50 protein-coding genes and 1 riboswitch (2 of these 51 only partly in view) are annotated in these 56,032 nt (G+C 68.4%); of the genes, 31 read left to right on the top strand and 19 right to left on the bottom strand.

Annotation, left to right across the window (positions count from 1 at the left end):
* The 4 genes from QYL93_RS23650 to QYL93_RS23635 all read left to right on the top strand — a co-directional run.
* A protein-coding gene (locus QYL93_RS23650; RefSeq protein WP_305745949.1) for an aminoglycoside phosphotransferase family protein crosses the window boundary here: on the top strand, positions 1 to 973 show its 3' portion. Its footprint begins 170 nt before the window's first position; only the last 973 of its 1,143 coding nucleotides appear in the window; the start codon falls outside the window, past its left edge; the stop codon is at positions 971 to 973.
* A 24-nt stretch (positions 974 to 997) separates the two neighbouring features.
* Positions 998 to 1,738 carry a 16S rRNA (uracil(1498)-N(3))-methyltransferase gene (locus QYL93_RS23645; RefSeq protein ID WP_305745948.1) on the top strand — a complete coding sequence of 247 codons (741 nt, stop codon included), beginning with the start codon at positions 998 to 1,000 and terminating at the stop codon, positions 1,736 to 1,738.
* 203 nt (positions 1,739 to 1,941) lie between these two features.
* A complete protein-coding gene (locus QYL93_RS23640) occupies positions 1,942 to 3,021 on the top strand; it encodes a diguanylate cyclase (RefSeq protein WP_305745947.1) in 1,080 nt (359 codons plus the stop codon).
* A gap of 70 nt (positions 3,022 to 3,091) precedes the next feature.
* Positions 3,092 to 3,832, top strand: coding sequence for an SOS response-associated peptidase (locus QYL93_RS23635; RefSeq protein WP_305745946.1), 741 nt, complete (start codon positions 3,092 to 3,094; stop codon positions 3,830 to 3,832).
* 16 nt (positions 3,833 to 3,848) lie between these two features.
* Here the strand turns inward: QYL93_RS23635 and QYL93_RS23630 are convergent, their stop codons facing one another.
* Positions 3,849 to 4,466, bottom strand: coding sequence for a hemolysin III family protein (locus QYL93_RS23630; protein WP_305745945.1), 618 nt, complete (start codon positions 4,464 to 4,466; stop codon positions 3,849 to 3,851).
* A 188-nt stretch (positions 4,467 to 4,654) separates the two neighbouring features.
* Here QYL93_RS23630 and QYL93_RS23625 point away from each other — a divergent pair, with 188 nt between their 5' ends.
* Entirely contained in the window at positions 4,655 to 5,827 is a 1,173-nt protein-coding gene (locus QYL93_RS23625; RefSeq protein ID WP_305745944.1) for an MFS transporter, read from the top strand.
* Between the two features lie 3 nt (positions 5,828 to 5,830).
* On the opposite strand, the gene QYL93_RS23620 is transcribed toward QYL93_RS23625, so the two are convergent.
* Positions 5,831 to 6,742 carry a LysR family transcriptional regulator gene (locus QYL93_RS23620; RefSeq protein WP_305745943.1) on the bottom strand — a complete coding sequence of 304 codons (912 nt, stop codon included), beginning with the start codon at positions 6,740 to 6,742 and terminating at the stop codon, positions 5,831 to 5,833.
* A gap of 140 nt (positions 6,743 to 6,882) precedes the next feature.
* On the opposite strand from QYL93_RS23620, the gene QYL93_RS23615 reads away from it, so the two are divergent.
* Together QYL93_RS23615 and QYL93_RS23610 are read left to right on the top strand one after the other, a co-directional pair.
* Positions 6,883 to 8,244, top strand: a complete 1,362-nt coding sequence (locus QYL93_RS23615) for a M20/M25/M40 family metallo-hydrolase (RefSeq protein WP_305745942.1) — start codon at positions 6,883 to 6,885, stop codon at positions 8,242 to 8,244.
* 146 nt (positions 8,245 to 8,390) lie between these two features.
* Entirely contained in the window at positions 8,391 to 8,876 is a 486-nt protein-coding gene (locus QYL93_RS23610) for a YidB family protein (RefSeq protein ID WP_305745941.1), read from the top strand.
* 51 nt (positions 8,877 to 8,927) lie between these two features.
* Here the strand turns inward: QYL93_RS23610 and QYL93_RS23605 are convergent, their stop codons facing one another.
* The 6 genes from QYL93_RS23605 to otnI form a co-directional block, all read right to left on the bottom strand.
* Positions 8,928 to 9,833, bottom strand: a complete 906-nt coding sequence (locus QYL93_RS23605) for an alpha/beta hydrolase (RefSeq protein WP_305745940.1) — start codon at positions 9,831 to 9,833, stop codon at positions 8,928 to 8,930.
* A gap of 190 nt (positions 9,834 to 10,023) precedes the next feature.
* Positions 10,024 to 10,554, bottom strand: a complete 531-nt coding sequence (locus QYL93_RS23600) for a TlpA disulfide reductase family protein (protein ID WP_305745939.1) — start codon at positions 10,552 to 10,554, stop codon at positions 10,024 to 10,026.
* Between the two features lie 226 nt (positions 10,555 to 10,780).
* Positions 10,781 to 12,271, bottom strand: a complete 1,491-nt coding sequence (locus tag QYL93_RS23595; RefSeq protein ID WP_305745938.1) for a M20 family metallopeptidase — start codon at positions 12,269 to 12,271, stop codon at positions 10,781 to 10,783.
* Positions 12,272 to 12,370: 99 nt separating this feature from the next.
* Positions 12,371 to 13,597, bottom strand: a complete 1,227-nt coding sequence (locus QYL93_RS23590) for a GGDEF domain-containing protein (protein ID WP_305745937.1) — start codon at positions 13,595 to 13,597, stop codon at positions 12,371 to 12,373.
* Between the two features lie 92 nt (positions 13,598 to 13,689).
* Entirely contained in the window at positions 13,690 to 15,663 is a 1,974-nt protein-coding gene (locus QYL93_RS23585) for a methyl-accepting chemotaxis protein (protein ID WP_305745936.1), read from the bottom strand.
* A 134-nt stretch (positions 15,664 to 15,797) separates the two neighbouring features.
* Positions 15,798 to 16,616, bottom strand: a complete 819-nt coding sequence (gene otnI / locus QYL93_RS23580) for a 2-oxo-tetronate isomerase (RefSeq protein ID WP_305745935.1) — start codon at positions 16,614 to 16,616, stop codon at positions 15,798 to 15,800.
* A gap of 97 nt (positions 16,617 to 16,713) precedes the next feature.
* On the opposite strand from otnI, the gene QYL93_RS23575 reads away from it, so the two are divergent.
* The gene (locus QYL93_RS23575) at positions 16,714 to 17,151 is read left to right on the top strand and encodes a MerR family transcriptional regulator (RefSeq protein ID WP_305745934.1); all 438 of its coding nucleotides are present in this window, start codon (positions 16,714 to 16,716) and stop codon (positions 17,149 to 17,151) included.
* Between the two features lie 97 nt (positions 17,152 to 17,248).
* Positions 17,249 to 17,860 carry an NAD(P)H-dependent oxidoreductase gene (locus QYL93_RS23570; RefSeq protein ID WP_305745933.1) on the top strand — a complete coding sequence of 204 codons (612 nt, stop codon included), beginning with the start codon at positions 17,249 to 17,251 and terminating at the stop codon, positions 17,858 to 17,860.
* On the opposite strand, the gene QYL93_RS23565 is transcribed toward QYL93_RS23570, so the two are convergent.
* The 4 genes from QYL93_RS23565 to QYL93_RS23550 all read right to left on the bottom strand — a co-directional run bounded on the left by QYL93_RS23565 (position 17,861) and on the right by QYL93_RS23550 (position 21,486).
* Positions 17,861 to 18,988, bottom strand: a complete 1,128-nt coding sequence (locus QYL93_RS23565) for a glycerophosphodiester phosphodiesterase (protein ID WP_305745932.1) — start codon at positions 18,986 to 18,988, stop codon at positions 17,861 to 17,863. It abuts the gene before it with no gap.
* A 73-nt stretch (positions 18,989 to 19,061) separates the two neighbouring features.
* On the bottom strand, positions 19,062 to 19,646 hold the full coding sequence (metW, locus tag QYL93_RS23560; RefSeq protein WP_305745931.1) for a methionine biosynthesis protein MetW: 585 nt from the start codon (positions 19,644 to 19,646) through the stop codon (positions 19,062 to 19,064).
* On the bottom strand, positions 19,643 to 20,773 hold the full coding sequence (locus tag QYL93_RS23555) for a homoserine O-acetyltransferase (protein ID WP_057266947.1): 1,131 nt from the start codon (positions 20,771 to 20,773) through the stop codon (positions 19,643 to 19,645). Before QYL93_RS23555 ends, metW begins: the two co-directional genes overlap by 4 nt.
* 140 nt (positions 20,774 to 20,913) lie before the next feature.
* The gene (locus QYL93_RS23550; RefSeq protein WP_057200536.1) at positions 20,914 to 21,486 is read right to left on the bottom strand and encodes a TMEM165/GDT1 family protein; all 573 of its coding nucleotides are present in this window, start codon (positions 21,484 to 21,486) and stop codon (positions 20,914 to 20,916) included.
* A 22-nt stretch (positions 21,487 to 21,508) separates the two neighbouring features.
* Positions 21,509 to 21,686: riboswitch (yybP-ykoY riboswitch) on the bottom strand.
* 244 nt (positions 21,687 to 21,930) lie between these two features.
* On the opposite strand from QYL93_RS23550, the gene QYL93_RS23545 reads away from it, so the two are divergent.
* Positions 21,931 to 22,332: an RNA-binding protein gene (locus QYL93_RS23545; protein ID WP_057200811.1), complete on the top strand. Its 402-nt coding sequence runs from the start codon at positions 21,931 to 21,933 to the stop codon at positions 22,330 to 22,332.
* 279 nt (positions 22,333 to 22,611) lie between these two features.
* Positions 22,612 to 23,205 (top strand): RNA-binding protein, encoded by a 594-nt coding sequence (locus QYL93_RS23540; protein ID WP_305745930.1) that lies wholly within the window; start codon positions 22,612 to 22,614, stop codon positions 23,203 to 23,205.
* Positions 23,206 to 23,340: 135 nt separating this feature from the next.
* Here QYL93_RS23540 and QYL93_RS23535 read toward each other — a convergent pair whose 3' ends face one another.
* From QYL93_RS23535 to QYL93_RS23520, 4 genes are read right to left on the bottom strand one after another with little or no spacing between them, the layout of a single operon-like run.
* Complete coding sequence (locus QYL93_RS23535) at positions 23,341 to 24,126, bottom strand: SDR family oxidoreductase (RefSeq protein ID WP_305745929.1); 786 nt, start codon at positions 24,124 to 24,126, stop codon at positions 23,341 to 23,343.
* A gap of 36 nt (positions 24,127 to 24,162) precedes the next feature.
* Positions 24,163 to 24,789: an LPS export ABC transporter periplasmic protein LptC gene (gene lptC, locus QYL93_RS23530; protein WP_305745928.1), complete on the bottom strand. Its 627-nt coding sequence runs from the start codon at positions 24,787 to 24,789 to the stop codon at positions 24,163 to 24,165.
* A gap of 58 nt (positions 24,790 to 24,847) precedes the next feature.
* A complete protein-coding gene (locus QYL93_RS23525) occupies positions 24,848 to 25,411 on the bottom strand; it encodes an HAD family hydrolase (RefSeq protein ID WP_305745927.1) in 564 nt (187 codons plus the stop codon).
* 3 nt (positions 25,412 to 25,414) lie between these two features.
* Positions 25,415 to 26,416 carry a KpsF/GutQ family sugar-phosphate isomerase gene (locus QYL93_RS23520; RefSeq protein ID WP_305745926.1) on the bottom strand — a complete coding sequence of 334 codons (1,002 nt, stop codon included), beginning with the start codon at positions 26,414 to 26,416 and terminating at the stop codon, positions 25,415 to 25,417.
* 49 nt (positions 26,417 to 26,465) lie between these two features.
* On the opposite strand from QYL93_RS23520, the gene QYL93_RS23515 reads away from it, so the two are divergent.
* On the top strand, positions 26,466 to 28,451 hold the full coding sequence (locus QYL93_RS23515; RefSeq protein WP_305745925.1) for a cation:proton antiporter: 1,986 nt from the start codon (positions 26,466 to 26,468) through the stop codon (positions 28,449 to 28,451).
* Between the two features lie 9 nt (positions 28,452 to 28,460).
* Here QYL93_RS23515 and QYL93_RS23510 read toward each other — a convergent pair whose 3' ends face one another.
* Positions 28,461 to 31,523, bottom strand: a complete 3,063-nt coding sequence (locus QYL93_RS23510) for an EAL domain-containing protein (RefSeq protein WP_305745924.1) — start codon at positions 31,521 to 31,523, stop codon at positions 28,461 to 28,463.
* 149 nt (positions 31,524 to 31,672) lie between these two features.
* Here QYL93_RS23510 and QYL93_RS23505 point away from each other — a divergent pair, with 149 nt between their 5' ends.
* The gene (locus QYL93_RS23505) at positions 31,673 to 32,227 is read left to right on the top strand and encodes an adenine phosphoribosyltransferase (protein WP_305745923.1); all 555 of its coding nucleotides are present in this window, start codon (positions 31,673 to 31,675) and stop codon (positions 32,225 to 32,227) included.
* Between the two features lie 84 nt (positions 32,228 to 32,311).
* Here the strand turns inward: QYL93_RS23505 and QYL93_RS23500 are convergent, their stop codons facing one another.
* Positions 32,312 to 32,566, bottom strand: a complete 255-nt coding sequence (locus QYL93_RS23500; RefSeq protein WP_179682850.1) for a DUF2061 domain-containing protein — start codon at positions 32,564 to 32,566, stop codon at positions 32,312 to 32,314.
* 253 nt (positions 32,567 to 32,819) lie between these two features.
* Here QYL93_RS23500 and QYL93_RS23495 point away from each other — a divergent pair, with 253 nt between their 5' ends.
* The 16 genes from QYL93_RS23495 to QYL93_RS23420 all read left to right on the top strand — a co-directional run bounded on the left by QYL93_RS23495 (position 32,820) and on the right by QYL93_RS23420 (position 53,442).
* A complete protein-coding gene (locus QYL93_RS23495) occupies positions 32,820 to 33,869 on the top strand; it encodes an SPFH domain-containing protein (RefSeq protein ID WP_305745922.1) in 1,050 nt (349 codons plus the stop codon).
* A gap of 102 nt (positions 33,870 to 33,971) precedes the next feature.
* Positions 33,972 to 35,462, top strand: a complete 1,491-nt coding sequence (locus QYL93_RS23490; RefSeq protein WP_305745921.1) for a DUF4178 domain-containing protein — start codon at positions 33,972 to 33,974, stop codon at positions 35,460 to 35,462.
* A 20-nt stretch (positions 35,463 to 35,482) separates the two neighbouring features.
* The gene (locus QYL93_RS23485) at positions 35,483 to 35,704 is read left to right on the top strand and encodes a DUF350 domain-containing protein (protein ID WP_370877028.1); all 222 of its coding nucleotides are present in this window, start codon (positions 35,483 to 35,485) and stop codon (positions 35,702 to 35,704) included.
* Positions 35,705 to 35,868: 164 nt separating this feature from the next.
* Entirely contained in the window at positions 35,869 to 38,016 is a 2,148-nt protein-coding gene (locus tag QYL93_RS23480; RefSeq protein WP_305745920.1) for a TonB-dependent siderophore receptor, read from the top strand.
* Between the two features lie 61 nt (positions 38,017 to 38,077).
* Positions 38,078 to 39,163, top strand: coding sequence for a hypothetical protein (locus QYL93_RS23475; RefSeq protein WP_305745919.1), 1,086 nt, complete (start codon positions 38,078 to 38,080; stop codon positions 39,161 to 39,163).
* A gap of 4 nt (positions 39,164 to 39,167) precedes the next feature.
* Positions 39,168 to 40,760: a polyamine aminopropyltransferase gene (locus tag QYL93_RS23470; RefSeq protein ID WP_305745918.1), complete on the top strand. Its 1,593-nt coding sequence runs from the start codon at positions 39,168 to 39,170 to the stop codon at positions 40,758 to 40,760.
* Positions 40,761 to 40,882: 122 nt separating this feature from the next.
* A complete protein-coding gene (locus QYL93_RS23465; protein ID WP_305745917.1) occupies positions 40,883 to 44,668 on the top strand; it encodes a PAS domain S-box protein in 3,786 nt (1,261 codons plus the stop codon).
* Positions 44,665 to 45,660, top strand: coding sequence for a two-component system response regulator (locus QYL93_RS23460; protein WP_305745916.1), 996 nt, complete (start codon positions 44,665 to 44,667; stop codon positions 45,658 to 45,660). The genes QYL93_RS23465 and QYL93_RS23460 overlap by 4 nt, the downstream gene beginning before the upstream one ends.
* Positions 45,661 to 45,707: 47 nt before the next feature.
* On the top strand, positions 45,708 to 47,399 hold the full coding sequence (locus tag QYL93_RS23455) for an FAD-dependent oxidoreductase (protein ID WP_305745915.1): 1,692 nt from the start codon (positions 45,708 to 45,710) through the stop codon (positions 47,397 to 47,399).
* 11 nt (positions 47,400 to 47,410) lie between these two features.
* Positions 47,411 to 47,908 (top strand): L,D-transpeptidase, encoded by a 498-nt coding sequence (locus QYL93_RS23450; protein ID WP_305745914.1) that lies wholly within the window; start codon positions 47,411 to 47,413, stop codon positions 47,906 to 47,908.
* Between the two features lie 87 nt (positions 47,909 to 47,995).
* The gene (locus QYL93_RS23445; protein ID WP_305745913.1) at positions 47,996 to 49,357 is read left to right on the top strand and encodes an esterase-like activity of phytase family protein; all 1,362 of its coding nucleotides are present in this window, start codon (positions 47,996 to 47,998) and stop codon (positions 49,355 to 49,357) included.
* A gap of 116 nt (positions 49,358 to 49,473) precedes the next feature.
* Positions 49,474 to 50,181 (top strand): riboflavin synthase subunit alpha, encoded by a 708-nt coding sequence (locus tag QYL93_RS23440; protein WP_305745912.1) that lies wholly within the window; start codon positions 49,474 to 49,476, stop codon positions 50,179 to 50,181.
* The gene (locus tag QYL93_RS23435; protein WP_305745911.1) at positions 50,178 to 50,690 is read left to right on the top strand and encodes a GNAT family N-acetyltransferase; all 513 of its coding nucleotides are present in this window, start codon (positions 50,178 to 50,180) and stop codon (positions 50,688 to 50,690) included. Before QYL93_RS23440 ends, QYL93_RS23435 begins: the two co-directional genes overlap by 4 nt.
* An 85-nt stretch (positions 50,691 to 50,775) precedes the next feature.
* Positions 50,776 to 51,261 (top strand): NUDIX hydrolase, encoded by a 486-nt coding sequence (locus tag QYL93_RS23430; RefSeq protein WP_305745910.1) that lies wholly within the window; start codon positions 50,776 to 50,778, stop codon positions 51,259 to 51,261.
* A 148-nt stretch (positions 51,262 to 51,409) separates the two neighbouring features.
* Complete coding sequence (locus QYL93_RS23425; RefSeq protein WP_305745909.1) at positions 51,410 to 51,703, top strand: hypothetical protein; 294 nt, start codon at positions 51,410 to 51,412, stop codon at positions 51,701 to 51,703.
* A 41-nt stretch (positions 51,704 to 51,744) separates the two neighbouring features.
* Positions 51,745 to 53,442, top strand: coding sequence for a DUF692 family multinuclear iron-containing protein (locus tag QYL93_RS23420; protein ID WP_305745908.1), 1,698 nt, complete (start codon positions 51,745 to 51,747; stop codon positions 53,440 to 53,442).
* Between the two features lie 21 nt (positions 53,443 to 53,463).
* On the opposite strand, the gene QYL93_RS23415 is transcribed toward QYL93_RS23420, so the two are convergent.
* Positions 53,464 to 54,291 (bottom strand): IclR family transcriptional regulator, encoded by an 828-nt coding sequence (locus QYL93_RS23415; RefSeq protein WP_305745907.1) that lies wholly within the window; start codon positions 54,289 to 54,291, stop codon positions 53,464 to 53,466.
* Between the two features lie 103 nt (positions 54,292 to 54,394).
* On the opposite strand from QYL93_RS23415, the gene QYL93_RS23410 reads away from it, so the two are divergent.
* Positions 54,395 to 55,408, top strand: coding sequence for a tripartite tricarboxylate transporter substrate binding protein (locus QYL93_RS23410; protein ID WP_305745906.1), 1,014 nt, complete (start codon positions 54,395 to 54,397; stop codon positions 55,406 to 55,408).
* 154 nt (positions 55,409 to 55,562) lie between these two features.
* Positions 55,563 to 56,032, top strand: the 5' portion of a protein-coding gene (locus QYL93_RS23405) for a class I adenylate-forming enzyme family protein (RefSeq protein ID WP_305745905.1). The gene runs 1,018 nt beyond the window's last position; the window shows 470 of its 1,488 coding nt (coding positions 1-470); the start codon lies at positions 55,563 to 55,565; the stop codon falls past the right edge of the window.

Genomic DNA, 56,032 nt, shown 5'->3' with positions numbered 1-56,032 from the left:
GGCATCCGCCGATGCGAGCTTTCGGCGCTACCTGCGCATCGACACCGCGCTGGGCACGAGTTGCATCGTGATGGACGCCCCGCCCGACAAGGAGAACTGCCGCCCCTTCGTGCAGGTGCAGCGCCTCCTGGCCGACGCCGGCCTGAAAGTGCCGCAGATCCTGGCCTGGGACGAGGCGGGCGGCTTCATGCTGCTGTCCGACCTGGGGCACCAGACGCTGATCGAACTGCTCGACCCCGAGAAGCCCCGCGACGCCTATGCCTGGTACCAGCAGGCCACCGACGTGCTGCTGCAGTGGCAACTGGCCTCCCAGCCCGGCGTGCTGCCTGCATACGACGAGGCCCTGCTGCGCCGCGAGCTGGCGCTGTTCCCCGACTGGTACCTGGCAAAGCATCGCGGCATCACGCTCGACGATACGCAGAAGGCCACCCTGTCCAGCGCGTTCGACGCCATCGTGGCGCACAACCTGGCGGCGCCGCAGGTCTACGTGCACCGCGACTTCATGACCCGCAACCTGATGGTGCCGGTGCAGGAGGGCGCGCCGCTCGGGGTGCTCGACTTCCAGGACGCGGTCTACGGCCCCATCACCTATGACATCGCCAGCCTGATGCGCGATGCCTTCATCAGCTGGGAAGAGGAATTTGTCATCGACATTACCGTGCGTTACTGGGAGAAGGCGCGCAAGGCCGGCCTGCTGGGCGCAAACAGCGCCAGCGGTTTCGGCGAGGACTTCGGCGAGTTCTACCGCAGCGTGGAATGGATGGGCCTGCAGCGGCACTTCAAGGTCGCCGGCATCTTCGCCCGCCTCACCCTGCGCGACGGCAAGCCCAAATACCTGGCCGACGCGCCGCGCTTCATGGCCTATATCCGTGCCACCACCCACCGCTACCGCCAGCTGGGCCCGCTGCTCAAGATGCTCGACGAGATCGAGGGCACCGAGGCGCCCATGGGCTATGCCTTTGGCCGTGTCTGATTTGCTATTGAAAGTATAGCAATCATGCCCCGCTTCCACTGCCCCACCGACCTTGCGCCCGGCGCCGAGATCGACCTGCCCCCGGGCGCCGCCCGCCACGTGCAGGTGCTGCGCCTGCAGCCCGGCGACGCCATCACCCTCTTTCACGGCGGCCAGGAGGGCCCCGGTGGCGAATTCGAAGCCACCGTGCTGCGCATGGGCCGCAGCGACGTGCGCGTGCAGGTCGGCGCCCACCATGCCGTCGAGCGCGAGGCCCCGCGCGCCGTGCACCTGCTGGCCGGCATCACCGCCAACGAGCGCATGGACTGGCTCGTGGAGAAGGCCGCCGAGCTCGGCGTGGCCAGCATCACCCCCCTGGTGGCCGAGCGCAGCGTGCTCAAGCTCAAGGGCGAGCGCGCCGACAAGAAGCTGGCGCACTGGCAGGCCGTGGCCGTGTCCGCCTGCGAGCAGTGCGGCCGCAACCGCGTGCCCGTGGTGCATTGCGCGGTGGACCTGGCGGATTGGGTGCGCGCACAGGCCCAGCCAGGCACTGCGGGCACGGCGCAGCGCCTGCTGCTGTCGCTGCGGGCGGGCACTGTGCCTTTGCACACCGGGGCGGCGGGCACAGGTCCCGTGGTGTTTCTGTCGGGCCCCGAGGGCGGGTTGAGCCCAGTCGAAGAGGATCTGGCGCTGCAGCATGGCTTTGCGCCCGTTACCCTGGGTGCGCGCGTGCTGCGGGCCGAGACGGCGCCCCTGGCGGCCCTCGCCGCGCTCACGGTCGCCTGACCCAGGCGCGGATGCGACACAAAAACTCCCCGCCCGGGGAGCCCCGCCGGTAAAATCCCGGCCAGCGCCGCTGGCTCAGTGCGCCCAACCCCGGGCGACGTGCCCTTGGCGGGAGGCAGGCCACCTTGCACAAACCCACCCACTGGCGGCGGCTGGTGGGCTCCTTCCTTCCCACTGACCGTCGGCAGCGCACGATAGGCAGCATGGCCTTGCTCGCGCTGCTGCTCATGATCGGCAGCTCGGGCGTGATGCTCATGCTCGCGCATGCCGGCATGACCGCCCACGAAGAGGCCGTCCAGTGGTGGGCCGCCATTTCGGTGGGCGGCCTCATGGTGATGACGGCCATGGTCTTCAGTGGCTGGTCGGCGCGCCTGCCCGATCCCTCGCTCACCATGGCCCAGATGGCCTGGACCATCACCAGTGGTGCCGTGGCCTACGTGCTCGCAGGTGACGCGCGCGGGGTGGTGCCTGCCGTGCTGGCCATGATCCTGTTCTTCGGCACCTTCGGCCTGACGCTGGCGCAGGTCGTGGGCATCGGCGCCTATGCCCTGCTGGCCTTTGTCGTGGCGGTTGCGGCGGCAGCCCGGTTCAATGCCGGCACCTACGGCGTCGTGGACACCGCCTATGCGCTCATGGTGCTGCTGGTGCTGGGGGGCTCGATCGCGCTGAACCTGCGCATCCAGAGCATCCGCCAGCGCCTGCGCCAGCAGCGCGAGGCCCTGGCCCAGGCGCTGGCCGAAAACCGTGAACTGGCCATGCGCGATGAGCTCACGGGCCTGCTCAACCGCCGCGCCATGGTGGACCTGATGCTGCTGGAGCAGCGGCGCAGCCTGCGCAGCGGCCGCCCCCTGCTGCTGGCGCTGCTGGACATCGACCACTTCAAGCCGATCAACGACCTGCACGGCCACTCCACGGGGGACCGGGCCCTGCAGGCCTTCACTGCCACCGTGCGCGCCAGCGTGCGCGACACCGACGTGCTCGCCCGCTGGGGTGGCGAAGAGTTCGTGCTCATGCTCTGCGACACCCGGCTGGACGACGGGCATGAACTGCTGGAGCGGGTGCGCGCTGCGGTGGCGGGGCTGCAGGTGCTGCATGTGCCAGACGCGGTGTGCTTCACCGTGTCGGCCGGGCTGGCCCAGCACGTGCCCGAGGAGACCATCGAGCACACCCTGGAGCGGGCCGACCAGGCGCTCTACACCGCCAAGGCCCTGGGGCGCAACCGGGTGGCGGTGGCGCCGGGTCACCGGGTGGCGGCAGCTTCGGCGGGCAAGTCGAGATCCTGAACACCGCGCCAGCCGCCACCGCCTGGTCAGCCCAGGGTGGCTGTGGTGCACGCACGGGTACCATCGCCGCATGAGCACCTACTACGAAACCTTGCAGAACGCCAGCGCCTACCCCGAATCCTTCGGAGTGGAGTCACCCGCCGTGCTGGGCGAGCGGCATCTGTGGCCGCGCAAGAACGGCTTTTTCATCCGCGCTGCAGAGGCGGTCGACGAGGTTGCGCCAGTGGTCGCGGACGATGGACTGGCCGAAGCCCCGCCCAGCCGCGCCGCGCGGCGCCGCGAACTGGTGCCCGCGCAGTGGGGCCTGGTGCCGCACTGGGTCAAGTCGGCGTCCGATGGCAAGCTGCGTGCGCCCAAACTGGCGCATGCCAAGTCCGATACCGCCTCCACCGGCACAGCGTTCCGCGACGCCTGGCTCAACGGCCAGCGCTGCATCGTGCCGATGCTGGCCTTCTACGAGGACGACTTTCGCCCCGGCAAGGCCGTTCCCACCCGCATCACGCGGGTGGACGGCAAGCCCATGGGCGTGGCGGGCCTGTGGGCGCGGTGGCAGGGGCCAGATGGCGAAGTGCTGCTCAGCTACGCGCTGCTCACGGTGAATGCCAACAACCACGCCCTCATGCACCGCTACCAGCAGCCTGGCAGCGAAAAGAGCATGCCTGCCATCCTCAACGAAGGCGCCTACGACGCCTGGCTCAGCGCACGGCAGGAGAAGGCCAAGGAGTTCATGCGCCAGTACCCGGCCCAGTGGCTTACCGCCAATCCGCTGGAAAAAAAGGCCGACAAGGTTCCGAAGGGCTGGCTGGAATAGCCAGCGGCCGTGTGCGCTAGGCCACGTAGAGCAGCACGGTGACGAAGTGGCAGATGCTTCCGCCCAGCACGAACAGGTGCCATAGCCCGTGGCCGTGGCGCACCTTGTGGTCGGTGGCGTAAAAGACGATGCCCAGGGTGTAGCAGGCGCCGCCCGCCAGCAGCCAGCCGAAGCCGGCGGGGGTGAGCGCCTGCCACAAAGGCACCACGGCCACCAGGGCCAGCCAGCCCATCAGCACGTAGATGACCAGCGAGAGCACGCGCGCGCCCTTGGCCAGCCAGATCTCCTGCGCGATGCCCAGCAGGGCCAGACCCCAGACGACTCCCAGCAGCGACCAGCCCCAGGCGCCGCGCAGCGAGACCAGTGCAAACGGCGTGTAGCTGCCCGCGATCAGCAGGTAGATGCTGCAATGGTCCACCTTCTGAAGGATCTCCTTGGCGCGCCCTCGCACGCTGTGGTACGCGGTGGATGCCGTGTACAGCGCCACCAGCATGGCGCCGTAGATGCTGAAACCCACGATCTTCCATGGGTCGCCCAGCCGCGCGGCCAGCACCACCAGCAACGCCGTGCCCGCCACGGCCAGGGCTGCGCCCACCAAGTGGCTGATGCTGTTGAAACGTTCTCCGTGGTACATCCGGTCATCCTTTGCAATGCGTGCAGCGCCACAGGCCTAGCGTGCTTGGCCCACCATACACAATCCGTGCCGCGCGCGGGCTCCAATCCCTGTGCAACGTCCGGGCCATCCCGTCGGTGCACAGGTGCGGCCGCCGGAGGCCGGCTGTGCACAATGGGTGCCTTCTCCCGTGCCTCCGTGCCCCCCTCATGAACAAGAACCTCTGGCTGCTGGCCCTGTGCCAGGGCCTTTTCCTGACCAACAATGTCGTCTTCATCGCCATCAACGGGCTCGTGGGCCTGCAGCTGGCGCCCTATGGCTGGATGGCGACGCTGCCGGTGATGGGCTATGTGGTGGGCGGCGCGCTTTCCACGGCGCTGGTGGCAGCCACGCAGGCGCGCTGGGGGCGCAAGGTGTCGTTCCAGATCGGGCTGGCCGTGGCCGTGCTGTCGGCGGCGCTGTGCGCCTGGGCCGCGTTCAGCGCACAGTTCTGGCTGCTGTGCGCGGCCACCGTAGTGGCCGGCTACTACAGCGCCAATGGCCAGCTCTACCGTTTTGCAGCCGCAGAGCTGGCCGTGCCGGCCTACCGCGAGAAGGCCGTCTCCCTGGTGCTGGCGGGTGGCCTGCTGGGCGCCGTGGCAGGCCCCAACCTGGCCAGTGCCACGCGCACACTGTTCGCCGTGCCGTTTGCCGGGGCCTACATCGCGCTCATCGGGGTGGCGCTGCTGGCCATGGTCGCCATGTCGGCTATCCGCTTCGAGGCGCTGCCCGTGGTGCTGAATGCGGCGGGCCAGCCCCAGACAGGCCGGCCGCTGGCCGAGCTGATGCGCCAGCCCGCCTTCGTGGTGGCCATCCTGGGCGCTGCGCTGGGCTATGGCGTGATGAACCTGCTGATGGCGGCCACGCCGCTGGCGATGCAGGTGTGCGGCTTCGCCTTCGACCAGGCGGCAGTGGTGCTGGAGTGGCATGTGATCGGCATGTTCGCGCCGGGCTTCTTCACGGGCCACCTGATCAAGCGCCTGGGTGTGCTGCCGGTCATGGGCACGGGCGTGCTGCTTAACTTCGCCTGCGTGGCCGTGGCGCTGTCGGGGGTGGAGCTGCACCACTTCGGCATCGCCCTGTTCATGCTGGGCGTGGGCTGGAATTTCCTCTTCACCGGCGCCACCACGCTGGCCATGACGGCCTACCGGCCCGAGGAAAAGGACCGCGCCCAGGCCGCCATCAACTTCTGCGTGTTCGCGACGCTGGCGGTGAGTGCCTTCTCGTCGGGCGTGCTGGTCACCACCCAGGGCTGGACGCTGCTCAATGCGGGCTCGCTGGTACCCATCGTGGTCACGGGTGCAGGCCTGGCGTGGCTGGCCGTGCAGCGCCGCAGGGCATGAGCATCATGGTGCCGTGACGGTCACTTGCGCAGCCACGGCCTGTGTGAGCCAGTGGACAAAGGCCTGGACGGCGCGCTCCTGAGCCCGTTCGCGCGCGACGAACAGGCTGTAGCCGCGCAGGCCACTGTCCACGAAAGGGTGGGCCAGGGCCAGGTCGCCCGATTGCAGTTCACGCTCCACGAAGTAACGCGGTACCAGGCCCACCCCCAGGTCCGCGCGCACCGCCTCCACGAGCATGTAGAACAGATCGAATCGGTGCCCGCCCAGGCTGTGCGCCGGCGTGTGGGCGACGCCCGCGTGGGCGAACCAGTCGTCCCAGGCGCCCAGGCGCGAGCTGAGCTGAAGCAGCGGCACGGCGCTGAAATCGCCGCGCTCCGTGGCACGCCTGTGGCGCGATCCCGGCGAGCACACGGCCACGCAGGCCTCGCGCAGCAGGGGCTGCTGCAGGGCGCCGGGCCAGGCCGCGTCGTCGTATTGCACGGCCACGTCGAACGGGATCTCGGCCATGTAGGTTTGCGTGGGGTAGACCTGCAGGTGCACGCTGCAGGCCGGCTCCTCGGCCAGGAAGGTGGGCAGGCGCGGCAGCAGCCAGCGCTCGGCGAACACCGGCACGCAGCCCACCTGCAGGCTGGTGCCGTCGGAGCGCTGGGCCATGGCCTCGCGCGTGTGGTTCTGCAGGCGCAGCAGGTCACCCACGATCTGCGCGTGGTAGCGGCGGCCCACCTCGGTCAGCTCGGTGCCGCGCGCGCTGCGCCGCACCAGTTGCAGGCCCAGTTGGCCTTCGAGCTGGCGCAGTTGCTGGCTCACCGCGCTGTGGGTCAGGCACAGCTCCTGGGCGGCCTTGCCCACGCCATGGTGGCGCGCCACGGCGTCGAAGATGAGCAGGGCGCGGGTGCTGGGGATATGGCGGTGCATGTAAGAAAAACTGACGGGTGGTCAGATTAAAGCAGAGCGGAAATCCCCCTTACGGTCCAACAATTGCTCCGTCACCAGTCTGGCACGGCTTTGGTGCCATGCACCCGCTCTGCATTCCGATTGTCAATTTTCCTTTCACCATGACCCCATTCTCTGCCCACCGTTTCGCCTTCGCCACCAGCGCCGTGTCGCTGTCCGTCGCCGCCCTGTTCGCGGGCACGGCCCATGCCCAGGCCGTCGCCCCCACGCCCACCCAGTTGCGCCCCGCTGTGGACCAGGCCTACACCCAGCTCATGGCTGCGCCGCAGATCCAGAAGCTGCTCGAGGCCGTCAAGGCCGACCACGAGCGTTCGATCACCGACCTGAAGCTGCTCACCGAGATCGAGGCCCCGCCCTTCAAGGAGCAACAGCGCGCCGAGGCCTTCCTGGCCCGCGTGAAGGCGCTGGGGCTCACCAGTGCCGCCATCGACGCCGAAGGCAATGTGGTTGGCGTGCGCAAGGGCACGGGCCAGGGCCCCAAGCTGGTGATCTCGGCCCACATGGACACGGTGTTCCCGGCGGGCACCGACGTGAAGGTCAAGGAGCGCGACGGCCGCCTGTACGCGCCCGGCATCTCCGACAACACGCGCGGCCTGGCCGTGTTGCTGTCCTGGCTCAAGGTGCTCAACGACAACCGCATCGCCACCGTGGGCGACCTGGTGTTCGTGGGCAACGTGGGCGAGGAGGAGCTTGGCAACCTGCGCGGCATGAAGCACCTGTTCGCCGAGCACCTGGACATCGACGGCATGGTGGCCCTGGAACCCGCCCCGGACGGCACCGTTCTGGTGCTCGGCACGGGCAGCCACCGCCACGAGGTCACCTTCAAGGGCCCGGGCGGCCACAGCTACGCCGCCTTCGGCCAGGTGCCCAGCGCCATCCATGGCATGGGCCGGGCGATTGCCAAGATATCCGAGATCCGCACGCCTGCCACGCCCAAGACCACCTTCACCGTGGGCACGGTGGGCGGCGGCACCTCGGTGAACACCATCGCACCCGACGCGCGCATGGCCGTGGACATCCGCTCCGAAGCGATGGAGCCCCTGCTGGCCACCGAAAAGCAGGTGCTGGCCGCCGTGGACGAGGCCGTGGCGGAAGAGAACAAACGCTGGGGCGTGACCACGCTGAGCGCATCGACCAGGCTGATCGGTGATCGCCCGGGCGGCCGCACGCCGGTGGATGCGATCATGGTCGAGGCCGCCGTGCGCTCCAACACGGCGTTCGGCCACAAGACGGTGCTCAGCGGCGCCAGCACCGATGCCAACGTGCCCATGGCCCTTGGCATTCCGGCCATCGTGATCGGCGGCGGCGGAAAGACCGGGGGCTTCCATGCCCTGTCGGAGTGGATCGACGTGACCGATGCCTGGAAGGGGGCTCAGAATTCGCTGGTGACGGTGTTGGGCCTGGTGGGGGTGCAGGGCATCAGCCAGCCCCTGCTCGAAAAGCGCCCTGCGCGCACCAAATGAGGCCGCAGGGGCGCCGGTCTCCTATCGACCGGCTACCTGCGGTAGGACAGTTCACCATTGTTGACACCAGGGCCTGCCCTGGCCTGCGTACCATCACCGGGTGGCGGGCTGCTTCGGCCCTGCCCTGACTTTTTCAGGAGATCACCATGGGTTTGCTCGATTCAGTGCTGGGCGCTGTCATTCAGAACGCGTCGCAGGGCCATGGCGGTGCTTCGGCCGCGCAAGGCGGTGTCGGTGGTGGCCTGGGCGGGCTGGTGGCGCTGGCCGCACAGAACCCGCAGCTCATCCAGGCGGTGCTGTCGCTGGTGAGCAATGACGGCCCGGTGGGCGGCCTGCCCGGCCTGATGGCCAAATTTCAGCAGGCGGGGCTGGGCGACATGATCGCCTCGTGGCTCGGCTCCGGCACCAACCAGGCCATCTCGGGCGACCAGCTTTCGCGCGTGCTCGGCTCCGGCCCGCTGTCGCAGGTGGCGTCGCAGCTGGGCGTGGGCCAGTCGGATGCAGCCAACCAGCTGGCGCAGGTGCTGCCGGGGTTGCTCGATCAGCTCACGCCGCAGGGCCATGCGCCCCAGGGCGGCCTGGGTCAGAGCAGCGACCTGTTCGGCATGCTCGGCGGCCTGCTGAGCAAGTAAGCCACACGCAGGAATCGCCAGGGCTGGTCTACAGGCCCTGGCCGATCACGATCAGGCGACGGAAGCGAGCCGGCCCCGGGTGGCCGCGCTGTTGGCGCGTGCCGGGCAGCGCATGTCCAGCCACTGGCGCAGGGTCTCGAACACGGGGGCGGCCAGATCGGAGCGCTCGTTGAACAGCTCGTGGTACAGCGGCTCGAAGCAGCGCGACTGCACCCGGGCGCTGGGTGCAGCGGCCGCAAAGGCGCGGCTGCCAGCGGGGTTCACCAGCCTGTCGCTGCCGGCCCACATCAGCAAGGTCGGCACTTTCCACTGGGCCGCTGCGGCCACGGTGGCCGGGCCGCCGTCGGCAATGAAGCGCGCCAGGCGCGCACTGATGCGGTCATGGCACAGCGGGTCTGCCAGGTAGGCGACCGGCACGGCATTGTCGTGCGACAGGTACTGCGCATCCAGGCCATTGCCCACGCGCAGGTTGGGTGCCAGGCGGGGCAAGGTGGCCAGCAGCAGCTTCTGCACCGCGCCCAGGCCGGGGTCCAGCGCAGGTGACGACAGCACCAGCGCATCCACGGGCCGCACGCCGAGCGCGACAAAGCGCGAGGCCACCAGCCCGCCCATGCTGTGGCCCAGCAGCACCAGGGGCAGCCCCTCGGGGGTGCGTGCGCGCACGGCGTCCACCATGTCGGCCAGGTCGTCGAGCAGCCGGCTGTCGGTGGTGAGCCCGCCGCGCGGCCCGCTCGATTCGCCGTGGCCATACTGGTCGTAACCGCGCACGGCAAAGCCCCAGCCCCCCAGTTGCCGCGCCAGCGCGTCGTAGCGGCCCACATGCTCCCCCAGGCCATGCACCAGCAGCACGGTGCCGCGCTGGGCCTGGCCCGGTGGCAGCGGCCAGTCCTGGACGGCCAGGTTCTCACCGTCGCTGGCGGTGAAGGTGGTCAGGGTGGAGGGAACGGGTTCGGTCATCGGACAGGGCGGCAGAAGTGAGCGTCGTGGCCCGGGGGCGGACAGGAAAGGTTCGCGCAGGCAACAATCTGCCGCATGCAGGCATCGTGACGGGGCCGTGCAGCGCCGTCAATGGATTTCATGCAAGGCCAGGCCCTGGCAGGTCCGGGCCATGGCGAGTACCCAACGGTTTAGGGCCTTTTAACAGGCCCTAGTTCAGCGAGATCCAGAGGTCGTCCCAGTCGGTGGGCTGGAAGCTGCCCTCGCGCCGCAGCACCTGCTGGTGCTGGCGGTTGAGCACATAGTGCGTGGGCCTGCGCGTGATGGCGCCGAAGCTGTCCTGGTGGCCTGCGGCATTGCGCCAGGCGATGGGAAAGCGCTGCTCCGCCGGCACGGACACCTTGAGCAGGTCGATGTACTGCATGAAATCCGCGCTCTTGTCGTCCAGGTTCACCCCCAGCAGCACGAAGTCGCGCTGGCGGTTGTTGGTGTAGAACTCGCGCATCAGGCGCAGCTCGTTGACGCACAGGGCGCAGCCGGCGGTGAAAAAACTCACCAGGCAGACCTTGCCCTTGAAGTCGGACAGCATGACCGGTTTGCCATCGCTGCCGGTGCCGGACAGCTGGTGCTGCGCACCCTTTGCCGGCACGGGAGCAGGTGCGGGCTGCGCCCATGCACCCAGCTGGGTGGATGCCAGGGCCGATGCGGTGAAGGTCTGTAGAAACGCGCGTTTGTCCATCATCAGGGCCTGCAACAGGGAAGCGGTAAACCGGCGCCCGGCCAAGGCAGGGCACAGGAGGAAGGGGTCAGAGGCTGGGAGTTTTTTTGCCGTGTCCGAATGGCGCGTCAAAACGCACTGGATCTAGGAGCAAAGCACAGCCATAGCTCGGGCTATGGCGAGCATTTGCAACGACGATCCGGGGTGTTTTGGCGTGCAAGGCGGGCATGGACGAAAGACTCTCAGCCTCTCAGGCCGGGGTGGCTGGCGCGGCCTGCTCGGCGGCCATGGCCGCGATCACGTGTGCCACCGAGGCCGTGAGGCGCTTGGCATAGGGCACATGCAGGAACTCGTTGGGGCCGTGGGCATTGCTCTTGGGGCCGAGCACGCCGCAGACCATCATCTGCGCCTGCGGGAAGCCTTCGCTGAGCATGTTCATGAGCGGGATGGTGCCGCCCTGGCCGATGTAGCCGCAGGGCGCGCCGAAGTGCGCCTCGGAGGCCTCGTTGAGCGCCTGCTCGAACCAGGGCGTGGTGGCCGGGGCGTTCCAACCCGTGGCACCGCCGCCGTGGTCGAAAGTGACCCGGGCCTGGTAGGGGGCGTTGTCCTCCAGCAGCGTCTTGAGCTCCTGCACGGCCTGGGCCGCGTCCACCAGGGGCGGCAGGCGCAGGCTGAGCTTGAAGGCGGTGTACGGGCGCAGCACGTTGCCCGCATCCTGCAGGGCCGGAAAGCCTTCGGCGCCGGTCACGCTGAGCGTGGGCGTCCAGGTGCGGTTGAGCAGGGCCTGCAGCGGGTCGGTGGTGGTGGGCAGCGCAAAGGCGGTGGAGCCGCCGCAGTCGTAGTGCGCCCAGGGGAAGCGCTTGTACACCTCCTCGCCCAGGATGGCGGCCGTGGCGCGGGCCTGGGCCAGGCGGTCCGCAGGCACCTCGCAGTGGAAGCTGGCGGGCAGCAGGCGGCCGGTGGCGCTGTCTTCCAGCCGGTCGAGCACCTGGCGCATGATGCGGAACGACGAGGGCACCAGGCCCGAGGCGTCGCCCGAGTGGATGCCTTCGGTCAGCACCTCGACCTTGAGCGTGCCGCTGGCCATGCCGCGCAGGCTGGTGGTGAGCCACAGCTGGTCGTAGTTGCCGGCACCCGAGTCCATGCAGACCACCAGCGCCACGTCGCCCATGCGGCTCTTCAAGGCATTGATGTAGGGCAGCAGGTCGCCCGAGCCGCTTTCCTCGCAGGTCTCGATCAGGCCCACGATGCGCGGGTGCGGCACGTTCTGGCGCTTGAGTTCCTGCACGGCGGCAATGCTGGCGTACACCGCATAGCCGTCGTCGGCCCCGCCGCGGCCATAGAGCTTGCCGTCCTCGTACTTGGGCGTCCAGGGGCCCAGGTCATTGCGCCAGCCCGAGAACTCGGGCTGCTTGTCCAGGTGGCCGTACATCAGCACGGTCTGGGCCGAGGCCGGCGCGGTGGCGTCGATCTCGAAGAACAGCACGGGGGTGCGGCCTGCAAGGCGCACGATCTCCAGGCGCAGGCCGGCCACCTTCTGCGCCTCCACCCAGGTGGCGGCGTTGCGCACCACGGTGTCGAGCAGGCCCAGCTCGGCCCAGTCGGGGGCGAAACCGGGCGATTTGGCGGGGATGGCAATGTAGTCGGTGAGCTGGCGCAGGATGTCGGTGTCCCACGCCTGGCTCACCCGCTCGAGCGCCTGTGCGGGTTGCAGGGCGTGGGAGGGGACGCGGGCGTTCATGGTGGTGTTCCTCTGGCGGGATGAAACCAGCATTCCAACACAACGCGCGCGGTCGCGCCACCGCCTGCAAACTGCCCTTGTCCCGCAATGGGATGTGGCTCAATACCCGGAGGCTGGCAGGGTCTCGGGGTTGCTGTCCAGCGAGGAGGGTGACGAGGGTGGGTGCAGCGCCAGTGCCGCCTCCACCCGGTTGCGCCCGAGCTCCTTGGCCCGGTACAGGGCCCGGTCGGCAGCGGAGATCAGCATGTCCCAGCTGTCGCCCGGCTCCAGCCGGCCGCCGAAGACGCCGATGCTCACCGTGACGCTGATGTCCTTGCCCTCGTGCCGGTAGCGCGCGCCGGACACCGACTCGCACAGCTGGCGCGCCACCTGGTGGGCGCCGATCAGGTCGGTGTCGGGCAGCACCACGAGGAATTCCTCGCCCCCATAGCGGCTCACCAGGTCCTGCGAGCGCAGGCGCTCACGCAGCAGGTTGACCACGTGGCACAGCACCTGGTCGCCCACGGGGTGGCCGTAGTGGTCGTTGACGCGCTTGAAATGGTCGATGTCCACCATCATCACCGAGATGGATTCGCGCGTGCGCACCGCGCGCGCCACGTCGCGGTCCAGCGCCGAGATCGCCGCGCGCCGGTTGGCCACGCCGGTCAGGGGGTCGAGCGCCGCCAGGCGGCGGTTGTTCTCGTCCGCGCGGTCACGGGCCATGAAGATGAAGCCCATGGTGGCCACCATCAGCTCGATGAAGGTGGTGCTGAAGGTCAGCGTCTGCACGCCGCTGGACTGCATGATGCCGGTGGCCGGCTGGTCGCTGCCGCCGATCACGACCACGCGCACCAGGAACACCAGCGCCTGCAGGGCCAGGACCGCCATGACCAGCCAGGCGCCCCGGCCGGGCGTGGACCCGCGGCGCGAGAACAGGATCCACAGCGCCCACAGGTTCAGCGCCCCCAGCAGCAGCCCGGCCACCACCACGCGCGCAGCATAGTCTTCGATGAAGCAGACCATGCCGGCGGCCATGAGCACCGGCGCGACCGCCATGGCAGGCCAGGGCAGCGGCCGGCCCTGGAATTGCAGCAGGGCCGCCGCCAGGCAGGTGAACATGCAGCTGAGCAGCACATTGCCCAGCACGATGGACAGCAGGCCATGGATGTGGCCGCGCGATGCGAACAGGGCATAGGCCATGGCATTGAGCAGCAGGCCCAGGGCCCACAGCTCCACCCCTTCGCGGCGCTTGCCCCAGGTCACGACGGCCATGGCCAAGGCGGCCGCCAGCGATGACAGGATGATCATCACCAGCATGGTGGGCACGTCGGCAGTGAAGGAAACCATGGCGCGTAGTCGGGACGGGCGGCAAAGGCCGCAGGGAGTTCAGGATAAACGATGGCGCCGCCCACTCCCGTCAGAAAAAGTGCTGGCCACGCCTACTGCAGGGCGGGCACCTCCACCGCCGACAGGCCCAGTGCCGGCACGCCCGATAGCTTGAACACCTGCACTGCGCCGGCCAGCCGGGTGGCCTGCTCGCGCAGGCTGTGCGCGGCGGCGGCCGATTCCTCGACCAGGGCGGCGTTCTGCTGCGTCATCTGGTCGAGCTGGTTCACGGCGGTGTTGACCTGGCCGATGCCGTCCGACTGCGCGCCCGAGGCGGCCGTGATCTCGCCGATGATGTGGCCCACGCGCTGCACCGAGCCCACGATCTCGTCCATGGTGGTGCCTGCGTTGTGCACCAGGCGCGCGCCCGATTCGACGCGCTCCACCGAGGCGTTGATCAGTTGCTTGATCTCCTTGGCCGCGTCCGCGCTGCGCCCTGCCAGGCTGCGCACCTCGCTGGCCACCACGGCAAAGCCCCGGCCCTGCTCTCCGGCGCGGGCCGCTTCGACGGCGGCATTCAGTGCCAGGATATTGGTCTGGAAGGCAATCGAGTCGATCACGCCGATGATGTCGGCGATCTTGCGGGAACTCTGGTTGATCTCGCCCATGGTGGTCACCACCTGGCCCACCACCTGCCCGCCGCGCGCGGCCACTTCGGCGGCGGTGTTGGCCAACTGGTTGGCCTGGCGCGCGGCGTCGGCCGACTGGCGCACGGTGGTGGTCAGCTGGTCCATGCTCTGGGCCGTCTGCGCCAGACTGCTGGCCGTGGCCTCGGTGCGTGCAGACAGGTCCTGGTTGCCGCTGGCGATCTCGGCGCTGGCGGTGCCGATGCTGTCCACGGCGGTGCGTACCTGCTGCAGCATCTGCGTGTAGCGCTGGCGCATGCCCTCGACCTCCTGCACCAGCGCGCCGATCTCGTCGCGCCGCGTGGTGTGGAACACCTGCGTCAGGTCGCCCTGCGCCACAAGGGTGATGGCCTGGGTCAGGTCGCGCAGCGGGCGGCTCACGCCGCGGCGCAGCATCAGGAACAGGCCCACGGCCAGCAATGCCACGGCCACCGCCATCAGCGCCCACACGGCCAGGGTCACGCGGCGCTGGCCGGCCATGGCCTCGCCGTAGGGCACCTCGGCCACTACCCACCAGCCGCCCGCGGTCTTGCGCACCAGGGCGAAGGGGTCCTCTGCGCCTTGCCCAAGCAGCGGCGCGGCATCGCGCACATAGCCGTCCTTGGACGCGGCCAGTGCTTCCAGGAACGGGCCGGCCTGGGGGGATGCCTCCAGCACGCGCTTGCCGCCGGCGCTCGGGTGGTAGACGAACTGGGCCTTGTCCAGCCCGGCCTCGGGGCTCACCACGTAGGTGCCGCCATGCTCGAAGAAGCGCGTCTGCGCGACCTGCTTTTGCAGCATGGTGTGGAACACGCTGATGTCGTTGCCGATGAACAGCACGGCCGTCACCTTGCCTGCGCCGTCCTTGGTGGGCAGGTAATGGCCCATATAGGGTTTGCCGCCCACCACGGTGACGCCGGTGTAGGGTTCGCCCTTGCTCACGGCCGCATAGGCCGGGTCGATGCGCGCCAGCGGCGTGCCCTGCTGGCGCTCGCCCTTGTCGTTCTTGACCGAGGTGGTGATGCGCATGAACTCCTCGCCCTTGCGCGCGAACACCGTGGCGATGCCCCCAGTCTCGTTGGCAAACTTGTCCACCGAGCCATAGTCCTCATTGACCAGTGCGCCGTAGCTGCGCAACTCGCCCGTGGCCTCGTCCAGGTGCATGGTGGCATCGAAGTAGCGCTGAAAGCCCTTCATCGTGAGCTGCACCAGTTCGCGGTTGGTGTTGTCGGCCGCGTCCAGCGACTGGGCCACGCTCTGTGCCGTGTCGCCCACGCTGGAGATCAACTGGGCGCGGGTGTTGCGCTCGGTCAGCACGGCGATGGCCAGGCCCACGAGCACCATGACCAGCGCTACCAGGGCAATGGCCATGAGCGTGACCTGGCGCGCGACGGAACGGTTGTTGGCAAGGGGGGCTGACACGGGATTTGTCTCCTGAAAGTGAATGCGCAATGCCGGCTGTGCCGGTCTGCGTTCACTCTAAGCCCCAGCGCCTGTTACATTTATTCACGCATTCCCTTACGCAGAGCTGCGTACCGCATGGCGAGCGTGGCGCGTCAGTGGCCCGATTGGGTGCGCTCCAGCCATCCGAGGCCTTCGGAGGTACCGGCCGCGGGCCGGTACTCGCAGCCCACCCAGCCGGCGTAACCCAGGCTGTCGATCAGGTCGAACAGGTAAGGGTAGTGCAGCTCGCCCCGGTCGGGCTCCTGGCGCTCGGGTACGCCGGCCACCTGCAGGTGCGACACTCGGCCTGTGGGCAGGTAGCGGCGCAGCTTGCTGGCCACGTCGCCCTCCACGATCTGGCAGTGGTACAGGTCCATCTGCACCTTGAGGTTGTCCATCTGCGCGGCGTCGAGCAGCTCATGGGCATGGTCCTGGCGGTTCAGGAAGTAGCGCGGCATGTCGCGCAGGTTGATCGGCTCGATCAGGATCTCGCGCCCACTCTTCGCAGCCTCGGCCGCCGCCCAGCGCAGGTTGTCCACGCACAGGCCCTTGAGCGATTCGCGCTCGACCCCGGCTGGCACCATGCCCGACAGCACGTGGATGCGTGGGCAGCCCAGGGCGTCTGCATATTCCAGCGCCTCCTGCACGCCGCGGCGGAACTCCGCTTCGCGCCCCGGGATCGCCGCCGTGCCGCGCGCCTGCTGCTCCCAGGCCGTGGCCATGCTGGCGCGGTCGGTGCCGCTGGGCGGGGCGTTGAACAGCACCATCGCCAGGCCGTTGTCGGCCAGCCGCGCCGCCAGCTCTGCTGGTGCGAAGGCATAGGGAAACTGGCATTCCACCGCAGCAAAGCCATCGCGCGCGGCAGCGGCGAAGCGCGCGAGGAAGGGCAGCTCGGTGTACATCAGGCTCAGGTTGGCGGCGAACTGGGGCATGGTGGTGGGCAAAAGTTGGAAGGCCAGGACGTGCGTAGGCTACTATTTTGCGGTGGAGCCTCCCCTCCACCGCCCACACCCTTCAGGAGCCGCCCCCATGCGCATCGGAGAACTTGCCCAACGCACCGGCACCACGCCCAAGGCCATCCGCCTGTACGAGGCGCGCGGCCTGCTGGGCACGGTGGCGCGCGATGGCAGCTACCGCCACTACGGCGAGGGCGACGTGGCGCGTGTGCAGCTCATCCGCCAGGCGCAGGGTCTGGGGTTCAGCCTGGCGCAGCTGGAGGGCCTGCCCGACCTGCACAGCAGCGCTGGTTGGGCACGCATGGCCGGTCTGCTGGCGCAGCGGCGTGCGGCGCTGGCGCAGGAGCAAGCGCGCCTGGCAGCGCTCGATGGACAACTGGCGGCACTGGAGGCCGAGTTGTACGCCTGCGATGCCATGGCAGTCCCCGCCACGCCGCAGGCCTGCGGCGCGCCGGATGTGCCCATGGGCCCATTGCGCCAATTGGTCCCCCTTGGCCACGCCACCGCCTGACGCCGTTTCTTTTCCCGGAAAGCCTGATCCCGCTGCTTGACTCTGCCCCGTGGGGCAAGGTGAGCATGGGGCTTCCAACCACTTTTCGGGAGTTCTCGTGGCGCAACGCATTCTGGTCATCCTTGGCCACCCCGCCCCTAACGGCCTGTGCGCAGGCATGGCGACCGCCTACGCCGAGGGTGCGCAGGCCGCTGGCGCCGAGGTGCGGCGGCTGGATCTGTCCACCCTGCACTTCGATCCCCTGCTGCATGCCGGCTACCGGGGCGAGCAGCCGCTGGAGCCCGACCTGCTGGCCGCGCAGGCCGACATCACCTGGGCCGAGCACCTGGTCTGGGTTTACCCCATCTGGTGGGGCGCCATGCCGGCGCTGTTGAAGGGTTTCATCGACCGGGTGTTTTTGCCCGGGTATGCCTTCAAGTACCGCCAGGGCTCCTCGCTGTGGGACAAGTTGCTGGCCGGGCGCACGGCCGAGCTGCTGGTGACCATGGATTCGCCGCCCTGGTACTTCCGCTGGGTGACGCGCATGCCGGGACACCACCAGATGAAGAAGGCCATCCTCGAGTTCTGCGGCATCCGGCCCGTCAAGGTGCACAGCTTCGGCCCCGTGCGCACGGCCGATGCGAAGCGCCTGGGCACCTGGGTGGCGCAGGCGCGTGCGCTGGGGGCGCGGCATGGCGGCCGCGCCCCGGCTGCGGCGATGGCCTCTTGACTACTTCTTGCCAAACGCCTGCACGGCGGCGCGGCCCACGGCCGAGTCGTCGGTGAAGAAGCCGTCCACCCCCGCGCGCAGGTAGGCCGTGATCTCGGCGATGCTGTCGCCGCGCGCCGTGGCGTCGCTGGCGGGGGCCTTGCGCAGGCTGGTGGGCAAAAAGCTGTTCTCGGGCCGCAGCGTCCAGATGTGTACCGCCAGGCCCGCCGCGCGGGCGTTGGCCACGAGCGCTGTGGGCTCGCCCAGGACACCGTCCTTCACCGGCACCACCAGGGTCTTGAAGGGGCCGACGGCGTTGGCGTAGGTTGCCACCTGCCTGAGGCCTTCGGCCGTGACCAGGTCGGCATAGCTGCGCGTGTTGGCAGCGCCCTGGGCGACAAAGTCGTAAGGCCGGCCCGAGGGCGCGACCAGCTGCACCAGGCGCACCGTGCTCAGCTTGCGCAAGGCCTGCAGGTTGGCCACCTCGAAGGACTGCACGAACACCGGCGCGTCCTTGTGGTTCCAGCCGTTCTTTTCGAGCACGGCAAGCAGCGGTGCTTCCAGCGGCTGGCCGATGGACTGGAAGTAGGTCGGGTGCTTGGTCTCGGGATAGATGCCGATGGTGCGGCCGGTCTTGGCGCTCTGGGCCCGGGCCAGGTCGATCACCTCCTGCAGCGTGGGGATCTCGAACTGGCCGTTGTAGGCCACGTTGGCCGGGCGCTGCGCCGGTATGCGTTCACGCGCGCGCAGGGTCTTGAGTTCGGCCAGCGTGAAGTCTTCGGTGAACCAGCCGGTGATGGCCTGGCCGTCGATGCTGCGTGTGGCCTTGCGCGCCGCGAACTCGGGGCGGTCCACCACGTCGGTGGTGGCCTCTTTCACCGAGCCGTCGGGGTTGAGGATGGCGATGGCGTTCTCGTGCCGGGCCACGAGCACCCCGTCCTTGGTGATCACCAGGTCGGGCTCGATGATGTCGGCGCCATCGTCGATGGCCTTCTGGTAGGCCGCCAGCGTGTGCTCGGGGCGCAGCGCCGACGCACCTCGGTGCGCGATCACCGTGGGAGTGGGCGGCCAGGCCGGCTGGGCGGCAGCGCCCAGGGCCAGGGTGGCCAGGGCGGCAGTGAGAAGGGTCTTCAGGGGGGCGAGGTGCATGGGGTTCTCCGGGGCGGTTGTCGCAAGCCCCGCACCATAAACCCCTTGCGTGACGCGCGCATGGCGCTGGGGTTCAGGCGTGTTCGAAGTGGAATACGGCCGTGCCCGCCATCACGTTGGGCAATACGCGCACCTCGCGCCCATCCTGCAGGCCGAAGGATTCGAGCACGCGCAGCTCGTTCTTGTATGCCAGCACCTCGAAATCCTTGTAGGTGCCCACGCGGATGTTGGGCGTGTCGTACCACTGGTAGGGCAGGCGCCGCGTGACCGGCATGCGCCCGCGCAGGATGGACAGGCGGTTGGGCCAGTGCGCGAAGTTAGGGAAGGCGACGATGCCGGTGCGGCCTACGCGGGCCGTCTCGCGCAGCATCACCTCGGCGTTGCGCAGGTGCTGCAGCGTGTCGATCTGCAGCACCACGTCGAAGCTGTTGTCGCCGAACATGGCCAGCCCTTCGTCCAGGTTGAGCTGGATCACGTCGACCCCGCGGCGCACGCAGGCCAGCACATTGGCGTCGGCGATCTCGATGCCGTAGCCGCTGCAGCCGCGTTCGCGCTGCAGGTAGGACAGCATGGCGCCATCGCCGCAGCCCAGGTCGAGCACGCGCGAACCGGTGGGTACCAGGCGCGCCAGCGCCTGCATGGTGGCTTTCTCGGTCATGCGTGGTGCTCCTTGGCAATGGCGTCGAAATACGAGCGCATGGTGTCCATGTAGCGCGGGTCGTCGAGCAGGAAGGCGTCGTGCCCGTGTGGCGCGTCGATCTCGGCGTAGCTCACGCGGCGGCGGTTGTCGAGCAGGGCCTTGACGATCTCGCGGCTGCGCTGGGGGGAAAAACGCCAGTCGGTGGTGAAGCTGATGAGCAGAAATTTCGCCGTTGCGCGGGCCAGCGCCTGGGTGAGGCTGCCCCCGTACTGCAGCGCCGGGTCGAAATAGTCGAGCGCGCGGGTGATCAGCAGGTAGGTGTTGGCGTCGAAATACTCGCTGAACTTGTCGCCCTGGTAGCGCAGGTAGCTCTCGATCTGGAACTCGATGTCCTGCGTGGAGTATTTGGGTGTGAGGCCCTCGCGCAGCTGGCGCCCGAACTTCTCGTTCATCACGTCGTCGCTGAGGTAGGTGATGTGGCCGATCATGCGGGCGATGCGCAGGCCGCGCTGGGGAATCACGCCGTGGCGGTAGAAGTGGCCGCCATGGAAGTCCGGGTCGGTGACGATGGCGCGGCGCGCCACTTCGTTGAAAGCGATGTTCTCGGCCGTGAGGTTGGGTGCGCTGGCCACCACCACCGCATGGCGCATGCGCTCGGGGTACTGCAGCGTCCAGCCCAGGGCCTGCATGCCGCCCAGGCTGCCGCCGAGCACGGCAGCCAATTGGGTGATGCCCAGGCGGTCGAGCAGGCGGGCCTGGGCGTTGACCCAGTCCTCCACCGTCACCACCGGGAAATCGGCACCGTAGACCTCGCCCGTGTCCGGGTGGGTGTGCATGGGGCCCGTGGAGCCGAAGCACGAACCCAGGTTGTTCACGCCGATCACGAAGAAGCGGTTGGTGTCCACCGGCTTGCCCGGGCCGATCATGTTGTCCCACCAGCCCTCGCTGCGCGGCTGGCCTTCATAGACGCCAGCCACGTGGTGCGAGGCGTTCAGGGCGTGGCAGACCAGCACGGCGTTGGAGCGCTCGGCGTTGAGCGTGCCGTAGGTTTCGTAGGCCAGCACGTAGTCGCGGATGGATGCACCGCTCTGCAGCGGCAGCACTTCCTCGAAACGCATGGACTGGGGTGTGGCAATGAACGACATAAAAAAACCCGGCATCGCTAAAAACGAGGCCGGGGTTTGGGTGTCGGTCGGGTCTTTAGCAGAATTTATAAAGCGCCCGCAAGCTATGGCAAATCGGCGCGAGGGCAACTATACCAAAGCCGGGCGCCGGCCGCACCCCCTCAGGAAGAGGCCAAGGGTGCGAACAGCGCGATGCCGCCCAGGACCAGGAAGATGCCTGCGGACACCAGGTGCACCGCACGGATCGGCACGCGCCGTGTGATGCGCTCGCCCAGCCACACCACGGGGGCGTTGGCCAGCATCATGCCGAGCGTGGTGCCCATCACCACCCACAGGTAGGCGTTGTACTGGGCGGCGAGCATCACCGTGGCGATCTGGGTCTTGTCACCCATCTCGGCCAGGAAGAAGGCGATCAGCGTGGTGCCGAAGACGCCCCAGCGCGGGGTGCCGCCGGTCTCTTCCTCGTCGAGCTTGTCGGGGATCAGCATCCAGATAGCCATGGCGATGAAGGATGCGCCCAGGATCCAGCGCAGCATCTGCGGTCCCAGCATGGTGGTGACCCAGGCGCCCAACGCGCCAGCCAGGCCGTGGTTGGCCAGCGTGGCGACCAGGATTCCGAGGACGATGGGCCAGGGTTTGCGGAAACGGGCAGCGAGTACCAGTGCCAGCAGTTGGGTCTTGTCGCCCATCTCGGCAAGGGCGACGATGGCGGTCGAAACGAAGAAGGCTTCCATGGGGTGGGGTCAATCCGGCCGGATTGTTATGAGACGCGCATTGACTGCACCCCGACTCCGGCCATTGGATCGGCATGCAGTCAATGGTCTCGCCCAGCTCAAGAACCGCATGCGCCATAGGTTTCAAGGAACCCAAGTGTGTTGACGCATGCCCCCGGCGCATGTTGCGACCGGGCGGGCTACTCCCCAAAGACCCGTCGATTGTAGACGAATCTAAGGTGAAACCCTGCCCACCCCTGGTGGATAAAAAGCAGGTCTTCGAAGCGTTTGCTGAAATAAACCCCCACAAGCGACAAAAGTGATTAATAATGGCTTCGCTTTTCTGCTTAGCAGCAAGGCAGTTAGGTTAGCGGTGAATGGTCAGTTTCGCGTCTTTGAAGTCGTCACAGGTTTGTTGATTGCGTCGGGCTCCATCGCGTTTTCATGTTTTTTCAGGAGTCCTTCATGGGCAACAAACTTTACGTGGGCAACCTGCCCTACAGCTTCCGCGACGAAGACCTGCAGCAAACCTTCAGCCAGTACGGCTCGGTTGGCAGCGCCAAGGTCATGATGGAGCGCGACACCGGTCGTTCCAAGGGTTTCGGCTTTGTCGAAATGGGCAGCGATGCCGAAGCACAAGCCGCCATTCAAGGCGTGCATGGCACCAACTTCGGTGGCCGTGACCTCGTGGTCAACGAAGCCCGCCCAATGGAGCCCCGCGCTCCCCGTAGCGGTGGCTTCGGTGGCGGCGGTGGTGGTGGCGGCGGCTACGGTGGTGGCGGCGGCGGCGGTTACGGCGGCGGCGGTGGCGGCCGTAGCGGTGGCGGCGGTGGTGGTGGTTACGGCGGTGGCCGTAGCAGCTACTAAGCGCACACCCGTCCCGGCAGGCCTGGCCTGCTGACGACAAAAACAAGGAGCCTTCGGGCTCCTTTTTTCATGCCTGCGGCATTGTCACCACACCGGGCCCGGGGCTGTCATGCAGCTTGCTTTTTTGGGAAATTTGTGGCGCATAATGGGTTGGCGGGTTTTTGCCCGTCTCAAGTTTGCGGTGATCCGTCAGTTTCGCGCTGAGAGCGTCATTGAGATTAGCTGGCTGCGGTATCGGGACTCCATCGCTTTATCCATGTGTTTTTGAGGAGTCCCTCGATGGGCAACAAACTGTACGTTGGCAATTTGCCGTACTCGGTACGTGACAGCGATCTGGAGCAGGCCTTTGGCCAATTTGGCGCAGTGACCAGTGCCAAAGTGATGATGGAGCGTGACACGGGCCGCTCCAAGGGTTTCGGATTTGTTGAAATGGGCAGTGACCCCGAAGCCCAGGCCGCCATCAACGGCATGAATGGCCAGCCCCTGGGTGGCCGCAGCATCGTGGTGAATGAAGCACGTCCCATGGAGCCCCGCCCACCGCGCAGCGGTGGTTTCGGCGGCGGTGGTGGTGGCGGTTATGGCGGCGGTGGTGGTGGTCGCAGCGGCGGCGGTGGCGGCTACGGTGGTGGCGGCGGCCGTGAAGGCGGTGGCGGCGGCTACGGCGGCGGAGGTGGTGGCCGTGAAGGCGGCGGTGGTGGCTATGGCGGCGGTCGCGGTGATGGCGGCGGCGGTGGCGGCTACGGTGGTGGTGGTGGCCGCAGCGAAGGCGGCTTTCGCAGCCCCTACGGCTCCGGTTCGCGCAACGGCGGTGGCGGCGGTGGCCGCAGCGGTGGTGGCGGCGGCTACGGCGGTGGCGGCAACGGCGGCTACTGAGCCCCATCCTCCCCAGCAACAAAGCCCCTTCGGGGGCTTTTTTCACGTCTGAAGCCTGCGAAAGGAGTGCCTTTCGTGCTTTATGGCAAGGGCCGCCCCGCCGTGCTGGGGGACGGCGCGAAGCGATTCAGGGGGCTACTCGTTCATTCTGCGCTTGCGCGGCCGGCCCGCCAGCGCCTTGTCGAACACCACGTTGGGCAGCAGGCGCATGAGTTTGGCGACCACCCCCATCTGCCAGGGAATCACGCGGTAGGTGGCGCCTGCAGTGATGGCCCGGAATGCCCGCTCGGCAAAATCCCCGGCCTTCATGAGGAAGGGCATGCCATAGCGGTTGTGCTGGGTCAGCGGCGTGTCGATGTAGCCTGGCGAGATGGTGACCACGCGCACGCCATGGGGCCGCATCTCGCCGCGCAGGCTCTCGCAGTAGCTGATGACCGCCGCCTTGCTGCCGCAGTAGGCACCGTGCCCGGGCAGGCCGCGGATGCCGGCAACGCTACCGATGCCCACGAAGGTGCCGCTCTTGCGCTGAACCATGGCGTCGACGAAGGGGTGGAAGGTGGCGGCCATGCCGATGTTGTTGGTGGCGAAGGTGCGGGCCATGACGTCGATGTCGCCCCGCACAGCCGTGTCCATGCCCACGCTGATGCCAGCGTTGGCGATCACCACGTCGGGCGTGCCCTGGCGCGCCAGGCAGTCGTGCCCAGCGGCGACGATGCTGTCCACCACCGAGACGTCGGCACTGTAGATCTCGTAGTTAGCCGGGTCGATGCCTTGCGCGATCGCCCAGGCCTTGACCTCCTCGGTGCGGCGCGCCACCAGGGCCAGGCGGTAGCCCGCCTGGTGAAAGCGCAGGGCCAGGGCCTGGCCGATGCCGCTGGAGGCACCCGTGATGAAAGCGAGAGGTTGCTGCGGCAGTGTCATGGGTGGGCTTTGGGTGGTGGGGGTGTCAACCGGGACCTACCTGGCGGGGCCTGGCATGAGCAGGCCCTTGACCCGACCGTGCAGCTGCAGCACCTGGTCGAGATTGTCGTAGTCCATGCCATCGGCCGTGAAGCGGTCGTTGCCCCGGGTCAGCACCACCGGCTTGTCCGAGCGCACGCGCTCGGTCTGGGTGAAGGCGTGCAGGAACTCGCTGCGGAACTCCATGCGCGGCTGGGCGGCCACACCGGCGCGGGCAGGCAGCGGCTCGCGCGTGACGATGGCGTTGCCAAACAGCTGCACCTCGCTGCCGTCGGCATTGCTCAGCGCCCGGTTGGCCGTGGCCAGGGTCAGGCGCCCGTCGATGGCCACCGAGCGCATGCGCGCGTGATCGATCTCCAGCGTGTCCGTGTCGGGGAAGTGCCGTGCCAGGTCGCCCTGCACCTCGCTTTGCAGCCGGCCCTTGGCATCGAAGCTCTTCACCGAAAACGCCTTCATCGCATAGTCGGGCTGGTTGCTGCGGGCCTTCTCGGTGGTGGGGGCCAGGGGCATGGGCGCATTGCGCACCAGCCACCAAGTGCCCAGGGCCAAAAGGCCCATGATCAGCACAGGCAGGTACAGCGTGATGCGCTCCCAGCTTTGCTGGAGCATGCGGCGGCGGCTCATGGGTGGCCTCCTGCCTGCGGGGCTGGCATGGTGGTGCAAAGGCGCATGGGAGAAATCGTCATGCCGTGTAGTCTGCCAGCAGGCGGGCGTAGTGTCCCGTGGCCACGAGCAGCAGGTCGCAGAACTCGCGCGCGGCGCCATCGCCACCGTGCGCCGCCGTGACGTAGTGCGCGTTGTGGCGCACCTCGGTCTGGGCATTGGCCGGTGCGCAGGCCAGTGCGCTGCGGCGCATCACCGGTAGGTCGGGCCAGTCGTCACCCATGGCGGCGGCCTGCGCCCAGGACAGGCCCAGGCGGGCCAGGATGTCCTCGGCCGCAGGGCGCTTGTCCTCGGTGCCGAAGACTGCATGCTCCACGCCCAGGGCCTTGAGGCGCACGCGCAGCGGGGCCGAGTCGCGCCCGGTGATCACCGCGGGGGTGATGCCCGCCTTTTGCAGCAGCTTGAGGCCGTGGCCGTCCAGGGTGTTGAAGCGCTTGATGGTTTCACCGGCGTCGGTGAACAGCAGGCTGCCGTCGGTGAGCACGCCGTCCACGTCGAAAAACGCCACCCGCACGCCCTGGGCGAGCAGCAGCAGCTCGGGTGCGAAGGTCAGGGCCGGCTGCACGGAAAGGGGGGTCGCCATGGCTCAGATCACCTTGGCGCGCATCAGGTCGCCGATGTGCACGACGCCCACGAGCGCGCCGGCGGCATCCACCACCAGCACGCTGGTGATGCCGTGGGCCTCCATGAGCTCGGCGGCGTCCACGGCCAGGGCATCGGGGGCAATGCGCCGGGGCGAGGAGTGCATGACCTCGGCGGCGCTGGCGGCGCGCAGGTCGGCACCGGCCTCGATGCGCCGGCGCAGGTCGCCGTCGGTGAAGATGCCCAGGATCTGGCCAGCGGGGTCGACGATGGCCGATGCACCCAGGCCCTTGGCGCTCATCTCGCGCATCAGCTCGCTGAACGAGGCCTCGGGTGCCACGCGCGGCACGTCGCTGCCCGAGCGCATGACGTCGCTCACATGGGTCAGCAGCTTGCGGCCCAGCGCACCCCCAGGGTGCGAGCGGGCGAAATCCTCGGGCCGAAAGCCCCGTGCATCGAGCAGGGCCACGGCCAGTGCGTCGCCCATGGCCAGCTGGGCGGTGGTGCTCGCGGTGGGGGCCAGATTCAGCGGGCAGGCCTCGCGGCCGACGCTGCAGTCGAGCACCAGATCGGCATGGCGCGCCAGGGTGGAGTCCAGGCCACCGGTCAGGGCCAGCAGCGGAACCCCCAGGCGCTTGAGCACCGGCAGGATGGCGGTGAGCTCGCCGCTTTCGCCGCTGTTGGAGATGGCCAGCACCATGTCGTGCTCTGTCACCATGCCCAGGTCGCCATGGCTGGCCTCGCCCGGGTGCACGAAAAAGGCTGGGGTGCCCGTGGAGGCCAGGGTGGCTGCAATCTTGCGGCCCACATGGCCGCTCTTGCCCATGCCCATCACGACCACCCGGCCGCGGATGGACAGCGCCATCTGCACGGCCTGTGCAAAGCGTGCATCCACGCGGGCGGCCAGCGCGTTCAGGGCGGCGGCCTCGATGTCGAAGGTCTCGCGGGCCAGGCGCAGGGCCTTCTCGGCATCGAAGGGGGGAAGCACGGGGGAAGCGGGGGTCATGCGCGAGATTCTATCGACCGGCCTGCCTGGGCTCGGATAGCATCAGCCTATGTCCTCACTCGCCCTCACCCTGCTCTACCTTCTGGCCGCAGTGCTGGGCGTGGTGGTCTGCCGCAGCCTGAAGTTGCCGCCCATGCTGGGCTACCTCGCTGCCGGCGTACTGATCGGGCCCCATGCACTGGCGCTGGCGCAGAACTCCGAGGGGGTGCGGCATCTGGGTGAATTCGGCGTGGTGTTCCTGATGTTCGCCATCGGGCTGGAGTTCAGCCTGCCCAAGCTGCGCGCCATGCGCCGCCAGGTGTTCGGCCTGGGGCTGATGCAGGTGGTGGTGACCATGACCCTGGTCACCGGCGGATCGCTCATACTTTCGCGGGTGCTGGGCGGGGTGTGGGACATGGGCTGGCAGACGGCGCTGGCCCTGTCGGGCGTGATGGTGATGAGCAGCACCGCCATCGTGGTCAAGCTCATGTCCGAGCGCGCCGAACTTGAAAGCGAGCATGGCCGCAATGTCATGGGCATCCTGCTGTTCCAGGATCTGGCGGTGGTGCCGCTGTTGGTGCTGATCCCCGCGCTGGGCTCCACGCCCGACCAGTTGCTGGGGTCCCTGGGCTGGGCCTTGATCAAGGCCACCGTGCTGGTGGGCCTGCTGCTCACCGGCGGCCAGCGCGTGATGCGCTGGTGGCTGACCCTGGTGGCGCGCCGCAAGAGCGAGGAGCTGTTCATGCTCAACCTGCTCTTGATCACCCTGGGCCTGGCCTGGCTGACCGAGCTGGCGGGCCTGAGTCTGGCGCTGGGCGCCTTCATTGCCGGCGTGCTGGTCTCCGAGACCGAGTACAGCCACCAGGTGGGCACCGACATCCGCCCCTTCCACGACGTGCTGCTCGGGCTGTTCTTCATCACCATCGGCATGATGCTGGACTGGCACATCCTGGTGGACCGCTGGGGCCTGGTGCTGACGCTGGTGGTGGTGCCGCTGTCGCTCAAGCTCGCGGTCATCCTGGTGCTGGCGCGGGCCATGGGTGCCACCACCGGCGTTTCGATGCGCACGGGGCTGTACCTGGCTCAGGCGGGCGAGTTCGGCTTCGTGCTGCTGACGCTAACCCAGAACAACGGGCTGGTGCAGCCCGCGCTCATGAACCCCATCCTGGCCGCCATGGTGCTGTCCATGCTGGCTACGCCCTTCCTCATCATGTACAGCAACCGCATCGTGATGAAGCTGGTGGCCAGCGACTGGCTGCAGCAGTCGCTGCAGATGACGACCATCGCGCGCAAATCCATCAATTCGAGCAAGCACGTGATCATCTGTGGCTACGGGCGCTGCGGCCAGAACCTGGCACGCATGCTGGAGCAGGAGGGCATCCCCTACATGGCGTTGGACCTGGACCCGGACCGCGTGCGCCAGGCCGCTGCGGCCGGCGACTCGGTGGTGTATGGCGATGCCACGCGCCTGCAGGCCCTCATGGCGGCCGGCCTGGTGCGCGCCAGTGCCGTGGCGGTCACCTATATCGATGTGCCTGCCGCCCTCAAGGTGCTGGCCAATACCCGCAGCCATGCGCCCCAGGTGCCGGTGGTGGTGCGCACCCAGGACGACCTGCACCTGGACAAGCTGCAGGAGGCGGGCGCTACCGAGGTCGTGCCCGAGGCTATCGAAGGCTCGCTGATGCTGGCCAGCCATGCGCTGGCCCTGGTCGGCGTGCCCATGCGCCGCGTGCTGCGCCTGGTGCAGGACCAGCGCGACGCGCGCTACAACCTGCTGCGCGGCTATTTCCACGGGGCTGATGACGACACCGTCAACGAGCGCGACCAGGAGCGCCTGGCCACCGTCACCCTGCCCTCGGGCGCCCAGACCTTGGGCCAGGTCCTGGGCGAGCTGGCCCTGCCGGCCATGGGCGTGCGCGTGGTCAACCTGCGCCGCGCCAACGGCCATGTGAGCGCAGCGGTCGACGGCGCAGCGCTGGCCGAGGGCGACACGCTGGTGCTGTCGGGCCACCCTGCGGCGCTGAGCCTTGCCCAAGCCAAGCTGCTCAACGGCTGACGGGCCGGGTCAGCCGGGCAGCAATGCCTGCGCCGGGCCCGGGCGCCCGAACAGGTAGCCCTGGAACTGCTGGCAGCCGTTGCGCAGCAGGAAGTCGTGCTGGCCTTCGGTCTCCACCCCTTCGGCCACCACGTCCAGGCCCAGGCTGTGGGCCAGCGCGACGATGGTGCAGGCGATGGCCGCATCGTTGGGGTCGGTGAGCACGTCGCGCACGAAGCTCTGGTCGATCTTGAGCTGGTCCAGCGGCAACCGCTTGAGGTAGGAGAGCGAGGAGTAGCCGGTGCCGAAATCATCGAGCGAGAAGCCCACGCCCAGGTTGCGCAGCACCTGCATCTTGACGATGCTCTCCTCCACGTCCGAGAGCAGCAGGCTTTCGGTCAGCTCCAGCTTGAGCCGCCCGGGGTCCGCGCCCGTGGTGTACAGCGCCTGCAGCACCTGGGGCACGAATTCGGTGTGGCGAAACTCCTGCGCGCTCACGTTCACGGCCACGGTCCAGGCCTGGGTGCCCGGCTCCCGGTTCCAGCGCGCCAGTTGCTCGCAGGCCAGGTGCAGCACGCGCTGGCCCAGGGGCAGGATCAGGCCCGTCTGCTCGGCCAGTGGAATGAACTGGCCGGGCGGCACCATGCCACGCTGCGGGTGCTGCCAGCGCACCAGGGCCTCGGCGCCCATGGTCTGGCCGGTGGCGTTGACCACGGGCTGGTAGTGCAGCAGGAACTCGTTGCGCTGTATGCCCTGGCGAATGTCGCCCTCCAGCGCCGAGCGTGCCGTGGCCGCGGCCTGCATGGCGGGGTCGAAGAAGCACAGCGTATTGCGCCCCTGGGACTTGGCCTGGTACATCGCCAGGTCAGCCCGCTTGAGCAGTTCGTTGACGGGCTGCTGCCGGTCGCGGAACAGCGCGATGCCGATGCTGGGCGTGCTGTGCAGCTCGCTGCCATCCATGTCGTAGGGCTCGTTGAGGGCCTGCAGCACCTTCTGGGCCACGGCCTCCGATTCCACGGCGGCGCCAGTCTCCCCGCTGCTCAGGCCCTGGAGCACCACCACGAATTCGTCGCCTCCCAGGCGCGCCACGGTGTCGGTGGCGCGCACGCTGGCACGCAGCCGCATGCCCACCTGCACCAGCAGGCGGTCGCCCCATTCGTGGCCCATGGTGTCGTTGATGCCCTTGAAGTTGTCCAGGTCCAGAAACAGCAGGGCGCCATGCTGGCCATCGCGCTCGCAGGCCGTCGCCACGCGCTCCAGCCGATCGAGCAGCAGGCGCCGGTTGGGCAGTTTGGTCAGCTCGTCGTAGAACGCCAGGCGCTGGATCTCGGCCTCGGCACGCTTGCGCTCCGTGATGTCGCGGGCCAGCCCGCGGTAGCCGGTGAATTCGCCTTCGGCGTTGAAGATCGGCTCGCCGCTGATGGACACCCACAGGGGATCCCCCTGCGCCGACATGCGCTGGATCTCGAAATTGCGGAACACCTGGCGCTGCTCGAGCTGTTCGCGGTGCGCGCGCCACTGGCCGTCGTCCGCAAAGGTGTTGGGCAGTTCCCAGCGCGTAAGGCCGTAGAGCTGGTTGTCGGGCAGGTCCATCTTGTTCTGCGGACTGCCTTCCAGGCGCACGAAGCGGAACTCGGCATCCTGCTCCCAGTACCAGTCAGACGACAGCTGTGTGAGGCTGCGCCAGCGGGCCTCGCTTTCGCGCAGGGCCTCCAGCGCGCCCAGGTAGTCGGTCACGTCGGTGAAGGTGCGCACGCGCCCGCCCCCTTCCAGAGGGCGCGTGCGCACCTCGATGAAGCGGCCCGTGACCGTGCGGCGGATGTAGCTGTCCGGCATGGTCAGCTTGCCCCCGTGCGCGGCGTACTCGGCACCCACATAGTCCCGGGCCTTGGACTCGATCAGCTGGAAGCCTGTGCCGAAATCCCCGCGCTCGGTCTGGAAGCGCACCACCTCCTCCACCCGGGGTTCGCCCGCGAGCAGTTCCTCGGGCAGGTTCAGGAGCTCCAGGTAGCGCTGGTTGTAGACGCGAATGCGGCCTTCGCCATCGACGTTGGTGATGCCCTGCGACACGCTGGCCAGCGTGCTCTGCAGCGCGCGTGTCTTTTCGGCCAGCAGCGCGCTGGTGTGCGCCAGCTCTTGCTCCACCTGCCGGCGGGCGAGTTCGGCCCGCCGCGCCAGCTCCAGCTGGCCCACGGTGCTCAAGAGCGGCTGCAGGAACTGCACGTCGGCTGCGGTGTAGCCCTCTGGCCGGTTGGCCAGCCCCACCACGGCGACGAGCTCGCCCGAGGCCAGGATGGGCAGGCCCAGGTACGAGACCACGGGCGGGTGCCCCGGCGGCATGCCGGCGCTGCGGCTGTCGCCCGCTGCGTCGTTGATGACCACGGGCTTTTCGGTGAGCATCGCCTGGCCGGGCAGGGAGTCGAGGTCGTCGAAGACCCGGCCCTCCTCCGCGTCCCGGGTGTAGCGCGCGCGCGTGGCCTCGTCCCACGCCACGTCGGTCATGGAATGCATGCGCAGAAAGGGCTTGCCCTCGGCCGTGCGCTGCACCTGCCCGACCAGCCCGAACCGGCTCCCGGTCAGCTCCATGAGCTCGTGCAGCAGCGCATCGAAGGCAGCGCGCGGGGCCGAGCTGGCAATGAACACGGCCTGTGCGCGCGAGATCGCCTGCAGCAGCCGGTGCTGGCGTGCCAGCATGGCCTCGGCGGCGCGCCGGGCGCGCACGCTGCTGCTGCGCTCAAGCACGGCCTCGATCTGCGCGGGCAGGGCCAGCAGGTAGTTGCAGCCGGGGTCGCGGATGGTGAAGTCGGCAAAGCCATGGCGCATGGCGTGCGCCGCCTGCGCGTCGGCCCCGGCGTCCACGATGATCAAGGCCGGTATGCGGCCCATGCGCTCGAGCACGTCGTACGCCGAGCCGTCTGAGAAATGCTGGCAGACCAGCAGGATGTCCGGGGTGTGGTCCTGCAGCCATGCCTGGGCCTGTGCCAGCGAGGGCGCCACCTCCACCCGCCAGCCCAGCCAGGGGTCCACCAATGCATCGACGAGCGCCCGTGCGTGCTCCCGGTCGTCTTCGATCAACAGGACGGAGATGGGCATGGCCGATCTGGTTTTTCAGGGCAAAGAGAGGCAGCCTGCACACCGCAGGCCCTAGATCCATTATGAGTCAGCATTCGGGGCTTGCGGTCCGCCGACCCCAGTGGCTGGTGTTTACACTCGCAGCCTTTGTGCCATCCACCCCACACCCCATGCAGCCCCTCAGCGTCAACCAGTACTTGCGCCAGCACATCCGCACCGTGCCCGACTGGCCGGCACCCGGTGTGCAGTTCCGCGACATCACACCGCTGCTGCAGGACCCCAAGGTCTTTCGCGTGCTGATCGATGCCTTCGTGCACCGCTACATGGACAAGGCCCTGCGCCCCGACGTGGTGGCCGGGCTCGATGCGCGCGGCTTCATCCTGGGCGCTGTGGTGGCGTACGAACTCAACGTGGGCTTCGTGCCGATCCGCAAGAAGGGCAAGCTGCCCTTCACCACGGTGGAGGAGACCTACGAGCTCGAATACGGCAGCGCCACGGTGGAGCTGCACACCGATGCCGTGAAGCCCGGTGACCGCGTGCTGCTGATCGACGACCTGATCGCCACGGGCGGCACCATGATGGCTGGCCGGCGGCTGCTGGAGAAGCTGGGCGCCAACGTGATCGAGGGCGCGGCCATCGTTGACCTGCCCGAGCTGGGCGGCTCGCAGCGGCTCAGGGAATCAGGCCTGCCGCTCTACACCCTCGTCGATTTCGAAGGGCATTGAGCCTCGCAGCACGTCACTGCCCCTGTGCGTAGGCTGCAAGAACCTGCTGCAGCCATTGGGCAAAAAAGGGCGGGTGCATGGCGGTCATGCGAGCGCAGGCACGGCATCGGCCGCACCGGCCGCACGGCGGCGCGCCGCACGCTCCCAGGCCTTCTCATGGAAGAAGAAAGCCACGGCCTGCACCGTGGGTTCCAGCAGGCTCAGCGTGAGCGATGCCCAGAGGTTGCCTGTGACGGCGTAGGCCACCATGGCTGCCACGCTGATGTGGATCAGGTAGTAGCTGCCGGTCTTCTTGAGCATGGTCTGGTTCTGGCGGGCGAGTTGGCGGATGCGGGCCATGGTGGATTCCTTTCGTTCAGCGCCTGCGCAAGGGGTGGACAGGCATCACGAAATGATAAGAATTATCAATAGCAATTGCCAATTGACTGCGGCTAACCGCGTCATTGAAACTATCAAGTGAGTGGCTGCGGAAGTCTTCGGCCTCCCCCGTTAATTCCGTCACGCAGTGGGGACACAAAATGCCCTTGGCGGCGCCAACCCCGTTGCTATGATGGACATCTTTTCAACTGCGGCAACGCACTAGGGAGCAGACATGGCCCTCATGGACTTCATCAAGAAACAGTTCATCGACGTCCTCCAATGGACGGAGGAAGGCGACGGCACGCTGGCATGGCGCTTCCCGATGAGCGGCATGGAAATCCAGAACGGTGGCACGCTGGTGGTGCGCGAATCGCAGATGGCGATCTTCGTCAACGAAGGCAAGGTGGCCGACGTCTTCGGCCCCGGTACCTACAAGCTCACCACGCAGACGCTGCCGGTGCTGACCTACCTCAAGAACTGGGACAAGCTCTTCGAGTCGCCCTTCAAGAGCGATGTCTACTTCTTCAGCACGCGCCAGCAGATCGACCAGAAGTGGGGCACGCCCCAGCCCATCACCATCCGTGACAAGGACTTCGGTGCGGTGCGCCTGCGCGCCTTCGGCAACTACGCCTTCCGCGTTGCCGACCCCAAGCTGTTCCACACCGAGATCTCGGGCACGCGCGAGTCCTACCCCGTGGGCGACCTCGAAGGCCAGCTGCGCGGCCTGGTGCTGCAGAACATCAGCAACGCCATTGCCGGCAGCGGCCTGCCCTTCCTGGACCTGGCGGCCAACCAGGTCATGTTCGCCGATGCGCTGACCAAGGAGCTGGCCCCCCTGTTCGCCAAGCTCGGCCTGCTGATCGAGAACCTCACGGTGCAGAACGTCTCGCTGCCCGAAGAGCTGCAGAAGATCCTGGACCAGAAGATCGGCATGGGCATGGTCGGCAACGACATGGCCAAGTTCATGCAGTACCAGACTGCCCAGGCCATCCCCAAGTTCGCCGAAAACAGCGGTGGCGGCAGTGGCATTGCGGGCGACGCCATGGGCCTGGGGGCTGGCGTGGCGCTGGGCCAGGTGATGGCGCAGAACCTGCAGCAGGGCCTGCAGGGTGGCGGCAACGCGGCCCCTGCCGCAGCGGCCGTGGCAGCAGCAGCCTCCGGCGTGAAGCCCGAGGACGTGATGGCCACGCTCGAGAAGCTCGGCGAACTCAAGTCCAAGGGCATCCTCACTCAGGAAGAGTTCGACGCCAAGAAGTCCGAACTGCTCAAGAAGCTGATCTGAGGCCGGCGCAACCTACCTTCGCTACCGGCGCCTGGCGTGCGGGCAGCAGCGGGCCGATGGGCCCCTGCATTGCCGCACCCGGCCGCCTTTGGCACCGCCCGAATGGCCACTGACCCTACACAGCGTTCCTACCGCGCGCCCTGCCCGGGCTGCGGCGCGCCGGTTGAATTCCGCAGCGCGCAGTCCACGCACGCCGTCTGCGGCTACTGCCAGAGCACCGTGGTGCGCAGCGGTGACGTGCTGCAGCGCGTGGGCAAGATGGCCGAGCTGTTCGACGACCACAGCCCGCTGCAGCTCATGGCCAGCGGGCGCATCGAGCTCGACGGCAAGGACATCCCCTTCACGCTGATCGGCCGGCTGCAGTACAAGACCGAGGCCGGCGTCTGGACCGAATGGTCGGCCTTCCTGCAGGACGGCACGCTTGCCAGCCTGGGCGAAGACAACGGCGCCTATGTCTTCACGCGGCCCATGGAGGCCGGGCGCGAGCTGCCCGAGGCGGCCCGCTTTCGCATCGGCGCCACCACCGCCATTGCCGGCAAGTCGTATTCCGTCGCCTTCAGCGGCAGCGCCTCGCTGATCTCGGCCCAGGGCGAACTGCCCAAGCTGCCGCCGCTGGGCCAGCCCTTCGACATGGTCGAGCTGCGCAGCGCCGATGGCGAGGTGCTCAGCATCGACTACGGCCACACGCCGCCGCACCTGGAGCGCGGCCGCGCCGTGCTGCTCGAAGACCTCAAGCTCACCGGCCTCAAGGACGAATCGGCCAAGGACGAGAAGGGCCGCCAGTTCAACTGCCCGCACTGCGGTGCGCCGGTGCAGGTGCAGCTGTCCAGCACCAAGAGCATCACCTGCGGATCGTGCGCAAGCATCATTTCGCTGGACAGCGGCGTGGGCGGCGAGCTGCAATCGACCGAGCAGGACGAGCCCGTGCGCCCCATCATCCCGCTGGGCAGCAAGGGCCAGCTGCAGGGCGTGCACTGGCAGGTGGTGGGCTTCCAGCACCGCATGGGCGTGGAGCCGGGCGACGACGAGCACTTCGGCTGGAGCGAGTACCTGCTGTACAACCAGAAGCGCGGCTTCGCCTTCCTGGTGGACGCCGAGGACGGCTGGAGCATGGTGCGCCCGACCACCGGCGCCCCGCAGATGGCCGCCAGCGGCCGCAGCGCGAGCTACATGGGCACCACCTACCAGCTCAAGTACAGCTACGAGGCCGAGACCACCTACGTGCTCGGCGAGTTCTACTGGCAGGTCATGCGTGGCCAGAAAACGTCGAACCGCGACTTTGCCAGCGCCAAGGGCCTGCTGTCGATGGAGCAGACGCCCAATGAGCTGACCTGGTCCTCGGGCGACAAGCTGGCCAGCGACACCGTGGTCAAGGCCTTCAAGCTCGAAGACAAGAAAGACGTGCTGCAGCGCGACGACCCGGGGCCCTTCGTGGCCAAGTCGGGCCTGGGCTGCGGCACCATCATCATCATCGCGATCGTCATCATCATCCTGCTGATCCTGCTGAGCAACTGTTCGGGCTCGTCCGGCAGCGGCTACCGCAGCTCGGGCGGCTCGTTCGGCGGCTATTCCAGCGGCGGCGGACACAAGTAATTTATCAAGGAGCTTCCACCATGATGGGAATCGAATGGCTCAAGCCTGCGGCGTTCCTCGGGTCCATCCTGTACGCGCTGATCGGCGTCGTCATCTTCTGGATCTGTTTTGTCATCGTTGACAAAATCACGCCCTATGACCTGTGGCGAGAAATCGTCGAGAAGCAGAACCGGGCGTTGGGCATGGTGGTGGCTGCCATGTGCCTGGGCATCAGCATCATCGTCGCTGCTGCCATCCATTGAGGGCGGGGGATGGCTGCGTTGATGGGCCTGCAAAGGCGGGCGCACGCTTGCCCTTGTGAGTGCAAAGTTTTGAATAAGAATAGTTATCGTTTGTATTAAAATGTGTACCTCGGGTAAACGTTAGCGGTCGGAGGGGCTGCTCGTCCGATATTTCTGGAGTACACATGGCAAACAAGAACCATGCGGGCAGCGCCAAGGCTGCCCGTTTTCGTTGTGCGGCCACCGCAGCAGCCAGCCTGCTGGCCTTGCTGGGCACGGCGCAGCAGGCCTGGGCCCAGGCCGATGCCGCACTGCCCGCCGTGCAGGTCACAGGCTCGCAATACGACGCCGACGATGTGCGCCCCGAGGGCGTGACCACGGCCACCAAGACCTATATGGCGCCGCGCGACATCCCGCAGACCATCGACACGCTGGAGGTCAACAAATACAAGAGTTATGGCATCAACGACCTTGCGGTGATGCTCGACGGCGTGCCCGGCGTGAACACCAAGTACGACATGCGCGGCGAGGGCGTGATGATCCGCGGCTTCAACGCCGACTCGGGTGACATCTACCGCGACGGCGTGCGCGAATCTGGCCAGGTGCGCCGCAGCACCGCCAACGTGGAGCGCATCGAGATCTTGAAGGGCCCGGCCTCGGTGCTCTACGGCCGCAGCAGCGGCGGCGGCATCGTCAACCTGGTGAGCAAGCAGGCCCGCTTCGATGCCAAGAGCAGCGTCACCTTGCGCGGCGGCTCGTGGGAGAACTACGGCGGCACACTCGATATCAACAAGGTCATCAACAACCACGTGGCCGTGCGCCTGACGGCCGACCGCGAACAGGCCGACAGCTTCCGCAGCGGTATCAGCAACCGGAACGAGATGGTCTCGCCCAGCATTCTGGTCGATACCCGCACCGGCCTGCGCTGGAGTGGCCAGTACACCTACGACAACATCTGGCGCGTGCCCGACCGCGGCCCGGCCTACGACCAACTGCCCGCCGGTGTCTCGATTCGCAAGGGTTTCGCTCACCCGGACGACTATGTGGAAGACCGCCTGCGCGTGCTGCGCTCGGACCTGTCCTACGACTTCAACAGCGCCTGGAGCGTGCGCTGGGTGGCCAGCAAGCGCGAGGCCCGCCAGGACTTTGACCACTACTTCGCCGGCACCTACTGCAACACGGCGGGCCAGACCACCGCAGGGGCGGCCTGCACCTGGCGTGGCCAGGTGCGTCCGAACTACGCCTGGCAGCAGACGGCCAACGAGACCCTGTCCAACACCGTGGACCTGACGGGCAAGTTCAGCACCGGCGGCATCCAGCACGAGGTGCTGGTCGGCATGGAAGCCAGCGAGGAAAAGCGCCACCCGCGCATCGGCCAGCCGGCGTCCACCTTCAGCTACGACCCGCTGCAGCCCATCGCCTGGGGCGCCAAGCCGGCGCAGGGCAACCCGACCCAGCACAACCTGCACAAGGCCGAGGGCCAGGCCCTGTACGTGCAGGACCTGATCAGCCTCACGCCCGAGTGGAAGCTGCTGGCCGGCCTGCGCTATGACCGCTTCACCTTCAACAGCACCAACCTGCTGACCAATGTGGGCCGCGGCTACAGCGGTGATTCGGTGAGCCCGCGCCTGGGCGTGGTCTGGCAGCCGGTGCGCGAGCACAGCCTGTACGCCTCGTGGAACAAGAGCTACTCGCCCTACGGCGGGCGCGGCATGATCAGCGTGGACGTTGCGCCCACCGCCGTCTACGACGATGAACCCCAGCACTCGCGCCAGGTCGAGGTGGGCGTCAAGAGCGACTGGCTGAACGGCGCGCTTTCGACCCAGCTGTCGGTGTACCAGCTCGAACACGCCAACATCCGCTACCGCCCCGACGCGGTCAATGACCCCTTCACCTGGGCCGTGCGCGGAAAGGAGCGCTCGCGCGGCATCGAGTTCAGCGCGGCAGGCCGCGTGGCCTCGTCGTGGTACGTGCGCGGCGGTGTGGGTGTGACCAGCGCCAAGGTCACCGAGGACAAGCTGCAGCCGGCGCTCGTGGGCAAGTACCTGGTGGACACCGCCTTGCGCAACGGCAACTTCTTCGTGCGCTACGCGCCGCAGGGCCCGTGGTACGCGGAGATTGGCGCCACGCACACCAGCGCCCGCTGGCTCAACGCCGCCAATACTGCGCGCGTGCCCGGCTACACCCGCTGGGATGCGCTGGTGGGCTGGCGCCAGGGCGTATGGACGGCCACGGCCGCCATCTCCAACCTGCTGGACAAGGAATACTGGCGCGCCGACGCCATGCCGGGCGCCCCGCGCAGCCTGCTGGTCAGCGTGAACTACCAGTTCTGACCTGCGCCATTTGTCTGGCAAGGACGAGGGGCAATGCGCCCTCGTGCAGACTGGCTGCGTGATGGCCCACGCACCTCGCTCCAAGCACCCACGCCCCGGCGGGTGGGGCTGGGTGGCGGGGGCTGTTGCTGTCGTGGTGCTGGCCACCTGCACTTTCTGGATCTACCCGCTCTCTGGTGCACTGAAAGCCGACGCTGCATCCGAAAAGGGCCATGCGGCCGGCGTCGCAGCGCCCCGGGCCACGGATTTCCCGTGGGATGCCCAACTGGGCGCCGCCAGTGCACCCTCAACGGCGTCGGGAGCGCCGAGTGCCCAGCGGCCGCCAAGCCGCTTCAGCATGATGTCGGCCGCCTTGACGCCCCCCGCACGTCCCGTGTGGGAGATGCTGCGCAACTATCCCGGCCCCTCGGTGGCGGGCATCGACGCCGATGTGGACATGCTGGTTGCGCTCAGCTACTGCGAGTACAGCGGTGACCTGCCAAGGCTGCTGTGGGAGGGCCGGTCCCAGGGCACTGCATCGGCGGCCCAACTGAAGGAGCTCGATACGCGGCATGCCCAGGCCACTGCGCTGTGTGCGCGGCTGTCGGACAGCGACTATGCGTTGCGCACGGAGATCCTGCGCCTGCACGCGCGGGCCGGCAATGTGGACGCACAACTGCACTTCCAGTACGTGGGGCCCACCGGCCGCCATGGGCCCGAAGGCTTCGCGGGCGTGCCCCAGAGCGACGCCCAACTGGCCGCCTGGTACCAGGAGGTACTGGGCTATGCGAAGCAGGCCCTCGTGGAAGAGCCACTGCCGGCCGTGAGCACCCTGGCATGGCTCTACGACGCGGGCCCCAGCGTGCCGCCTGCCCCTGCGTATGCAGTCCACGACCCCGTGGAAGGCCATGCCTACCGCATCCTGCTGGCCCGGATGGTGCGCAACCCGCAAAACCTGGCCGATTTCATGCAGCGCGAGGTGGCCCGCCTGCCACCCGACCAGGTGGTCCAGGGACGGACCCGGGCCGAAGCCATCGCGCAGGGCCTGGCAGCGCAACTCACGGCCCGGGGCAAGGACCTGCCCCGGGGCCTGCTGGGCCCGGCATCCACGCCGGACGGCGCAACGCCGCGCCAGCAGCTGGGACCCTCGCCATTCGCAGCACAATAGCGGCTTGTCCTCGAACCCTAACTCCCTCCCCTCCGCCTCCGCCCCATCGGGCGCTCGCCCCATCGACGTTGCGCTGCTGGCCAGCGTGTTCGTCGTGGCCGCCTGCGGCCTGCTGTACGAGCTGGCGGCCGGTGCCCTCGCGTCCTATGTGCTGGGCGACTCGGTGCTGCAGTTCTCCACCATCATCGGCACCTACCTGTTCGCCATGGGCGTGGGCTCATGGCTGTCACGCTATTTCGAGCGGCAGCTGCCGGCGCACTTTTTGCGCATCGAGCTGCTGGTGGCGCTGATCGGCGGCGCCCTGCCAGCCACGCTGTTCCTGGCCAACGCCTATGTGCCGGGGGCCTTCCGGCTGCTGCTGTACGGCATGGTGTTCATGGTGGGCACCCTGGTGGGACTGGAGATTCCGCTGGTGATGCGCATCTTGAGGCGCAACGTGGCGCTCAAGGACCTGGTCTCGCAGGTGCTGACCTTCGACTACCTGGGAGCGCTGGCCGTGTCCATGGCCTTTCCGCTGCTGCTGGTGCCGCACCTGGGGCTCATCCGCACGGGGCTGCTGTTCGGGCTCATGAATGCTGCCGTGGCGCTGTGGGCGGTGTGGTTGTTCCGCGATGAGCTGCGCCGCCTGCGCGCACATGCCTTCGCCTGCGTCGGCGTGATGGGGCTGCTGTTCGCGGGCCTGCTCGGCGCGGACCACATCACCAGCTTTGCCGAGGACAAGTTCTACCAGGACCGCATCGTCTTCAGCACCGCATCGTCCTACCAGCGCATCGTCGTCACCAACGGCAAGCTGGGCCACCGCCTGTACCTCAACGGCAACCTGCAGTTCGCCGAGCGCGACGAGTACCGCTACCACGAGGCGCTGGTGCACCCCGCCATGGCGGCGCACGGCGCACCACGGCGCGTGGCCGTGCTCGGCGGTGGCGACGGCATGGCCGTGCGCGAGATCCTCAAGTACCCCTCGGTCGAGTCCGTCACCCTGGTGGAGCTGGACCCGGCCATGACGCGCCTGTTCACCGACAACCCCACGCTCGCCCGGCTCAATGGCGAGGCGCTGCGCTCGCCCAAGGTGCACGTGGTCAACACCGATGCCTTCCAGTGGCTGCAGCACGGCAAGGACGCCAAGGCGGATGGCGGCGATGCGGTGGATGACCTGTTCGACGTGATCGTGGTCGACTTTCCCGATCCCACCAATTTTTCCATCGGCAAGCTCTACACCAACAGCTTCTATGCGCTGCTGGACAAGCGCCTGGCAGCCAGCGGCTATGCCGTGGTGCAGACCACCTCGCCGCTGGTGGCCCGCCAGAGCTACTGGACCGTGGTGCAGACGATCGAGTCGGTGGGCCTGCAGACGGCGCCCTACCACGCCCATGTGCCGAGCTTCGGCGAATGGGGCTTTGTGGTGGCCAGCCGCCGGCCCTGGCGAATGCCCGATGCACTGCCGGCCGACCTGCGCTTTTTGAGCGCGGGCACATTGCCCTTGCTGTTCGACTTTCCGCTCGACATGGCGCGCCTGCCGGCCGAGGTGAACCGCCTGTCCAACCAGGCGCTGGTGCATACCTATGAGCGGGAGTGGGGCAAAGTGGTCGGGCATTAGCTGTGGCATCCATGCGCGTGGATGTAACAAACCCGGGAGTTGGGGGGGTTACCGGCCACGTGGGTAAATTGCTCACGGGGTTCCCGGCAGAATGGAAACCAACGCTTACATTCGTCCGCCCGATGCTCGAGAGATTCTTTGTTGTCGGCGCCGAGCGGGATCTACAGAACCTTTGGGGGCACGACCCCTGGCTGGTGGCCCTGTCGGTCGCGCTCGCGATCGCCTCTTCCCTCATGGCGCTGCATCTGGCAGCGCTGGCATTGCGCGCACCCGACCGCTTGCGCCGCAACCTCACGGTGGCTTCTGGCGCGGTGGCGCTGGGCGGGGGCGTCTGGTCCATGCATTTCGTGGGCATGCTGGCGTTCGACCTGTGCGCCAATGGCCATTTCGAGCCCTGGGTCACGGCGCTGTCGTTCCTTCCCAGCCTGGTGGCCTCCTGGATCGCGTTGCACGTGCTCACCCAGGAGCAGCCCACCCGCCGCTCCATCACCCGGGGTGGTGCCCTGGCGGGCGTGGGAATCGGCGTCATGCATTACGCCGGCATGTCGGCATCCGATGCGGCGCCGCTGATCCGCTACGACGTGGTGGGCTTCCTGGCCTCCCTCGTGTTCGCGGTGGGCATGGCCATCCTGGCGCTGTGGCTGCGCTTCGGCATGCAGCGCGCCTGGACACGCCGCCCCTGGCTCAGCACGCTGCTGGGCGGTCTGGTCCTGGGCCTGGCGATCGCCGGCATGCACTACATCAGCATCGCGGCCGTGCGCGTGTCCGGCAGGTCCGATCTCCTGGGGCCGGTACCCGAGCAAGCCAGGTACATGGCCCTGGCCATCGCCCTGATGGCGGTGCTGGTGGGCCTGGTGGTCACCACCGTCAACATCGGCCTGCGGGTCCGCTGGCTGCTGCGCAGATCCGAGCAGAGCGAATCGCGCCTGCGTTCCGTCGTGGAGACGGCCATGGACGCCATCATCATGGCCGATGCGGACGGCACCATCCGGTCCTTCAACGGCTCGGCGCAGCGCATGCTCGGCTGGACCGCCGAGGAAGCCGTGGGCCAGCCGGTGCGCATGCTGGTGGACCCCGCCTATGCCGACACGCCGCACAGCTACCTGCCGCGCGACCTGTCCCGCGGCGAAGCGCGCCAGGTGGGCAAGGATAAGGACATCCATGTGGTGCGCAAGGACGGCACCCTGGTGCCCGTGCGCCTGGTGGTCGGCCGCGTTGACCTGCCGGGGCCGCCGGTGCTCGTGGGGTTCCTGACCGACCTGACCGAGCGCCGGGCCATCGAGCAGGAGCGCCGGCGCGGCGAGGAGCAGCTGCGTTCGCTGGTGCGCAACATCCCGGGCGTGGCGTTTCGCTGCCGCTGCGACGCCGACTGGTCCATGCTGTTCATCAGCGATGCGGTCGAGGCCCTGACCGGTTGGCCGGCCGAGGATTTCCTGCAGAGCCGCATCTCCTTTGGCCGCATCATCCACGAGGACGATGCCGAACGCATCGGCGAGCAGGTGGCGCGGGCCCTGGACACCGGCGAATCCTATGTGCTGGAGTACCGGCTGCAAACGCGGCATGGCGGCATCCGCTGGGTGTCTGAAACGGGCCGAGGTGTCGCGGGGCCGCAGGGTGAAGTCCGGTGGATCGATGGCGTGATCACCGACATGACGGCGTTCAAGGCACAGAACGCCGAGTTCGTGGGCACGGTCACTGCCATCGGCCGGTCGCAGGCGGTGATCGAGTTCGATCTCAAGGGCAGGGTGCTCACAGCCAACCGGAATTTCCTGGACCTCATGGGCTACACGCGCGCCGAAATCGAAGGCCAGAACCACCGCATCTTCTGCACGCCGGAGTACGCCGGCAGCCAGGCTTACCAGGCCTTCTGGGCGCGTCTGGGCCAGGGCGAGTTCGATGCCGGAGAGTACCTGCGCCTGGGCCGGGGCGGGCGCGAGGTCTGGATCCAGGCCACCTACAACCCCATTTTCGACGCCCAGGGGCGGGCCTTCAAGATCGTCAAGTTCGCCACCGACCTCACCGTGCGCCGGCGCATGGAGACCGACCTGCGCGCGGCCAAGGAGCAGGCCGAGCACGCGGCAGCGGCGCGCAGCACCTTTCTGGCCAACATGAGCCATGAGATCCGCACGCCCATGAACGCCATCATCGGTTTCACCGAGGCGCTGCTCGATACCCCGCTCGAAAGCACCCAGCGCCGCCACCTGGGCACGGTGCACCATGCGGCGCGCTCCATGCTGCGCCTGCTCAACGACATTCTGGACACCGCCAAGCTCGAAAAGGGCGCGGTGGAACTGGAAGTGGCCGACTTCAGCCTGCGCGAGCTGTGCGAGCAGATCCTCGCCTCGCTGCGCATCACCGCAGCCAAGAAGGGGCTGGAGCTGGTGCTCGACTACCCTGACGCGGTGCCCACGCACTGGCAGGGCGATGCCTTCCGCATCCAGCAGGTGCTGCTCAACCTGCTGGGCAATGCGATCAAGTTCACCCACGCAGGACGTGTCACCCTGCGCGTGTCGGGTGTGAATGCGCAACTGGTGCTGGAAGTGACCGATACCGGCATCGGTATCGACGCGGCGGGTGTGGAGCGCATTTTCGACCCCTTTGCGCAGGCCGATGCCTCCACCACGCGCCGCTACGGCGGCACCGGCCTGGGCACCACCATCGCCCGCCAGCTGGCAGAGCTCATGGGCGGTGCCATTGCGGTGGCAAGCCGCGTGGGCCACGGCAGCACCTTCACCGTGCACCTGCCGCTGCACACGGGCCATGCCCCGGTGGATGGCAGTGCATCGGCCCGGGACTGGCTGCGCGCGCCCTTGCCCAGCCTGCGTGTGCTGGCCGTGGACGACGTGCCCGCCAACCTGGAGCTGCTGCAGATCACGCTGCAGCGCGGCGGCCACAAGATCACCGCGGCAGGCAGCGGCGCGCAGGCGCTGGAGGCCTTTGCGGCAGAACGCTTCGACGTGATCCTTATGGATCTGCAGATGCCCGACATGGACGGGCTGGAGGTCACCCGCCACCTGCGCAGCTTCGAGCAGGCCCGGCAGCGCAAGGCCACGCCCATCGTGGCGCTGTCGGCCAGCGTCCTGGAGCAGGACCGCCGCAATGCCCGCGCCGCCGGCATGGATGGCTTTGCGAGCAAGCCGGTCGAGCCGGTGCGGCTCATGGCCGAGATCGCGCGCGTGATCGGCGTGCGCGAAGATGGCGCGGACCCGGTGTTTGCTGTCACCAGTGCTTTTGGCAGCCTGGAGGGCCCCGACGGGCTGCAGGGGACGCGCGCACTGAGGCCACCGCAGGCGCCGTTGCCGGCCGCCATCGAGTGGGACCGTGGTGTGCGGCTGTGGACCCAGGCACGCTACCTGCGAGAGGCCATCGAACGCTTCATGCAGGAGAGCGGCGTGGCGTTGGCGGGCCTGCTGTCCGCGCACCAGACGGACGATTGGGAGGGCCTGGAATCACGTGCCCACCGCGTGCGTGGCGCCGCCGCCAACCTGGCGCTGCCCGTGGTGCAGCAGCTCGCCGGGCAGATCGAGCAGGCGGCCCGCGCGCGCGATGCCGCTCCAGTGCAGGCAGCGCTGCTGGCCCTGGCCACCGCGCTCGACGCGGTGCGCGTCGCCCTGCTCAATCCGCAGGCGCCTGACGCCCAGTTGCAGGGCACGGCCTCCTCACCGGTCCCGCTGCCGCCTGCCGAGCGCAGCCGCGTCCTCGCCGCCATCGATGCCCTGGTCGCCGCCTTGGCGCAAGGGGAGCTGGCCGATGCTCCGCTGGCGGTGCTGGAGGGCGAGCTGTCGGCCGTCAGTCTCAACAGCCTGCAGGAGGCGCTGGATCGCTTCGATTTTGACGAGGCGCGGGCCTGCCTGCTGGCCTTGCGTGCGCATCTGCAGGCGCCGACACCCCCTCAGGAGATGGCATGACGCCCGTGCAGGAAGACCACCGCCCGCGCCTGCTGCTGGTGGACGATGAACCCACCAACCTGCAGGTTCTGCGCCACATCCTGCAGGAGGACTTTCGCCTGCTGTTCGCCACCGACGGGGCGCGCGCGCTGCAGATCGCCCAGCAGCAGCGGCCCGACCTGGTGCTGCTCGACGTGATGATGCCGCAGATGGACGGCTACGGCGTGTGCCAGGCCCTCAAGGCCGACCGCACCACCGCGAACATCCCGGTGATATTCGTCACCGCGCTCACCGAAGCGCAGGACGAGGCGCGCGGTTTCGACGTGGGCGGCGTGGACTACATCACCAAGCCCGTGAGCGCCCCCGTGGTGCGCGCCCGCGTGCGCACCCACCTGTCGCTGGTGCGCACCGAGGAACTGCGCGAAACGCGGCTGCAGATCGTGCAGCGCCTGGGCCGCGCCGCCGAGTACAAGGACAACGAGACGGGCATGCACGTCATCCGCATGAGCCACTTCGCCCATGTGCTGGCGCTGGCGCTGGGCCACTCGCCCGCCTGGGCCGAGGACCTGCTCAATGCCGCGCCCATGCACGACGTGGGCAAGATCGGCATCCCCGATGCCGTGCTGCGCAAGCCCGGCCCGCTCGATGCCGGCGAGTGGGACACCATGCGCCGCCATCCCCAGATCGGCGCCGAGATCATCGGCGAGCACCCCGCAGGCTTGCTGCGCCTGGCCCACTCCATTGCGCTCACACACCACGAGAAATGGGACGGCAGTGGCTACCCGCAGGGCCTGGCAGGCGAGGCGATTCCGGTGGAGTCGCGCATCGTCGCCCTGGCAGACGTGTTCGATGCACTGACGGCGCGCCGGCCCTACAAGGAGCCCTGGAGCATCGAAGACACCCTGGCCCACCTGCGCGCCCAGGCGGGCAAGCACTTCGACCCTGGCATGGTGGAGGTGTTCATCGCGCAGCTGCCCCGGCTGCTGGAAATCCAGGCACGCTGGGCCGACTGACCCTCTTTTGCCGGGGGGCGGTTGCGGGTGACGTAGAGTACGGCCCCATGTCCCTTGCGCCCCCCTCTTCTCCGCCCTCACCACGCCGCAGGCAGCTGCTGCAGGCCGCTGCCTTGCTGGCCGCGGGGTCCGCGCTGCCGGGCTGTGAGAAGGCGCCGCGCACGCTTGAGGGGGGCTTTGCCGGCATCGACATGCAGCGCGGCCATGCGTTGCGCGAGATGCTGCAAAAAGGGAGCCTGCCAGAACCTTCGGTGGTGCGGCGCGCGCAGGTCATCATCGCCGGCGGCGGAGTGGCAGGGCTGGCTGCGGCGCGCTCGCTGCGCCTGGCCGGGGTGGAGGATTTCGCGTTGCTGGAGCTCGAAGACCAGGCCGGCGGCAACAGCCGAGGCGCCATGGTCGGCGGTATCGCCTGCCCCATGGGCGCGCACTACCTGCCCGTGCCCGGCGACGACGCCAGCGAGGTGCAGGACCTGCTCGAAGAACTGGGCCTGCGCCAGCGCGTGGCCGGGCGCTGGCGCTACGACGAGCGCCACCTGTGCCACAGCCCGCAGGAGCGCCTGTACTTCGAGGGTGAATGGCAGGAAGGCCTGCTGCCGGTGCAGGGTGTGGGCGAGGCCACGCTGGCCCAGTACCGCCGGTTCTCCGAGCGGGTGGATGCCTTGTCGAAGGCGGCGCGCTTCACCATGCCCATGCTCAAGGCCTTCGACGGCAAGCGGCCGCTGTCGCCCACGCACCAGGCGCTCGACGCCCTGAGTTTCGGCGCCTGGCTCACGCAGGAGGGGCTGGACGATGCGCACCTGCGCTGGTACCTGGACTACTGCTGCCGCGACGACTACGGTGCGGGCATGGCGCGCGTATCGGCCTGGGCCGGCATCCACTACTTCGCCAGCCGCCATGGCTTCCATGCGCCGGGCGACGCAGGCACCGATGACCGCGAGGGCGTGCTCACCTGGCCCGAGGGCAATGGCTGGCTCACGCAGCGCTTGGCGGTGCCGCTGCGCGAGGGCGGGCAACTGGCCACGGGCACCAGCGTGCTGCGCATCACCGAGGGGCGCCATGGCGTGGAGGTGGATGCGCTCAACCATGCCTCGGGCAATGTCGAGCGCTGGCAGGCGCCGCGCTGCGTGGTGGCGCTGCCCGTGTTCCTGGCCGCGCGCGTGGTGCGCAACCCGCCGGCCTTTCTCACCGAAACAGCGCAGCGCCTGTCCTGGGCGCCGTGGCTGGTGGCCAACATCCACATCGATGCGCCGCTGACCGACCGCGCCGGTGCCGCGCCCGCTTGGGACAACGTGCTGTATGCCGATGCCAACCCGGGCGGTCTGGGCTACGTGGACGCCGGCCACCAGCGCCTGGACCCGCGCCCCGGGCCCACGGTGCTCACCTACTACCAGGCCCTGGGCGACCTGCCCGATGGCCGCCAGCAACTGGCCACCCAGCCCTGGGCCCACTGGGCGCAGGCGGCCATGCAGTCACTGGCCGGCCCGCACCCCGACCTGGCCGAGCGCGCCACGCGCGTGGACATCACGCGCTACGGCCATGCCATGTCCATCCCCACACCAGGGCTGCTGGGCTGGCTGCACCAGCCGGGCCGCTACCGGGCGCCCGACAAGCGCGTGGCCGTGCTGCCCACGCCGGCCACGGCGCGCCTGGCGTTCGCGCACAGCGATTGGTCGGGCTATTCGGTGTTCGAAGAGGCCTTCACGCGCGGCCATGCGGCCGGGCTGGTGGCCGCCGGCTGAGCGGCGCTGGCATGGCAGGCGCGGCGCGCGAAGTCCAGGTGCACATCAGCGTGCTGCGCCAGCAGCTCGATCTGTATGAGTGCGATGCCCTGGTGCGCAGCTATGCCGTGTCCACCGCGCTGCATGGCGTGGGTGAGTCGAATGGTAGCGGCTGCACGCCGCGTGGCCTGCACCGTGTGCGCGCCAAGGTGGGTGCGGGCTGCGACGCTGCCACCGTCTTCGTGGGGCGCCGGCCCACGGGCGAGATGTATTCGCCCGGCCTTGCGGCGCAGCACCCGGGGCGCGACTGGATCCTGTGCCGCATTCTGTGGCTCACGGGCTGCGAGCCGGGCTTCAACTGCGGTGGCGCGGTGGATACGCTTCGCCGTTTCATCTACATCCACGGCTGTCCCGATGGCACGCCCCTGGGCGTGCCGGCATCGCATGGCTGCGTGCGCATGGCCAACGCCGACGTGATGGACCTGTTCGAGCGGGTGGTGGTGGGAACGCCGGTGCGCATCGAGGCATAGCGCTGCCCCGCTCCCGGGCTGGGTGTCACGCGCCCGTCATGCGCGGCGGGCATCGTCGCGTCTTATCTCCATTTGCCCCGAGCGACCATGTCCCGACTTTCCACCCTCGCCGCCTGCGCCCTGCTGGCGTGCGCCGCTGCTGTTTCCCTCACCGCCCAGGCCCAGCAAGCCTACCCCGCCACGCTCGCAGGCCACGCCGTGATGCCCGCCATGAGCCTGGTGCCCGCACCCAAGGACGCACCGCAGGACCTGCAGACCAGCGGCAAGTTCACCACCGGCAAGCGCGTGGAGGCGCTGGGTTCGGTCGAAGGCCTCTCGGGCGGCCGCCCCACCGGCATCTCCCTGCCCTTCGCGGGCCAGCCGCTGCAGGGCCACTCGGGCATCAAGCGCATGGCCGACGGCTCGTTCTGGATCCTCACCGACAACGGCGCCGGTGCCAAGGCCAATTCGCCTGACTTCATGCTGCACCTGAGCCACTACAGCGTGGACTTCAAGGCCGGCCAGTTCAAGCGCCAGGCCACGGTGTTCCTGCACGACCCGGACAAGAAGGTGCCGTTCCGCATCGTCCACGAAGGCACGGACAAGCGCTACCTCACGGGTGCCGACTTCGACCCCGAGAGCTTCCAGTTCGCCGGCGGCGCGCTGTGGATCGGCGAGGAGTTCGGGCCCTACCTGATCAAGGCCGACCTGTCGGGCCGCGTGCTCGCCGTGTTCGAAACGCAGGTGGACGGCAAGCCCGTGCGCTCGCCCGACCATCCGGCCATCACCACGGCCGGCGCGCCCGACGCCAAGGCCCCGGCCTTCGAGGTCAAGCGCTCCAAGGGCTATGAAGGCATGGCCTCGTCCAAGGACGGCAGCAAGCTCTACGCCCTGCTCGAAGGCCCGCTGTGGAACGAGGCTGGCAAGGCTTACGAGGCCGTTGACGGCAAGCAGTACCTGCGCGTGCTGGAGTTCGACGTGAAGGCCGAGCAATGGACCGGCCGCCACTGGAAGTATGTGCTCGAGGCCAACCACCATGCCATCGGAGACTTCAACATGATCGACGGCACCACCGGCCTGATCATCGAGCGCGACAACGGCGAAGGCACGGCCGACAAGGCCTGCCCCGAAGGGCAAAAGCGCACCGACTGCTTCCACGACCTGGCCAAGTTCAAGCGCGTCTACAAGATCGAACTGACCGACGCCAACGTCGGCGGCCCGCTGCGCAAGGTGGGCTACATCGACCTGATGTCCATCCAGGACCCGAAACGCCTGGCGAAGAAGCCGCTGAACAACGGCGTGCTCACCTTCCCCTTCTTCACCATCGAGAACGTGGACGTGGTGGACGGCACGCACATCGTGGTCGGCAACGACAACAACCTGCCCTTCAGCTCCAGCCGCGAGCCGAACAAGGCCGACGACAACGAGCTCGTGTTGCTGGAAGTGGGCGAACTGCTGCGCGCGAAGTAAGCACCACGCTCCCTGTGCGAAAGGGCTGCCCCTAAGGCAGCCCTTTTGTATGGCGGGCAGCACGGTGCGAGGCCGGGTGGCAAAATCGGCGGCCACACCCCGAAAGCCGCGCCACCATGTTCACAGGCATCGTTCAAGCCACGGCAGGCATTGCCGCCATCCATGACCGCGCAGGCCTGCGCACCTTCACGCTCGATTTTCCCGAGGGCTTCTGCCAGGACCTGGCCATTGGTGCCAGTGTGTCCACCGATGGCGTGTGCCTCACGGTGACCGAGATCCTCTCGCCTACACAGGCCAACTTCGACGTGATGCAGCAGAGCCTGAACATCACCACGCTGGGCAGCTATGGCCAGGGCGACCGCGTGAATGTGGAGCGCGCTGCCAAGGATGGCGCCGAGATCGGCGGCCACCCGCTGTCGGGCCATATCGATTTTTCGGGCATGCTGGCCAGCGTGCGCGAGTTCGACAACAACCTGGTGTGGCGCGTGGCCGTGCCGCCCGAGTTCCGCAGGTACGTGTTCGCCAAGGGCTACATCGCCATCCACGGCGCCAGCCTCACCGTGTCGGAGGTGAACCGCGCCGAAGGCTGGTTCGAGGTCTGGCTGATCCCCGAGACCCGTCGCGCCACGGTGTTCGAGGGCAAAAAGGCCGGCGACCGCCTGAACATCGAGATCGAGCGCAGCACCCAGGTGGTGGTGGACACGGTGCGCGAAGCGGTGCAGGAAAGCCTGGGCCGGCTGCAGCCTGTGCTCGAAGCCCTGCTCAAGGAAAAGGGCTTGTCCCTGGAAGACTTTGTACAGCCCCCTGCGCTGAAGAACCCTTGACCCCCGTGGTTCCCCGCGCGCTGCAGCCGCGCGACCTGCCCGGCCTGCTGCAGGTGCAGCTGGCCTGCTATGGCGCGGGTTTTGTCGAAAGCGCCGAGGTCTTTGCGCGCCGGCTTGCCAGCCCGGTGAACTGCTCCCTGGTGCTTGAGCGCGGTGGCCAGGTCTGCGCCTACCTCGCGGCCTACCGCTCGGTGCAGGGCAAAGTCACCCCACTGCATGGCGACTTCGAGGGCCCGCCCGGCGCGCCCGACACGCTGTACCTGCACGACATGGCGGTGCTGCCGGCCTGCGCGGGCCAGGGCCTGGCGCAGGCGCTGCTGGCACCGCTGTGGGCGCAGGGCGCGGCCTGGGGGCTGCGCCACACGGCCCTGGTGTCGGTGCAGGGCTCGCAGGGCTACTGGGAGCGCCATGGCTACGCCGTGCAGCCACTGGCCGATGCGCTGCAGCGAGACCGGCTGGCAAGCTACGGCGAGGGGGCCGTGTACATGGTGCGAACGCTGGCGCCCTAGCCAGCGCCTTGCGTACGCCATTGGGCCTGTTTGAACGGCGCCACGGGCCGGGCATCCGTCGCAGGCCGTGGTCATAATGGCTGGCATGCCGAACCGCTGGAAACCCAATGTCACCGTGGCTGCCATCATCGAACGCGATGGCCGCTTCCTGCTGGTGGAGGAAGAAACCACCGATGGCCTCAAGCTGAACAACCCGGCCGGCCACCTCGACCCCGGTGAGTCGCCCCCCAGCGCGTGCGCCCGCGAGGTGCTCGAAGAAACCGCACACGATTTCGAGCCCACACACCTCATCGGTGTGTACCTCAACCGCTTCACCAAGACGCGCACGGGCGACGACCTGACCTACCTGCGTTTTGCCTTTGCCGGATCACTGGGAACGCACCACGCCTGGCGCACGCTGGACGAAGGCATCGTGCGCACCGTGTGGATGACGGCCGACGAAATCCGCGCCTGCCCCGAGCGCCACCGCAGCCCCTTGCTGCTGCAATGCCTGGCGGACTACCTGGCCGGCCAGCGCTACCCGGTGTCACTAGTACACACCGACATTTCGGTGACCCAGACCTCGGGCTGACACGTGTTTGGGATGCGCCGCAAATATTTGTGGGGCCGCATGTAACCCGTAGGGTGGATGGAGCGAAGTAACAGGCAGAGAGCACGGCGCCGTGCGATCTGAAAAGCCCCTGTTTCGACCCTCCCTCACCTTTATGGAGTCATCCACCATGCTGTCCACCTCTAATTCCTCCGCTGCTTCCCTCGCCCTGGCCGCCGCGCTGCTGGCGTTGTCGTCTGGTGCCTTCGCCGCCGACGCCCCCAAGGGCTCCAAGGGCGGGGCCGTCGCCGCCAACGACAAGGTGCACTGCTACAACGTGCACGACTGCAAGGGCAACAGCGATTGCTCCACCGCCGAGCACAGCTGCAAGGGCCAGAACGCCTGCAAGGGCCACGGTTTCAAGGCCAAGACCGCTGCCCAGTGCCTGAGCGAGAAGGGCACCATCGGTGATATCAAGGGCTGATGCCCCTGGCGGTTGCGCCACGGCGCAGCCGCTTGCGCACCATGGCACACGACCCCATCGCCGCGCGCGGCACCGGCTTCGGCCTGGGCCTGCGCACTGCCCACTACGCGGATTTCCTCGCGCATCCCCAGCCGCTCGACTGGCTGGAGATCATCACCGACAACTACCTCATCGACGGCGGCAAGCCGCTGGCGGTGCTCGACACGCTGCGCCGCGACTACCCCATGGCCATGCACGGCGTGGCCATGTCCATCGGTGCGGCGCAGGGCGTGGACCTGGCCTACCTGCGCCAGGTCAAGGCGCTGGCCGAGCGCATCGAGCCGCTGTGGGTGTCCGACCATCTGTGCTGGATCGGCCCCGCCCCTGACCAGCAGCTGCACGACCTGTACCCGCTGCCCTACACCGATGCCTCGGCGCGCCACGTGATCGCGCAGGTCCGCCGCGCGCAGGACGTGCTGGGCCGCCGGTTGGTGCTGGAGAACGTCTCCAGCTACATCCGCTACGCGGGCGACAGCGCAAGCGAATGGCAGTTTCTGGCCCACATCGCGCAGGAGGCCGACTGCCTGCTGCTGGTGGACGTGAACAATATCTACGTGAGCAGCGTGAACCACGGCTTCGACCCGCTCACCTACCTCGACGCGCTGCCTGCGCAGCGCGTGCAGCAGATCCACCTGGCCGGCCATGCCGACCAGGGCGACCACATCATCGATACGCACGACCACCCCGTGGCCCAGCCCGTGTGGGACCTGTATGCGCGGGCCTGCGAGCGCTTCGGTGCCGTGGCGACCATGGTCGAGCGCGACGACCGCATTCCGCCGCTGGCCGAGCTGCTGGGCGAAGTGGGCGTGGCGCGGTCCATCGCTGCGGCGCATGTGACACCGGCCGGTATCGCAGGACCGGCCGCAGTGCCCTGGCCGCGTGGCCCGCTGTCCTTTGCCCCGCCCCTGCAGGTGCTGCAGCAGGACCTGGCCAGCCGCATCCTGGCCGAGCCACTGCAGGCCCTGGACGCGGAGGCCCCGGTCACGGGTCGCCTGGGCATCTACCACCATGCCTACCGTGCACGGCTGTCCGAGGTGCTGGCCGACACCTACGCCAAGACCTGGCTCTACCTGGGCTCGGACACCTTCGACGGGCACGCACGCGACCATGCCATGGCGAACCCTCCCGTGGCGCGCAGCCTCAACCGCTATGGCGAGGGCTTTGTCGACACCCTGCGCGCGCTCTACCCGGAGAACCCCGAACTGCATGAACTGGCCCAGCTCGACTGGGACCTGCGCACGCGCTTCGACGGGGCTGACGTGCCGGCGCTGGACGCGGCCACGGCGGCTTGCGCCGGCCCCTGGCTGGCGCGCGCCGGGGTGCTGCACCCCAGCGCATTGCTGCGCACGCTGAGTACCAATGCCGTCGCGCTGTGGAATGCCATCCATGCCGATGAAGACGTGCCCGAAGCGATGGCATTGCCAGCGCCTGCGACATTGCTGGTGTGGCGCAAGGGCTACCAGCCGCACTTTCGCTCGCTGGGCGCCCAGGAGGCGGTCTTCATCCACCTGCTGCAGGCGGGGGCCTCGGTGGAGCAGGCCTGTGACCGCCTGCAGGCGCTCGGAGCGATGCCGGGCACGGAACTGCTCGCACAGTGGCTGGCAGGCCTGCTGCAGGAGGGCCTGGTGGGGCTGGGCGCGGCACGCGGCAGCCAATGCGCCGGGGAGGCGCCCGCTGTGCAGGGCGCGAACGCGGGCTGAGGCACCCGGGCCGGTGGGGGGTCACACCCCTTTGGGCAGCAGCGCGGCCAGCGCCTCGCGCATCCAGCGCGCAATCAGCTGCTGGCGCTCGCGCGGCATGCGGTCCAGGGTCGAGGCCACGCTGATGGCGGCCACGGGCGCGCCCTCGGCGTTGCGCACGGCCATGCCCGCAGCCAGCACGCCCTGGGTGGCGTGGTTGCCCACCACCGACCAGCCGCGCTCGCGCGTGGCGCGCACCAGGATCGCGAGGCGCTCGGGCGTCATGCCGCCGTAGCGCGGCAGCTCCTGCGCGTTGGCCGCGATGGCGGTGTCCACCTCGTCGTCGGGCAGCGCGGCCAGCAGCGCCAGGCCGGCCGCGCCCACGCCCAGCGGCTGGCGCGTGCCCACCTGGATCACCAGGATCTGCACCGGGTGCGTGCCCACATGGCGCGCGATGCAGTGCGATGCGGCACCTTCGCGCACGATGGCGAAGGCCGCGTCGCCGCAGGCCCGGCTCACGCGTTCGAGCACGGGCGCCAGGCGCATGGCCATGTTGGGCAGCGCGGCGGGCGCGGCCATGGCGGCCATGCGGGGCCCCGCCACATAGCGAAAACGCCCGCGCTGGGCCACATGGCCGCCCTCCAGCAGCGTGGCCAGCAGGCGGTAGACGGTGGCGCGCTCAAGCCCCACAGCGCGGCACAGGTCTACCACGCGCAGGCCTTCGCGGCCGCTGGCGAGCACGGCGTCGAGCACCAGCAGGCCGCGGCGCAGCGTGCGGCTGCCGGGGTCCTCTTCGGCTTGTGGTGAGCGCGTTGCGATGGATGGAACGTCCGGCAGGCGGACGTTTCGATTCGCGGGTCGGGAAGGCATGGGAAAGAATTTGTCCGTCGATGCAACCAGCATGCAGTGTGCCGCAGAGCCACGCCGCCGGGACGCGAAGACGGGATTTTCACAAGACACCAGGAGACAAGACATGACATCGCACACCCCTGCCACCACCGCACCGCGCCGGCGCCTGCTGGCCCTGGCCGCCGCTGCCATCGCCTGCACCGCCGCCCTGCCCCTGCAGGCCCAGACCGCCGGCGCCACGGGCTGGCCCAACAAGCCCATCAAGCTCGTCGTGGGCTATGCAGCCGGCGGCGCCACCGACGTCATCGCGCGCCTGGTCGCCGTCAAGCTCGGCGACCAGCTCGGCCAGCCCGTGGTGGTGGACAACCGCGCGGGCGCCAACAGCAACGTGGGTGCCGAGAACGTGGCGCGCGCCCCGGCCGACGGCTACACGCTCTACGTCTACACCATCGCCAATACCATCAACGCCTCGCTGTACCCCAAGCTCGGCTACGACCCGGTCAAGGACTTCGAGCCCATCGGCATGATCGCCAAGATCCCCAACATCCTGGTGGTCAACCCCAAGCTGCCGGTGAAGAGCCTGGCCGACTACGTGCGCTACGCCAAGGAGTCCAAGGACGGCATCACCTTCGCATCCTCGGGCAGCGGCTCGTCCATCCACCTCTCGGGCGAGATGTTCAAGATGCAGTCCCAGCTCAAGATGCTGCACGTGCCCTACCGCGGCAGCGCCCCCGCCGTCACCGACCTGCTCGGCGGCCAGGTGGATTCGATGTTCGACAACACGCCCTCGGCCCTGCCGCATGTGCAGGCCGGCAAGCTGCGCGCCATTGCCATCACCAGCGCCCAGCGCTCGCCCCTGCTGCCCGACGTGCCCACGCTGGCCGAGTCGGGCTACGCCGGCTTCGACGTGCAGTCGTGGTTTGCCCTGGCCGCGCCTGCGGGCACGCCGCGCCCTGTGGTGGAGCAGCTCAACACCGCCCTCAACAAGGTGCTGGCCCTGCCCGAGGTGCGCAACCGCCTGCAGGAGCTGGCCGCCACGCCCGACTCCGGCACGCCCGACAAGATGCGCAGCTTTGCCGCCGCCGAGATCAAGCGCTGGCGAGAGGTCGTCAAGGCCTCCGGCGCCACCGCGGAGTAGGCGACGGGAAAAGCCCCCCTGGCGTCGTTGTTCCGTCTTGTCGTACTGACCGTACTGCCTGCGACGAAACGCCTAGCCAGGACCGCTTCGCTGGGCTTTGCCCGCCGCTTGTGACGCCTTTCATCGAATCGCAACCCTGGAATACCTGCCCTCCATGTTCCCCATCGATTTCTTCTGGCGCGCCGCCCAGCGCTGGCCCGACCGCATCGCCATCGACGCGCCCGAGGGCGCCATCCGCTACGACGCGCTGGCCGCGCGCGTGGCGGCCCTCGCGGCCGGTTTCACCGCGCTCGACCCGGCGCCGCAAAGCCGCGTCGGCATCTGCGTGGGCAACAGCGCCGACCACATCGCTGCGCTGCTGGCGGTGCTGGCCTGTGGCAAGGTCTGGGTGCCGCTCAACCCCAAGAGCACCCGGCACGAAATCCGCCGCATCATCGACGCGACCGAGCCCTCCATCCTGGTGCTCGATGCGGCCTGCGCCGACCTGCTCGACGGCGCGCCCGGGGCCCGCGTGCCGACCGCGGGGCTGGCGGACCTGGCCGCCGTGCACGCCGGTGCGCCGCGCCCTGTGATCGACCTGCCCGCCGATGCCACGCAGGCCATCAAGTTCACGGGCGGCACCAC

Source organism: Acidovorax sp. A1169, from assembly GCF_030704685.1.
Classification (GTDB): Bacteria; Pseudomonadota; Gammaproteobacteria; order Burkholderiales; family Burkholderiaceae_C; genus Acidovorax.
Note: the sequence above shows the minus strand (reverse complement) of the source record. Positions and strands in the feature narration are given on the sequence as shown.

Excerpts from the sequence above, each read along its gene's own strand:
- QYL93_RS23645 (WP_305745948.1), top strand. The coding sequence starts at position 998 with ATGCCCCGCTTCCACTGCCCCACCGACCTTGCGCCCGGCGCCGAGATC.
- QYL93_RS23640 (WP_305745947.1), top strand. The coding sequence starts at position 1,942 with ATGGCCTTGCTCGCGCTGCTGCTCATGATCGGCAGCTCGGGCGTGATG.
- QYL93_RS23635 (WP_305745946.1), top strand. The coding sequence starts at position 3,092 with ATGAGCACCTACTACGAAACCTTGCAGAACGCCAGCGCCTACCCCGAA.
- QYL93_RS23630 (WP_305745945.1), bottom strand. The coding sequence starts at position 4,466 with ATGTACCACGGAGAACGTTTCAACAGCATCAGCCACTTGGTGGGCGCA.
- QYL93_RS23625 (WP_305745944.1), top strand. The coding sequence starts at position 4,655 with ATGAACAAGAACCTCTGGCTGCTGGCCCTGTGCCAGGGCCTTTTCCTG.
- QYL93_RS23620 (WP_305745943.1), bottom strand. The coding sequence starts at position 6,742 with ATGCACCGCCATATCCCCAGCACCCGCGCCCTGCTCATCTTCGACGCC.
- QYL93_RS23615 (WP_305745942.1), top strand. The coding sequence starts at position 6,883 with ATGACCCCATTCTCTGCCCACCGTTTCGCCTTCGCCACCAGCGCCGTG.
- QYL93_RS23610 (WP_305745941.1), top strand. The coding sequence starts at position 8,391 with ATGGGTTTGCTCGATTCAGTGCTGGGCGCTGTCATTCAGAACGCGTCG.
- QYL93_RS23605 (WP_305745940.1), bottom strand. The coding sequence starts at position 9,833 with ATGACCGAACCCGTTCCCTCCACCCTGACCACCTTCACCGCCAGCGAC.
- QYL93_RS23600 (WP_305745939.1), bottom strand. The coding sequence starts at position 10,554 with ATGATGGACAAACGCGCGTTTCTACAGACCTTCACCGCATCGGCCCTG.
- QYL93_RS23595 (WP_305745938.1), bottom strand. The coding sequence starts at position 12,271 with ATGAACGCCCGCGTCCCCTCCCACGCCCTGCAACCCGCACAGGCGCTC.
- QYL93_RS23590 (WP_305745937.1), bottom strand. The coding sequence starts at position 13,597 with ATGGTTTCCTTCACTGCCGACGTGCCCACCATGCTGGTGATGATCATC.
- otnI (WP_305745935.1), bottom strand. The coding sequence starts at position 16,616 with ATGCCCCAGTTCGCCGCCAACCTGAGCCTGATGTACACCGAGCTGCCC.
- QYL93_RS23575 (WP_305745934.1), top strand. The coding sequence starts at position 16,714 with ATGCGCATCGGAGAACTTGCCCAACGCACCGGCACCACGCCCAAGGCC.
- QYL93_RS23565 (WP_305745932.1), bottom strand. The coding sequence starts at position 18,988 with ATGCACCTCGCCCCCCTGAAGACCCTTCTCACTGCCGCCCTGGCCACC.
- metW (WP_305745931.1), bottom strand. The coding sequence starts at position 19,646 with ATGACCGAGAAAGCCACCATGCAGGCGCTGGCGCGCCTGGTACCCACC.
- QYL93_RS23555 (WP_057266947.1), bottom strand. The coding sequence starts at position 20,773 with ATGTCGTTCATTGCCACACCCCAGTCCATGCGTTTCGAGGAAGTGCTG.
- QYL93_RS23550 (WP_057200536.1), bottom strand. The coding sequence starts at position 21,486 with ATGGAAGCCTTCTTCGTTTCGACCGCCATCGTCGCCCTTGCCGAGATG.
- QYL93_RS23545 (WP_057200811.1), top strand. The coding sequence starts at position 21,931 with ATGGGCAACAAACTTTACGTGGGCAACCTGCCCTACAGCTTCCGCGAC.
- QYL93_RS23540 (WP_305745930.1), top strand. The coding sequence starts at position 22,612 with ATGGGCAACAAACTGTACGTTGGCAATTTGCCGTACTCGGTACGTGAC.
- QYL93_RS23535 (WP_305745929.1), bottom strand. The coding sequence starts at position 24,126 with ATGACACTGCCGCAGCAACCTCTCGCTTTCATCACGGGTGCCTCCAGC.
- lptC (WP_305745928.1), bottom strand. The coding sequence starts at position 24,789 with ATGAGCCGCCGCCGCATGCTCCAGCAAAGCTGGGAGCGCATCACGCTG.
- QYL93_RS23525 (WP_305745927.1), bottom strand. The coding sequence starts at position 25,411 with ATGGCGACCCCCCTTTCCGTGCAGCCGGCCCTGACCTTCGCACCCGAG.
- QYL93_RS23520 (WP_305745926.1), bottom strand. The coding sequence starts at position 26,416 with ATGACCCCCGCTTCCCCCGTGCTTCCCCCCTTCGATGCCGAGAAGGCC.
- QYL93_RS23515 (WP_305745925.1), top strand. The coding sequence starts at position 26,466 with ATGTCCTCACTCGCCCTCACCCTGCTCTACCTTCTGGCCGCAGTGCTG.
- QYL93_RS23510 (WP_305745924.1), bottom strand. The coding sequence starts at position 31,523 with ATGCCCATCTCCGTCCTGTTGATCGAAGACGACCGGGAGCACGCACGG.
- QYL93_RS23505 (WP_305745923.1), top strand. The coding sequence starts at position 31,673 with ATGCAGCCCCTCAGCGTCAACCAGTACTTGCGCCAGCACATCCGCACC.
- QYL93_RS23500 (WP_179682850.1), bottom strand. The coding sequence starts at position 32,566 with ATGGCCCGCATCCGCCAACTCGCCCGCCAGAACCAGACCATGCTCAAG.
- QYL93_RS23495 (WP_305745922.1), top strand. The coding sequence starts at position 32,820 with ATGGCCCTCATGGACTTCATCAAGAAACAGTTCATCGACGTCCTCCAA.
- QYL93_RS23490 (WP_305745921.1), top strand. The coding sequence starts at position 33,972 with ATGGCCACTGACCCTACACAGCGTTCCTACCGCGCGCCCTGCCCGGGC.
- QYL93_RS23485 (WP_370877028.1), top strand. The coding sequence starts at position 35,483 with ATGATGGGAATCGAATGGCTCAAGCCTGCGGCGTTCCTCGGGTCCATC.
- QYL93_RS23480 (WP_305745920.1), top strand. The coding sequence starts at position 35,869 with ATGGCAAACAAGAACCATGCGGGCAGCGCCAAGGCTGCCCGTTTTCGT.
- QYL93_RS23475 (WP_305745919.1), top strand. The coding sequence starts at position 38,078 with ATGGCCCACGCACCTCGCTCCAAGCACCCACGCCCCGGCGGGTGGGGC.
- QYL93_RS23465 (WP_305745917.1), top strand. The coding sequence starts at position 40,883 with ATGCTCGAGAGATTCTTTGTTGTCGGCGCCGAGCGGGATCTACAGAAC.
- QYL93_RS23460 (WP_305745916.1), top strand. The coding sequence starts at position 44,665 with ATGACGCCCGTGCAGGAAGACCACCGCCCGCGCCTGCTGCTGGTGGAC.
- QYL93_RS23455 (WP_305745915.1), top strand. The coding sequence starts at position 45,708 with ATGTCCCTTGCGCCCCCCTCTTCTCCGCCCTCACCACGCCGCAGGCAG.
- QYL93_RS23450 (WP_305745914.1), top strand. The coding sequence starts at position 47,411 with ATGGCAGGCGCGGCGCGCGAAGTCCAGGTGCACATCAGCGTGCTGCGC.
- QYL93_RS23445 (WP_305745913.1), top strand. The coding sequence starts at position 47,996 with ATGTCCCGACTTTCCACCCTCGCCGCCTGCGCCCTGCTGGCGTGCGCC.
- QYL93_RS23440 (WP_305745912.1), top strand. The coding sequence starts at position 49,474 with ATGTTCACAGGCATCGTTCAAGCCACGGCAGGCATTGCCGCCATCCAT.
- QYL93_RS23430 (WP_305745910.1), top strand. The coding sequence starts at position 50,776 with ATGCCGAACCGCTGGAAACCCAATGTCACCGTGGCTGCCATCATCGAA.
- QYL93_RS23425 (WP_305745909.1), top strand. The coding sequence starts at position 51,410 with ATGCTGTCCACCTCTAATTCCTCCGCTGCTTCCCTCGCCCTGGCCGCC.
- QYL93_RS23420 (WP_305745908.1), top strand. The coding sequence starts at position 51,745 with ATGGCACACGACCCCATCGCCGCGCGCGGCACCGGCTTCGGCCTGGGC.
- QYL93_RS23415 (WP_305745907.1), bottom strand. The coding sequence starts at position 54,291 with ATGCCTTCCCGACCCGCGAATCGAAACGTCCGCCTGCCGGACGTTCCA.
- QYL93_RS23410 (WP_305745906.1), top strand. The coding sequence starts at position 54,395 with ATGACATCGCACACCCCTGCCACCACCGCACCGCGCCGGCGCCTGCTG.